This is a genomic window from Proteus sp. NMG38-2 (genome assembly GCF_020640995.1).
Taxonomy (GTDB): Bacteria; Pseudomonadota; Gammaproteobacteria; order Enterobacterales; family Enterobacteriaceae; genus Proteus.
Genome location: NZ_CP085481.1, coordinates 4090472 through 4148142, shown reverse-complemented (window position 1 = coordinate 4148142; position 57671 = coordinate 4090472). Strand labels below are relative to the sequence as shown.

Genomic DNA, 57671 nt, shown 5'->3' with positions numbered 1-57671 from the left:
TTGGAAGGTAGAGGCATGTCAGAACAAACAATTATTTGGGATCTTGACCTGATCCATAAGTATAACTATTCAGGTCCTCGCTATACATCATACCCAACAGCATTGGAATTTAATCAACAATATGGTGATGCTGATTTTATCAAAGCGACTCAACGTTATCCTGAGCGCCCTTTATCACTTTATATCCATATTCCTTTCTGCCATAAGCTGTGTTATTTCTGTGGTTGTAATAAAATTATTACGCGGCATAAACATAAAGCAGACGAGTATCTTGATGTTTTAGAAAAAGAAATTATTAATAGAGCTCGTTATTTTAAAGACCGAAAAGTGACTCAAATGCATTGGGGTGGGGGTACGCCTACTTTTCTGGATAAGCAACAAATTAGTCGATTGGTTTCGTTATTACGTCAGCATTTTCATTTTGTCGATAATGCAGAGCTTTCTATTGAAATTGACCCGCGTGAGATTGAATTAGATGTTATCGATCATTTGCGTAATGAAGGCTTTAACCGCCTGAGTATGGGCGTGCAAGATTTCAATAAAGAAGTACAACAAAAAGTAAATCGTGAGCAAGACGAAGCATTTATTTTTGCATTAGTAGAGCGTGCGCGTGAAGTGGGTTTTCACTCTACTAGTATTGATTTAATTTATGGCTTACCTAAGCAAACCAAAGAGAGTTTTGCCTTTACATTAAAACGTGTCATTGAATTATCGCCAGATAGATTAAGTGTATTTAATTATGCTCATTTGCCTAATTTATTTGCGGCTCAACGTAAAATTAAAGATGAAGATCTCCCTTTAGCGGAAGAAAAATTAGAAATATTACAAGAAACCATTTCTACGCTAACGACAAATGGCTATCAATTTATTGGAATGGATCATTTTGCTAAGCCTGATGATGAATTAGCGGTTGCTCAGCGCAAAGGTATTTTACATCGTAATTTCCAAGGATATACCACTCATGAAGAGTGTGATTTATTAGGTATGGGTGTTTCTGCAATTAGTATGTTAGGGGATAACTATGCGCAAAATGAGAAGGTATTGAAAGAGTATTATGCGCGTGTAAATAGTGAAGGTAATGCACTATGGCGAGGTTTATCACTGACTAATGATGATTGTATTCGCCGTGATGTAATTAAAACCTTAATTTGTAATTTTAATTTGCATTTTTCTGATATTGAAAAAATGCACGATATTGTCTTCCATGACTATTTTAAAGAAGATTTAGAATTACTTGTGCCAATGAAAGATGATGGTTTAGTTGAAATAACAGCTGATGGCATTCAAGTGACACCAAGAGGACGTTTGCTTATTCGTAATATCTGCATGTGTTTTGATACCTATTTACGAAATCAAATGCGCCAACGTCAATTCTCACGTGTAATTTAATTGATGAAGGGGGTAGAGGATCAATATTCCTCTATCCCTAATTCTTTTAATTTTCGGGTTAATGTATTTCTGCCCCAACCTAATAATCGTGCGGCATCTTGTTTATGGCCTTGTGTATAGGCTAGGGCGCTGAGTAAAAGTGTCCGTTCAAACTGAGGTAATGCATTCGTTAGGATATTGTCTTTTCCTTCAGCTAATGCTTCATCTGCCCATAATGAAAGATGTTGTGACCAATGTTGAGATGAAGCAATTCGACTGATATTTTTTGCTTTCTCATCGGGTTGGCGAATTTCTTGTGGTAAATCTTGAGGCATAATTTCTTGGCTTGCCGTCATTACCGTTAACCAGCGACACACATTCTCTAATTGTCTTACGTTACCTGACCAGTTGTATTCCATCATTATTTGCAAACTTTGCTGATGAAGCGCTTTGGCTTCGACGCCTAATTCTTTTGCTGTTTTTTGTAGAAAATAGCGCGCTAAGCTGGGAATATCTTCAGTTCTATCACGTAATGGTGGTAATTGAATGCGTATTACATTAAGTCGATGATAGAGATCTTCACGAAAATCACCCGCTTGAACGCGTTTTTCTAAGTCTTGATGTGTAGCGGCAATAATACGCACATCAACTTTAACAGGAGCATAACCGCCTACTCGGTAAAATTGTCCTTCAGCAAGCACTCGTAGTAACCGTGTCTGAATGTCGAGGGGCATATCACCAATTTCATCAAGAAAAAGAGAACCCCCATTTGCTTGTTCAAATCGCCCTTGGCGTACTTGAGACGCACCTGTAAATGCCCCTTTTTCATGACCAAAAAGCTCTGATTCAATTAAATCTTTAGGAATTGCCGCCATATTGAGAGCAATAAAAGGAGAAGAAGCTCTTGGGCTGTGGCGATGTAATGCATGTGCGACTAGCTCTTTTCCGGTACCTGATTCACCATTAATAAGTACACTGATTGAGGAGCGAGAAAGTCGACCAATAATACGGTAAACCTCTTGCATTGCAGGCGCTTCACCAATCATATCAGAAACAGATTGCAGAGTAGGTTCAGTCGTATTGGGCTGTTTTTGCTCGCGATAATGCGTAATTGCACGATCAATTAATGCTAAGGTTTCATCAATATCAAAGGGTTTCGGTAAATAATCAAAAGCCCCTTGTTGATAAGCATTTACTGCGGCATCCAGATCAGAATGCGCAGTCATAATTATCACGGGTAAAGTAGGGTAGCTTTCTTTAATGATTTTAAGAAGAGATAAACCATCGATATCAGGCATACGAATATCAGATAGCAAGACATCTGGCATTTCTGTATTGAGGGCGTTAAGTACATCATTTGCATGTTCGAAAGTTTTACATACAAGGCCTTCACGAGAAATTGCACGTTCCAGTACCCAGCGAATAGAGCTGTCATCATCGACAACCCACACATTTCCTTTTTGCATTAGTTATCTCCTACTTAATTGGTAAATAAATAGAAAATTCGGTATTCCCAGGCCAACTGGTAAATTCAATTTTACCTGCATGCTGATCCACTAAATTACGCGCAATTGATAATCCCAATCCATTTCCTCCTTCTCTACCGCTTACCATGGGATAAAAAAGAGTATCTTGTAAGTGAGAAGGGATCCCATCGCCAGTATCAATTACATCAATACGAGCAACAAGGCGATGACGCTCACCATGGAGTGTGACTTGAAAAGCAGTACGGGTACGCAAGATAATCGTCCCTCCTGTTTTTTCAACGGCTTGTAAAGCATTGCGTGTAATATTTAGGAGTACTTGTTCTATTTGATCTGGGTAATGTGATAACTCAGGCAAACTGGGATCGTAATCTTTTAACAAGGTGACATTGTCAGGGCATTCAAGTGAAATAAGTTGAGCCACTCGCTCAACAACATGATGAATACTCTGATATGTTTTTGTTCCTGGGTGTTGTGGGCCAAGTAGTCTGTCCACCAGCACACGCAGGCGATCAGCTTGTTCAATAATAACTTGCGTATATTCTGTTAAGGCAGGATCGGGCAATGATTTTGCCAGCAATTGTGCCGCGCCCCTTAACCCACCTAACGGGTTTTTAATTTCATGTGCCAGCCCCCTAACCAATTCCCTCGCTGCCATTTGCTGTGCTTGTTGTATCTGCTCTTGGCTTAACCGGCGTTGACTATCCATAGGCGCCAGTTCCAGCAAAATGTGTTGCTCGGAAATAGGTTGGGCACTGAGCGACATTGTGTGTGATTGGTTATTAACAACCAATATCACTTCATTGTCAGTAAAGCTTTGTCCACTCGCTAACGTTTCACGCATTAAATCAGCATCAAAAGAGTAATAGCTGAATAAGGCAGTAAAAGGCGTTTCAAATAATTTTCGGCGGCTTTGTGCTAAAACCTGTAACGCAGAATGATTCGCATAACAAATAATAAACTCTTTGTTGATAACCAATACTGAGTGTATCAATGAGTCCAAAATTAATGTGTTATCAGGTAAGTCTGCCGTTTCCATATTGAATACCTCTTTGCACTATTTTAGTGCATCTTACCTTTATTGCATTAATGAACCAATGCGTAAGTGAATAGACGGACTCCTTAAGTGGGAGAAAAGTGCCCATCCGAAGATGGGCAAAATAGCTTCACGGCAAAAAAAAACAGTTTTACATCTTGGCTTAAGTTTTTATCGGTAAAACTTATCTTAAGCGCTGTAATACATTTCAAATTCAAGAGGATGTGGAGCCATACGTACACGTTGAACATCTGCACGTAATAATTCTAAATAAGCATCAATAGCATCGTCAGTAAATACACCACCACGAGTTAAGAACTCACGATCGGCATTCAGTGTATTTAATGCTTCCTCTAGTGAACCTGCGACAGTTGGGATCTCTTTGGCTTCTTCTGGTGGTAAGTCATAGAGATTCTTATCCATAGCATCACCAGGGTGAATTTTATTGATAATTCCATCAAGACCAGCCATTAACTGAGCTGCAAACGCGAGATAAGGGTTTGCTAAAGGATCAGGGAAGCGTACTTCAATACGGCGTGCTTTCATGCTGGCAACCACTGGAATACGAATTGATGCCGAGCGGTTACGTGCGGAGTAAGCCAACATAACAGGAGCTTCAAAACCCGGAACTAAACGTTTATAAGAGTTAGTTGTTGGGTTAGTAAACGCATTGAGTGCACGAGCATGTTTGATAATACCGCCGATGTAATACAGCGCCATTTCAGATAATCCGCCGTATTTATCGCCCGCGAACAGGTTTACACCGTTTTTAGACAGTGACATATGGCAGTGCATACCTGAACCGTTATCACCCACGAGAGGTTTTGGCATAAAGGTCGCTGTTTTACCAAATACGTGAGCTACATTTTGTACCACGTATTTATAAATTTGGGTTTCATCTGCTTTTTTGGTCATGGTATTGAAGCGAGTCGCCACTTCGTTTTGACCTGCTGTTGCCACTTCATGATGGTGTGCTTCAACCACTAAGCCCATTTCTTCCATAATGTTACACATGGTAGAACGAATATCTTGTGATGAATCAACAGGTGGCAGTGGGAAATAACCGCCTTTAACCATAGGGCGGTGCCCTTTGTTACCGTCTTCATATTTTGTGTTGGTGTTCCAAGCTGCTTCAATATCGTTGATAGCGTAAGAAGCACCTGAAATATCGTTTTTAAAACGAATATCATCAAACAGGAAGAATTCAGGTTCTGGCCCAAATAATACGGTGTCTGCAATACCACTTGATTTTAAATAATCTTCAGCACGTTTTGAGATAGAGCGTGGATCGCGGTCATAACCTTTCATTGTGCCCGGTTCTAGCACATCACAACGAATAATCAGGGTTGGATCTTGAAAGAATGGGTCGAGCATTGCGGTTGTTGCATCTGGCATCAGTACCATGTCTGATTCGTTAATGCCTTTCCAGCCACCAATAGAGGAACCATCGAACATTTTTCCTTCTTCAAAGAAATCATCGTTAACCTGATGAGCCGGAATAGTAAGATGTTGTTCTTTACCGCGGGTATCAGTGAAACGTAAGTCAATATATCTAACTTTATGTTCTTCAATCATGGATAACACATGTTCAAGGGACATAGGAACTCTCCTGGCGAATGGTTTTATTGAGTGCAGTGGCCTTACACATTTTTCGGTGAATTTTTTGCTCACCTAAATTCTATTGCGAAAAGCATGCCAACTTATCTAAAAAGGGATATATACTGTATTGATGAAGTTTAGTGTAGAATATCTCCTGTGATTTTTTAATTATTGCACAAAGTTGGTGCAAGTTAAGCCTAATTAGTTGCACTATTTTGGTGCAAACGAACGGATGCTACTAAATTCTGAGGCGTGAAAAGGATCACAATTCAATTAATTGCATATTGTTAAGCAATCATTATTGTGATCTTGTTTAGTCTCTCGTCTAAAGCGTGTACAATACTGCGCTTATTTCTACAATGCCTGAGGCAAATTTTGTGATCGAAAACTTGCGTAATATCGCCATCATCGCCCACGTTGACCATGGTAAAACAACTATCGTCGATAAATTACTACAGCAATCTGGTACGTTCGGTGAACGTGAAACCGTTGCTGAGCGCGTGATGGACTCAAATGATCTCGAAAGAGAGCGCGGAATTACTATTCTTGCGAAAAATACAGCGATTAAATGGAATGACTATCGTATCAATATCGTAGATACCCCAGGACACGCCGACTTCGGTGGTGAGGTAGAACGCGTTATGTCTATGGTAGACAGCGTTCTATTGCTGGTTGACGCGATGGATGGCCCAATGCCACAAACTCGTTTTGTGACACAAAAAGCATTTGCTAACAACTTAAAACCTATTGTTGTTATCAATAAAGTTGACCGCCCTGGTGCGCGTCCAGACTGGGTTGTTGATCAGGTATTTGACCTGTTCGTAAACTTAGGTGCAACTGACGAACAACTTGATTTCCCAATTATCTATGCATCTGCATTAAATGGTATTGCGGGAACAGATTACAATGACATGGCTGAAGATATGACTCCGTTATATGAAGCTATTGTCAAATATGTAGAGCCACCAAAAGTGGATCTGGAAGGCACATTCCAGATGCAAATTTCTCAGTTGGACTACAACAACTACATGGGTGTTATCGGTATCGGTCGTATTAAGCGTGGTAAGGTTAAACCTAACCAACAAGTGACTATCATCGATAGCGAAGGTAATACCCGTAACGGTAAAGTCGGTAAAGTTCTAGGCCATTTAGGCTTAGAGCGTATCGAAGTTGATGTTGCTGAAGCTGGCGATATCATCGCAATCACTGGTTTAGGTGAACTGAATATCTCTGATACGATTTGTGAAGTCGGTGCTGTTGAAGCGCTACCTGCATTAGCCGTTGATGAACCAACTGTTAGCATGTATTTCTGTGTTAATACTTCACCATTCTGTGGTCGTGAAGGTAAATTCGTGACTTCTCGTCAGATTTTAGATCGTCTGAAAAAAGAGTTAGTCCATAACGTTGCATTACGTGTAGAAGAAACTGAAGATCCAGATGCATTCCGTGTATCAGGTCGTGGTGAGCTTCACCTGTCAGTTCTGATTGAAAATATGCGTCGTGAAGGTTACGAATTAGGTGTATCTCGTCCTAAAGTTATCTTCCGTGATATTGACGGCCGTAAACAAGAGCCTTTCGAACAAGTTACTATCGACATTGAAGAACAGCACCAAGGTGATGTGATGCAAGCGATGGGTGAGCGTAAAGGTGAAATGCGCGATATGCAACCAGATGGTAAAGGACGTGTACGTTTAGACTACATTATCCCTAGCCGTGGTCTGATTGGTTTCCGTACTGAATTTATGACCATGACATCAGGTACTGGTTTACTGTATGCAACATTCAGTCATTATGATGATGTTCGCCCAGGTGAAATCGGTCGCCGTAATAACGGTGTTATGATCTCTAATGGCCAAGGTAAAGCCGTTGCTTACGCACTGTATAGCTTACAAGACCGCGGTAAATTATTTGTTACTCATGGTGCAGAAGTTTATGAAGGCCAAGTAATTGGTATTCATACTCGCTCTAATGACTTAACAGTAAACTGTTTAACAGGTAAAAAGCTAACTAACATGCGTGCTTCTGGTACCGATGAGGCGACAACGCTGACTCCACACCTGAAACAAACATTAGAACAAGCATTAGAATTTATTGATGACGATGAGTTAGTTGAAGTAACTCCGCAGTCTATCCGTCTGCGTAAGCGTTATCTGTCAGAAAATGATCGTCGTCGTGCTTACCGTAGCAAAGACTAATTCATTATTCTGATAACATAATTCTTAGGGCGCGTTAGCGCCCTGAGTTTATACTCGTCATACTTTAAGTTACAGGGGTGTTGATTACACTCAACTAGTCGAGTTACATAGTTTATCTATGTTCCCCGCCTATCTGTAATTCAAATTATTTAGAGTATAGGTACTATCAGTACTATAAGACGAATGCGGTGGTTTATTTACCATCGCATAAGTTTTTCTTCCTCAAGTTAAATTTACAACTTAAGTGTTGTTTATTACTCAAAATACAACTTATAAGTTGTTTTCTGGTATCAATATCAAAAATCATCATCCACCCTATTATGCATTATAGATAATGATGCTTTTAGTCTCATTTTTCGTCTCTCCCTATTCTGGTTTTATGTTTTACAAAAAAATTAAGTGTGATTATTGTACTTTTTTAGCGTTTAAGCCTGTTCAGTAAAGCGATTTATGATTAAAGTAAAATGAGTTTTCTATTATGGAGAGGATTTATGCTTTATATCTTTGATATGGGTAATGTGATTATTGATATCGATTTTAACCGGGTATTCGCAGTATGGAGTAAACTCAGTGGTGTTCCATTAGCGAACATAAAAAAGAACTTCACCACAGGAGAGATCTTTAAATTACACGAACGCGGCAATATTACAGACATCGAATTTGCAGAAGAAATCAGTTCAGAATTAGGCATGAATTTAAGCTTTGAACAGTTTGCTGAAGGATGGCAGGCTATTTTTATCGCAGTTCGCCCCGAAGTCATTGATATAATGAATAAATTAAGAGAGCAAGGACATCGGGTTGTGGTATTATCAAATACTAATCGCTTACACCAAGATTATTGGCCAGAACACTATCCTGAAATTGCAGCTTCCGCAGATTTTCTCTATCTATCTCAAGATATTGGAATGAGAAAGCCTGATCCTGAAATCTATAAATATGTTTTACAGTCTGAAGATATTGAAGCACAAGATGCCGTTTTCTTTGATGATGTAAAAGCCAACGTTGATGCTGCCATTGCTGTGGGAATAAAAGGTGTGCATGTCATTGATAAACAAACCATCATTGACTATTTTAAAGATTATGATTTTTCTCTCCCGGTAGAAGAATAATGCTATTGTAAGGATAACAATATATTGAATTTGTTATCCTTTTTTATTGATTCATTTTGGAGAGAGTATGATCGCGTTAATTCAACGAGTGACACAGGCAAACGTGGATATTGCCGGTGAAACAGTGGGCGCTATTAATCAAGGCTTATTGGTTTTATTAGGTGTAGAGAAAGACGACAACGAACAGAAAGCCAAAAGATTATGTGAAAAAGTGTGCGGTTATCGCATCTTTAGTGATGAAAACGACAAAATGAACCTAAATGTGCAACAAGCTGGTGGCAGTTTATTAGTTGTCTCTCAATTCACTCTTGCCGCAGAAACACAAAAAGGAATGCGCCCAGGATTTTCAAACGGCGCGCCGCCAGAATTAGCGAAAAATCTCTATCACTACTTTATTGAACAGTGCCAGCTACAAGGCTTAGAAACGCAAACAGGCCAATTTGCCGCAGATATGCAAATCACACTGACTAATGATGGCCCTGTTACCTTCTGGTTGCAGGTATAACGTCAAACATGTAGTGATGTAAAAAGGAGCTCAGATATGTACCATTTACGAACCCCAAAAACAGAGGCCGAATTTGAGGCTTATTATGCTTTTCGTTGGGAAATGCTTCGTAAACCTCTACATCAACCTGAAGGCTCTGAAAAAGACGGGTATGATACCTTTGCTCATCACCAAATGGTTGTTGATGAAACAGGGCAACCCGTTGCAATTGGGCGACTTTATATTAATGCGGATAACGAAGGGGCTATCCGCTTTATGGCGGTACGTACTGATGCGCAAGGTAAAGGCTTAGGTACTCTTGTTGCCATGGCGCTAGAGTCATTGGCTCGCCAAGAAGGTATAAAACGGATCGTGTGCAGTGCAAGAGAAGAGTCTGTAAGCTTCTTTGAAAAATTGGGTTATGAAAATTGTGGCCTAGTTACAGGTCCGCAAACAACACCCATAAAGCATTTCTTTATGAAAAAAAGTATTGAGTCCTTAGATGATATTCTTCATCGGCCTGATTGGTGTGCTGAATTACAAAAACAGTGGCATCAACATATCCCATTAAGTGAAAAAATGGGATTACGCATCACTCAATATACGGGAACTCGTTTTTATACCACTATCCCAGAAGCGGGAAATCAAAATCCCCATCACACCATTTTTGCTGGTAGCCAATTTTCACTTGCCACCTTAACAGGTTGGGGATTGATTTGGTTATTAATGCAAGAGCATAAATTACAAGGTGATATTGTGCTGGTGGATGCCCATATTCGTTATCGTAAACCTGTTTCTGGGCGTCCTGCTGCCGTTGCTGATATGGAAAATTTAAGTGGTGATTTAGGACGATTAGCAAAGGGGAGTAAGGCACGTATTAAGTTAGATGTCGATATTTGCGGTGATGAAGGAGTTGGTGCTGTTTTTAGTGGTACTTATATTGTTTTACCTGCACAAAACAAGCAATGTTAGATGGTTAAAGTTAATTAATTGAATTTAATGATTTTTTATCTTTTTTGCGTTAAAGAATGTGGATAATTAATCTATACTTTAATGCTTATCTTATTAGGTGAGCCACAAAACTCTGTCCTTTAGGGCGAGGAGAATGGCAAAGTGTTTCTATCGCGATCCAATTGATGTATATTTCGCAGTTTACGGAGGGAAGCATGGACACCAATTTATCTACTCGTCTTAATAAATATATCAGTGAAAGCGGGATCTGCTCACGTCGTGAGGCTGACCGTTATATTGAGCAAGGACTTGTCCTTATTAATGGCAAACGCGCTGGTATCGGCGATCAAGTATTTGCTGGCGATGAAGTCAAAGTTAATGGTCGATTGATTGAAGCACAAGATAATTCTGAGCTGGTGCTGATTGCGCTGAATAAACCTGTGGGTATTGTCAGTACCACAGATGATGGCGAAAAAGATAATATTGTTGATTATGTTAACCACAGTACCCGTATTTTTCCAATTGGCCGTTTAGATAAAGATTCACAGGGATTGATTTTCCTGACTAACCACGGTGATTTAGTTAATAAAATCTTACGTGCAGGTAACGATCACGAAAAAGAGTACCTTGTGACAGTGAATAAACCGATCACCGATGAGTTTATTCATGGAATGAGTGCAGGCGTTCCTATCATGGGACAAAAAACCAAGAAATGTAAGGTGAAGAAAGAAGCACCAATGGTGTTTCGTATTACCTTAGTTCAAGGGCTAAATCGCCAAATTCGCCGTATGTGTGAATATTTTGGTTATGAGGTCACTAAGCTTGAGCGTATTCGTATTATGAATGTGAGCTTATCGGGATTGCCTGTTGGTGAATGGCGTGACCTGACCGATGATGAACTGATTACCTTATTTGAAGCGATTGAAAAATCAACGTCTGAAGCACCACCAAAAGCAAAACAAAGTAAACCTAAAAAACAAATCAGTAGTAATGCAAAAACCTTGGGTATTCATATTCCTCAAACAAAAACCAAAGAAACGGAAAATAACTCTCGTAAGCGCTTTGTTCAACCGGGTCGAAAAAAGAAAAAACGCTAATTTCATCTCTGTAGATGCGATAAAAACAAAAAAACACCTGAAAGGGTGTTTTTTGTTTGTTCTATTTAGGCATCAATAAAATTAGTCTAAATTCAACTCATCTAATTTATTTTGGCGACGTTCAAGCACAATCGCTGCAAGTTCGGCATCCATAACCCGTTCAATTAAGGCGTCATAGTCTTCTTTAGAGAGGCAATAGAACAACGGAGTTTTGTTGTCATCACACACAAGCAGTGTGCTGTTATCTTCAAGTGCAGTTAAAGGAGATTGTTGAAACGTGTTTAAAGATATTTTTTCAGGGGAAAAATCTTCGTCAGACATGAAAACTCCACAATAAAGAAAAGGGCAATAGCGCATTGTAACGCTTTTTATTAAGGGAGCAATCCGTGCTCCTGCGAAAGATCAATATTATAGATGATTAATTATTTCACCATTTTGTATTTCTGAATTGAGTATTTGTTGCTCACCTTTACTTCCAGTCAACGTACCATTGAGTGTTGATATCACTGGGCTCGCACGTAAATTACCTTTCAATTTTAGTGTGAATTGGCCTATTTCATCAGAGTAGGTTGTTTTTAAACCTAATGTATAAGGCGTTGATAAAGGCACATTGAGCCCATTAGCAATGAGTGAGAACTGACGTTGTTGGTTAGATTGCACTAAACCTGCTGAGCCTCGCACAATACCATCACCAATAAAGGCCGAATATTGCTCAACAATTGCATTATCTTGTTGAGTGACAAGGTGTAGATCAGGTCGACGTAATTCAATTCTATTTAATGTCCCACTATCTGCATTTAATATAGCTGAACCCTGCCATAATCCCCATTCACCTTCTTTTGCAATAATTAAATTTTGCAGTTTTCCTGTTAACCCTGTGAATTGGAAAGGAAACTCTGGTGTAATATCAATTAAAATTGATTGGTTTATGGATAACTGTTCGATAGTAATATTTTGAATATCACTGCTGTTATCAATAGGTTTAGCTAAAAAAGTGAGCCAATTTTCAGGGAGTGTGTATAAAAGGCCTGAAAGTGTCGCTTCATGAATAGAGATAGTTTTCGAGTCTTTATTCCAATCACCTGCAAGTTTAATTAAGCCTTTCTCATAGCGTAGGCTGAGGTTATCTAGATTGAGCTGATTGTTTTGCTGATTCAGTTTTGCGATAAGATCAGTGAAATGTTCATCTTGAAAAACAACGTCATTTGCGTTGAGTTCACCCATTGTGAATGTGAGGTTTTTATCCCAATCAAATTGAGAAAATTGACCATCAAAACCACTTACTGCCCACTGTTTTCCTTCAGCCGTAAAATCAATAATATTAAGCGCTCTTATGCTAATGTGTGGGTATTTAGAGATTGATTGTATTAAATCACTGAAGGTTTGAGAGGATTGCCAACGTAGGCCATTCATATAAACTTCATCAAATTTCCATTGATTATCTTGATATTGACCACTTAATGAGAGTGAGCCATTAAGTAAACGCGTTCCTAGTTTTTCTATTTGAATATTATTTGGTTGATATTGACCAGAAATAATGAAGTTACTGAATTCATTATTATTTATTGCGCCATTAGCAATGGAAAATTGAAAATGGCCAGCTCCAATAAAATCTTCCGATGTAGGTGCCCAAGGTGTAATTCCCCCCGTCACTTTGTTTGCTTCGAAAGAAAAATCCGTATTGGTACTGTTTAAAATCATATTTTTAAATTGCAGAATATCAGCGCTTAACGGTATTGATGGAGCCTTATTGGTAAATTCAATATTGCCATTTTCTAATGTAATCTTTTGCAGGTGAGAAGGAGCAGTAAAAAATTGCCAATTAAATCGAATTTGTGCTGATTTTGCGAAGACAGTTGTTTTGTCTTGTTTAGGGTTAACAGAGAGATCATGAACAATAACTTGTTCGGGCTGCATGAGGTCATGTTCAATACCTGAGAAGCGAATATCGTAATCAGTATATTGTGTTAGCCATTCACTTGTCTTTTGCGCTCCCCACTGAGTCTGAATAAAAGCGTAAATTATAATAATAAATAAAATAACGATAAGTATCAGAGATACCATACTTTTCATCAGCCAGCGCATTGCCCTTCTCCTGTTTTATACTCCATCAAAACATTATACAGTTATGCCTGAAAACTAAGCGATGCTCAAGTATTCATCGGGTAAATCTACGTTATTTCACCTGTTTATTAATGTAAGCGATATAAATAAGATAAAAATAAAACGCCATTTCTCAGTGAGAAAAATGGCGTTTATGTTTTTCCGCTGTTCCGTTTTTAGGGTTTATTTTTCTGGAGGGAAAATTAGATTTAAAATAATTGCAGTTAATCCACCAGCAGCAATACCTGATGATAGCAATGTTTTTAGCCAATCAGGAGCAAACTGCAATATTTGAGGCTGTTGGGAAACCCCTAATCCTACGGCTAGTGAAATCGCCAGGATCATAATTGCTCGGCGATTTAGCGCTTCTTTAGAAACAATACGTACACCTGATGCCGCTATGGTGCCGAACATAACAAGCGTAGCACCACCTAATACAGGCTCAGGAATTTGTTGTACAAATTCTGCAACGAAAGGAAATAAACCCAAAACAACCAACATGGCCGCCACAACATAACCCACATAACGACTGGCAACACCCGTTAATTGAATAACACCGTTATTTTGACCAAAACAGGAGTTTGGAAAGGTATTGAAAAATGCTGATACCATGGAGTTAATTCCATTAGCTAAGACCCCCCCTTTAATACGTTTCATATAAACAGGGCCACTAACCGGTTGTTCAGAGACATCGGACGTGGCTGTGATATCGCCAATGGTTTCCAGTGAGGTGATCATAAACACGAGCATTAAGGGAATAAGCAGATGCCAATCAAATGATAGCCCATAATAAAACGGTTCAGGGATCATCATCATTGGCGTTTCTTGATGTTCTACTGGTGTTGGCAACATATCCAGAGCCCAAGCAAGAATATAACCCACAGCCATAGCTATGACTAAAGAGGCAACACGCAAATAAGGATTTTTTTGTCGATTCAGTAAAATAATAACAATGAGGACCGAGCCTGCTAATAATAAGTTCTGTGGCGAACCAAAAGTATTATTTTCAATAGCAGCATAGCCGCCACCAATAGAGGTTAATCCCACTTGAATTAATGAGAGACCAATAATCATCACGACCACACCAGATACTAAAGGCGTTATGATACGTCTTGCCAAATGAAGTACGCGTGAAAGAACGATTTCTGTTAATGAGGCGACCATTAATGTTCCAAAAAGGGCTGCCATCATTGTTGGGATATCAGCCCCCCCATTTTTCAGTGCTAATCCTCCCATAATTAAAGGAGCAACAAAGTTAAAGCTAGTTCCTTGAATCGATAATAATCCTGAACCAATTGGTCCCCATGCACGAATTTGTATTAAAGAGGCAATTCCTGATGCAAATAAAGACATGCTGATAATGCGTTGGGTATCGTGTGCAGGTAATCCTAAGGCTTGGCAAATGAGGATCGCAGGTGTGATAACTGCGACAAACATGGCTAAAAGATGTTGGCAAGCGGCAAAAAGCGTTTGAGCTAATGGCGGTTTTTCTTCTAAAGCAAAAAGAAGCTCGCTATTTTTTTTAACTGAAACATCACTATCTTTAGGCAATTTTTGATTTTCTGAAGTAACCATGGTGTGAATTTCTTATTCGACAAAAACGGTATTTTAATGATCTACGCCACAAAAGCAATCGTTTGCGTGAAAATGATGTTATCAAAATGCATAAGAGGCGCTCACATTTTTATATGTTTTAACTTGTGTTTGTCGCCATTTTTTTTTCTAATCGGGGATACCTGCTTTTGGCGTTGTTTATGGATGAACTTAGCGTCGTAGTATTTTTATATAAAATTAACAAATAAGACGGGGTACATAAATGTATCATCTTGATGTTTATGGCACGCTGGTTGCGGCCACTTTGGTTCTCTTGATCGGACGTAAGTTAGTGAAATCTGTTCCTTTTTTAGAACGGTATACGATCCCAGAACCTGTTGCAGGTGGGCTACTTGTTGCAGTTCTTTTATTAGTATTTAAATCTTTTATGGATTGGGAAGTGAGTTTTGATCTCTCACTTAAAGATCCATTAATGCTAGCCTTCTTTGCAACAATCGGTTTAAACGCGAACCTCGCGAGCTTAAAAGCGGGAGGAAAAGCACTTTTTATTTTCATCTTTGTTGTTGTTGGGTTGTTGCTAGTGCAAAACACAGTCGGTATTGCATTGGCGAAAATGTTAGGCCTTGATCCTTTGATGGGATTACTTGCAGGCTCGATTACATTATCGGGTGGTCATGGTACAGGGGCTGCTTGGGGTAAAACGTTCGTTGAAAGTTATGGCTTCATGAGTGCGTCTGAAGTCGCAATGGCGTGTGCAACCTTTGGTTTGGTTTTAGGTGGATTGATTGGTGGCCCAGTTGCACGTTACTTAATCAAGAATATTCCAACACCAGGACTTGGCGCTGATGATCATGAAATGCCAACGGCGTTTGAGAAACCCACTACAGGTAGAATGATTACTTCAATGGTATTGTTAGAAACTATTGCGATGATCTCTATCTGTTTAATGGCGGGTACATTCCTTTCTCAATTATTAGAAGGCACGGCATTCTCACTACCAACCTTTGTGTGCGTTCTATTTATTGGTGTTATTTTAAGTAATAGCCTTTCAATGCTTGGGTTCTACCGTGTTTTTGATAGAGCTGTGTCAGTTTTAGGTAACGTGAGTTTATCGTTATTTTTAGCGATGGCATTAATGAGTCTAAAATTATGGGAACTGGCTTCACTGGCGATCCCAATGCTGGTTATTCTTGGTGTTCAGGCGGGTGTTATGGCGTTGTACGCTATTTTTGTGACATTCCGTGTGATGGGTAAAAACTACGATGCGGCGATTTTAGCGGCAGGTCACTGTGGTTTTGGTTTAGGGGCAACACCAACAGCGATTGCTAATATGCAAGCCGTTACAGATCGTTTTGGACCGTCTCATCTTGCGTTCTTAGTCGTACCAATGGTAGGGGCATTCTTTATTGATATTGTGAATGCGATAGTGATCAAACTGTATCTACTGCTACCATTCTTTACACCGATAGCGGGATAGTTTTACCGTTATAACTTGAGAAATATCTCTGTATTAAATTGCACCCCAATGTTGTTTTTCAGCATTGGGGTGTTTTTTTATGGTGTTCTATTTCAATACTATGCTAAATCGCGTTTAACGGCATGCTAAGGCGATGCAAAGAGTGATCTTACGCTTGGCTATATTGAGTCTTAGCGGGTAGCCAGCGTTCGATTAAGGCTTGAGAATGCTTAGGGTAATGTTGATGTAAGTAACGAGCAATACGTTGTACTTCAGGGATCAGTCCTTGGTCGCGTAATAAATCAGCCACTTTAAATTGCGCATTACCTGTTTGCTTAGTACCTAAAAGCTCACCAGGGCCACGAATTTCGAGATCTTTTTGGGCAATCACAAAGCCATCATTGCTATCCCTTAATACCTGCAATCGCAACCGCGCGGTTTGAGTGAGTGGGGTTTTATATAACAAGACACAATGGGAGGCGATTGCGCCTCGACCTACACGTCCACGTAGTTGGTGTAACTGTGCAAGGCCTAGTCGTTCTGGGTTATCAATAATCATCAAACTGGCATTAGGCACATCAACGCCGACTTCGATAACGGTTGTTGCGACCAGAAGATGTAATTCATTTTCTTTAAAAGCCGCCATAACAGCTTGTTTTTCAGTAGGTTTCATTCGACCGTGTACAAGCCCGACTTTAATTTCAGGAAGTGCGAGTGTAAGTTCATCATAAATGACTTGGGCTGCTTGTGCTTCAAGTACGTCGGAATCTTCAATTAATGTACAGACCCAATAAGCTTGGCGGTTCTCTTCTGTACAGGCGAGCCTAATACGCTCAATAATATCATTACGACGAGTATCAGGGATGGCAACTGTGGTTACTGGTGTCCGTCCAGGAGGTAATTCGTCGATGATAGAGGTATCCATATCGGCGTAAGCAGTCATTGCGAGTGTTCGCGGAATTGGTGTTGCTGTCATCACCAATTGATGAGGATGAAAGCCTTGCTCTTCACCTTTTTTCCATAAGGCAAGGCGTTGATGCACACCAAAACGGTGTTGTTCATCAATAATCACTAAGGCTAGAGAGTGAAATTTAACTTGTTCTTGGAAAATCGCATGTGTTCCAATAATGATCGATACTTCACCATTCGCAATGGCGTTTTGCTGTGCCTCGCGAGCTTTCCCTTTCTGCTTTCCAGCCAACCAACCCACTTGAATACCAAAAGGCTCAAACCATTTTCTAAACGTCAATGCATGTTGTTCTGCTAATAATTCTGTTGGAGCCATTAACGCTACTTGCTTACCATTTGCAATAGCGCGTAATGCACTTAATGCTGCAACTAGTGTTTTACCTGAACCGACATCTCCTTGGATAAGTCGCATCATCGGGTAGTTTTTTTCTAAATCATTTTCAATTTCATTGACGACACGTTGCTGAGCATTTGTGGGGGTAAAAGGTAGCATTGCGAGAAACTGCTGACGTAATGTTGATGTATCTGGCATAAACAGCGGCTCTGCACGATAAGATTGCGCACCAGCTCTGGCATTCAGCATACCTAAATTATGAGCCAACAATTCTTCAAGGATAAGTCTTTTTTGTGCAGGGTGTTGCCCTTTTTCAAGCTCTGCAAAGGCAATATCAGGAGGCGGATTATGTAAAGTGCGCAATGCGGTGGCTAATGGGGGTAAACCATGAATAAATTGATCGGGCAATAATTCATTAATAGCACAGGTATCAAGCAATTCTAATGCTTGCTCTATTAATTTACGTAATGATGTTTGGCGTAAGCCTTCTGTAGTTGAATAGATGGGAGTGAGTGTTTCTTGCAGTTTAACTTCAGAGCCTGCAACTTTGATTTTATATTCAGGATGAATAATTTCAGGGCCCCGACTTCCTCGCTTAACTTCACCATAGGCAGTGACTTGTTTACCTTGAGCAAGGTTGTTTTTCATTGCTGCCGTAAAGTTAAAAAAGCGAAGCGTTAAAATACCTGAGCCATCAGAAATTTGGCAGGTCATCATTTTACGCCGACCAAAACTGACTTCGGTTCTTAATACTTCACCTGAAACAGTAGCAGGGATACCGGGAAGAAGATCGCTAATAGCATAGAGGTGCGTTTGATCTTCATAACGCAAAGGAAGGTGGAGTAACAAATCCTCAATAGTCACAAGCCCTATTTTTGCCAGCTTGTCTGCCTGACTTGCACCTACGCCGTGAAGAGTGGTTAAGGGGATTGCATCAAGCAGTTTTCCTTTCATGGGATTAATACTCCGTCTTTTTTAATTTCCTAAGTTGCTTTTGTGTCATTTGCATTTCTGCCCACCATGAATCAGGTGCTTCAATTTCACCATGATCATTAATGTATGGGCGAGGCAGGCCTTTTCGACGAGAAACTTCTGCCAATACTGGGTATCCACCTTCAAATAGCAGAATTTGTTGTTCTTCTTCTGTTAAGGTGCTCTCTGTTCGATTATACATACCCGCAGCCTGACGCTGGCGTTGTGCTTCATATAAAATTAAAGCACTGGCAACCGAAACATTCAGTGATTGTACCATCCCCATCATAGGAACAATGATATCTTGATCGGCAAGCGCTATCGCATCTTGTGAGATACCTGTTTTTTCCTGTCCCATAATAATACAAGTTGGGCGAGTGTAATCAATCTCGCGAAAATCGACGGCTTTATCTGAGAGATGTGTCGCAAGAACTTGCATACCTTGAGTACGAAAAACACCTACTGCATCAGTGATTGTGGGGTGTGTTTCTACATTGACCCAACTGTTACTTCCTGCTGCTGGTGATACGAGCATTCGCATTTTTTCTTCAGGCCAAATAGCATGAATTTTAGGAATACCCACGGCATCAGCTGTTCTTATAACAGCCGCCACATTATGGGATTTATGCACTTCTTCAAGGCAAACCGTCAGGTCAGGTTGCCGCATCGCCATCATTTGACAGATGCGGGCATATCGAATTGAATTCATGACTAGTTTTTATTACGGCTAACGCGCAGAACATCTGGCATGATACGAAGTTTACGCATGATATTGGCTAATTGAATTCTGTCTTTCGCAGTTAAGCGAATAAAAGCACAATACACACGACCATCTTTCTCTTCTGTATTCATACTTTGAATACTTGAGTTTGCATCGTTAATAGCTGCGGTTAAGTTTGCTAATGCACCTTGGTGGTTAATCATATCGACTTTAATTTCAGTAATGAAATCACTGTTGATCTCTTTATCCCACTCGACAGGCATGAATTTTTCAGGTTCTTTTTGGTAACCACGAATATTACGACAAGATTCATGGTGAATAACTAAGCCTTTACCTGGACTAATATGTGCCACGATAGGATCACCCGGAATAGGGCGACAACATTTAGCAAAGGAGATTAATACGCCATCGGCACCTTTAATTGGTAGTTTAGGTGTTTCATCATTAGTTGTATTTGTTTGTGCGTTATTATCTTGATTTTGAATATCAATTAATAAATTACGCGCTACAACAACACTCATGGTGTTACCCAAACCAATCTCAGCCATTAGGTCATCAATGGAATGGAGCTTCATTCGCTTCAATTCACGCTCAATATTCTCGGCTGAAATATCAGCGAGCTTATGCTCACCTAAAGCGTGGTTCAATAAACGGCGGCCTAAATTAATAGAGTCTTCGCGTTTTAGATTTTTCAGAAGTTGGCGAATTTTAGAGCGAGCTCTTGAGCTGACGACAAAGTTTAGCCAAGCTGCGTTTGGTCGAGCACCTGGAGCAGTAATAATTTCAACGGTTTGTCCTGTGCGTAGCGATTGTGAAAGAGGATAAGGTTGTCTATCAACTCTTGCGCCCACACACGCATGACCAATATCAGTATGTACAGCATAAGCAAAATCGACAGGAGTCGCACCCGTTGGTAATTCAACAATGCGACCTTCTGGCGTGAAAACGTAGATTTCATCAGGAAAGAGGTCTGATTTTACGTTTTCGATAAATTCGAATGAGCTACCCGCGCTTTGTTGCAATTCAAGTAGACTTTGCATCCAGCGTTGAGCTCTTACTTGTGCAGTTGTGCCCGGTTGTTCACCTTGCTCTTTATAAGCCCAATGTGCGGCAACCCCCATTTCAGCCATTTGATCCATATCTTCAGTACGAATTTGCACTTCAACTGGCACCCCATGAGGACCAATAAGTGAGGTATGAAGAGACTGATAGCCATTGGCTTTAGGGATGGCAATATAGTCTTTAACTCGACCGGGACGCGGTTTATAAAGACTGTGCATTTGACCTAAAACGCGATAACAGGTATCAACTTCTTTCACGATAACGCGAAAGGCGTAGATATCCATAATCGAGTGAAAACGTTGCTCTTTTAGCAACATTTTTCGATAAATAGAGTAAAGATGTTTTTCGCGACCGTTAACTTTGCATTCGATATGCGCTTCTGTCAGGCGACCTTCAATTTCAGAGAGGATTTTATTAATCATCTCTTTGCGGTTACCTCGAGCAGCCTTAACGACTTCTTTTATAACACGGTAACGATTAGGGTGTAGTGCCTCGAAACCCAGCTCTTCAAGCTCTGTTTTGATATGATGTATACCTAAACGGTGGGCCAAAGGGCTATAGATTTCGAGTGTTTCGCGAGCAATACGGCGACGTTTATCTGGGCGCAATGAACCCAGTGTGCGCATATTGTGAGTTCGGTCTGCCAGTTTGATTAAAATGACGCGGATATCTTTCACCATCGCCATAATCATTTTACGGAAGTTTTCAGCCTGAGCCTCTTTTTTGTCCCTAAACTTTAATTTGTCCAGTTTAGAAACACCTTCAACAAGATCGGCCACCGTACTACCAAAGAGGTTTTCGATATCTTGGAAGGTTGCAGGCGTATCTTCGATAACATCATGCAACAACGCCGCCATAAGCGTTTGGTGGTCTAATCGCATATCTGCGAGAATACACGCAACCGCAACAGGGTGAGTAATATAAGGCTCACCACTTGAACGAGTTTGTCCCTCGTGGGCATTTCGGGCGACGATAAAGGCTTTTTTAAGTTGTTCAACTTGCTCCAATGGCAAGTATTTTTGAACGATTTGATTCAGGCTTTCAAACAGGTACAAGGCAGACCTACCCCTATTTTATAAAACGATTAACGACGACCTTCCGCAATCGCTGAAACAGCTTGTAATTCTGCTGCTTCTTGCTCTTGCTGCTCTTGACGTTCACGAGCATCAAGAATTTTACCATTAATCAGGCCTTCTTCGATTTCACGTAGCGCGACAACAGTCATTTTATCATTTTCTTCTGGAACTAAAGGATCTTTAGCGCCAACTTGTAACTGACGCGCACGACGTGCTGCGACCAGAACGAGGTCAAAACGGTTACCAATTTTCTCTACAGCGTCTTGAACGGTTACGCGTGCCATATTTGTGTTACTCCACCATTAACGAAATGACTGGGCATAATACTGAAAGTTAACTCAGTCTGCCAATAATTTGCTGATTAAATCACCATGTCGTAGCGTTTGACGATCAAGGCGTAATTTTTCTGAACGAATAATTGATTGTAAATCAGCAAGCGCAGTATTGAAATCATCATTAATCAGCAAATAATCATACTCATTAAAATGTTCCATTTCCGATACAGCTTGCGACATACGTTTTGTAATCACTTCTTCGCTATCTTGCCCACGTCCACGAAGTCGGCGGTAAAGCTCTTCTTTTGACGGCGGCAGAATAAAAATACTGCGAGCTTCAGGCATCGCTTTACGCACTTGTTGTGCGCCTTGCCAATCAATATCTAAAAAAACATCCACACCACTGGCTAAGATTTCTTTAATAACTTTGCCGGATGTGCCGTAGTAATTACCAAAAACACAAGCATGTTCGAGGAAATCCCCGCTGTCTATCATGCTTTTAAATTCTTCTTTAGTAACAAAGAAGTAATGTTCACCATGGTTCTCTCCCAGTCGCATTGGGCGGGTTGTATGAGAGACAGAAACCTGTGTGTCATATAAAGGCTGTGTTTTTAACAGCGCTTGAATAAGACTTGATTTACCCGCACCGCTTGGAGCGGAAACAATATAAAGAGTTCCTTGGATCATGATGACTTTCTGAATTTGACTGGAGAATTAAGTATAAATACATGTTTAGGGAGCAAATCCCCCATATAGTATACACATACAATGAATGACATACAGTGCCCATGTTTAATACAGGGCTATTTTTTTCTTATTGGGTTCTCTTTTTTAATTGGGAAAATAAGAGAAAAATTAAACTATGCCAATATTAACATACAATTAAAGGTTCAGTGATAGGAATTACCTTTTATCACAATAGTGAAAAGAGATTATATTTTGAGATACCCCACAGAATCAAAAATAACCGCTGTTGTTAAAACAGCGATTCGTTAATCTTGATTCTCGTAATTAAAGACTGGTAGGCCCAATTTATAACGAATAGCGAGAAGTCGAGCCGTTAACCCAGCAACAAGGGTAATGATGATAATAACGTCTCTTGGTAATGGTGTATAAAACAGTAATCCCATATAAAGCCACGCAGCACCAAAAGCGATACCGGCATAAATTTCTTTTTGGAAAACCAAAGGAATGGTATTACAGAGCATATCCCTTAATACACCACCAAAAGCCCCTGTAATCACCGCGGCAATAGCAGCAATAATTGGGCCATATTCCATATCGAGTGCGATTTGTGCGCCGATAATAGAGAAAACCATTAGGCCGATGGCGTCTAGGATAAGAAAGAGTCGCTGTAGATGTTTCATCATGGGAGCAACCCACATGGTGATAACAGCAGCACATGCAACAGTGACGATATATTCAGGATGTTTTACCCAACCCAGTGGGTAATGGCCGAGTAGAATGTCTCTGACAGAGCCACCACCAATGGCAGTTGCAGAGGCGATAATAATGACGCCAAAAACATCCATTTTACGACGGCCAGCAGCAAGCGCACCCGTCATGGCTTCTGCAGTAATACCAATAATATAGAGAACACTAAGTAACATGATTTTCTAATTTTCTGACTATTTAGTGAGGATAGAGTAATTACCTTGCGAAAAAGTCTCGACTGAATTTTTTTAGTGCCAGGTAAAATTAATTAGTTTTTATAATGTGGAAATTTATTTCCCGATAAGGATAAATATGTCTTTTCAGGAACACCAGATTACGTTTGATAGCCGTCATCATCAGTTAACCAATATAAATGTTTGGACACCAGATAGCCAGTGGTTAGTCTATGATGTACGTCCCAATGGGGGATCTTTTACGGGTCTAACCATAGAAAAAATTCATGCGAAAACAAAACAGCAACAGATAATTTACACTGCTACACAAGGGGCACATGTTGGTGTGGCTACAGTATGCCCAACTGAGCCTGTGCGTTATGCTTTTATTCATGGGCCTGAAAACCCAGATGATGAATGGCATTATGATTTTCATCATCGTCGAGGAGTGATTGTTGATGAGTCAGAAAATAATCGAGCATTTAATATCGACGCTTGCTCGTTGACATCACCTTATCAAGCCGGTGCTTTACGTGGCGGAACGCATGTTCATGTCTTTAGTCCTGACGGCACGCGTTTAAGCTTTACATATAACGATCATATTATGCATGAACTGGGTGGCGAATATGATCAACGTAATGTGGCGGTTGCTGTGCCACTAAAGGCGGTAAATGTCGCTAAAAAACATCATCGTGAATATGATGGTGAATATTTTTGCACTGTAATAAGCCAAACTGTTGCTCATCCACAAAAGGGAAGTGACGAAATTAATAAAGCTTATGAAGAGTGTTGGGTTGGTACTCAGGGTTATACAAAGGTTGATGGTTCACAACAACGTTGGGCTATTGCATTTATCGGCGATACTGTGAGTGAAAATGGCGATAAAGTTTCTGATATTTTCTTAGTGGATTTACCTGATGATAATCAGGCTTTCAGTATTGAAGGTGATAAACCACTGGCAGGAACTGATACAACAATGCCAGCGGTGGCTAAAGGTATTCATCAAGTTCGCCTAACAAATACATCTAATAGAAAATATGCAGGTATTTTAAATCAGCCTCGTCACTGGTTAAGAAGTTCCCCAAAAGGTGATGCGATTGCTTTCTTGATGAAAGATGATAACGGCATTGTGCAGTTATATACGGTATCGCCAAGTACGAAAGAGATAAAACAAGTCACCTCGCAGGATTGGGATATTCAGTCAGCCTTTACATGGAATAGTAACGGACAATATCTCACTTTTATTTGTGATAACAGCGTGATGCTATGTAATGTGAAAACGGGTGAACTAACACGTTTAACAGAAAAAACAGCACAGGCACCAAGTAGTGATGCTGTCGTGTTCTCTCCGAATGACCAATATATTGCATTTATGCGTGATGTTGATGGTTATCGCCAGATATTTACAGTAGAGACTAGGCTGTAGTTTTTAATGTAAAAGGTATCAAGATAATATTGATACCTTTTTTCTAAATCTAATTAAAATTAATTATATCTGAATACATAAACTTTTAATTAATTTAACTAATTTTATTTTTTTATTTTTAGATTATAATTTTGGCTTTTAACTTTATAGATAGAAATATTAAATGGAAATAAACTTATGCTGGTGGAATATTGGCATATCACCACCAATAAAGAAAACTAAAAAAGAAAATAATGAAACAATTAAATTAGCTAAAGACTATATAATATAGGTACTTATTATTATAAGTCTGCACCCTCTAATCGATGGCATGTTTTTGATCAAATAATATTTTCTTCCTCATTTTTATACGGGGCAGATGATTGTTTTAAATTAGATGTTGATAAGCTTGATTTTCATAAAGTTTTAAAGATGATAACGAGTGTTTGGATAAAGTTTTTTTTGAAAAATTTGATCACTATCCAATATTTTGTGGGATTTTACATGAACGATGAAAATGAAATTTTTAATAGAATAAAAGCCTCTTTGGATAGAGCTTCTTCAGTTCTAGATATAAAGAATAAAATAGAAGAAGAAATATATAAAATAGTAAAAAAGCTAGAAGATTTTACTCATAATAAAATCGAAATTTTAATAAAAACAAACCGCTTTGAAGATATGGATTTTCAAAGTGGTAATAGTTTGGTTTGTATAAGTAAAACAAAATTAAATTTTAATTACGGATTCATATTATTTGGCTATAACATTGATGATGTAAGTGGGTTCCCTGTTGAAATAGAAACCGAACAAGAAGTATTCAATGCAAGTGATTTCAAAGAATTGTCTAATATTATTGCAAATATTATAGATAAAGCATCTATTAAAATAATGGAATTGGCATATAAAAATATAGAAGAATTGCCTTTTTAATTCATATTGAATTAGCGATAAAAACAATATATATCCCCAGTTTAGCTAGGGGGATATATACAAAAAAACCAGCATTGCTTTCACAATGCCGGTTTATGTTTTCTAAGGTTTACAACTTATTGTAAAACAGAAATATCCGCGACTTTTAAGAACAGTTCACGTAATTGGCTTAACATAGTTAAACGGTTGATACGAACTGCTTCGTCTTCATCCATTACCATGACTTTATCAAAGAAGTTATTGACCACATCACGTAATGAAGCCAGTTCAACTAAGGCTTCTTGGTATTTGCGCTCTGCAAATAAAGGCGCCAACTTATCTTGTAATACAGAAAGATTCGCTGCTAATTGAACTTCTTCTGGTGCTTTTAAGACGGAAGCTAAAACAGTGTCATTCAGTTTTACGTTAGCAGATTTTGCTAAGATATTAGAAACACGTTTATTAGCTTCTGCTAACGCAGAGGCTTCGTCTAATGTACGGAAATAAGTTACCGCTTTAACGCGAGCATTGAAGTCAGCAGGTTGTGTTGGGCGGCGTGCTAATACTGCTTGAATAGTATCAATGCTGTAACCCAATTCTTGATACCAAGAACGGAAACGACCCAACATAAATTCAACGACATCACTGACGACATTTTTATTCGTCAGTTTATCACCGTAAAGGCGAACGGCTTCTTGCGTTAATTCTTCAATATCTAACGGTAAATCTTGCTCAACGATAATACGTAAAACACCCAATGATGCACGACGTAAAGCAAATGGATCTTTATCCCCTTTCGGATGTTGACCAATACCGAAAATACCTGCAAGGGTATCCATTTTCTCTGCAATAGCGAGGGCGCTAGCAACAGGATTAGACGGTAATTCATCACCCGCGAAACGAGGCTGATATTGTTCTTTCAATGCAACCGCAACTTCTTCGGCTTCACCATCATGACGTGCATAATGCATACCCATAACACCTTGGGTATCTGTGAATTCGAATACCATATTGGTCATTAAGTCACATTTTGACAGTAAACCTGCACGGGTTGCTTTATTAACATCAGCCCCCATTTTGCCTGCGATAAAGCCAGCTAATGCTTGAATACGGTCTGTTTTATCACGCAGTGTGCCTAAATCTTTCTGGAATAATACGGTTTCAAGGCGTGGTAAGTTATCTTCTAAACGTTGTTTACGGTCAGTTTTGAAGAAGAACTCAGCATCAGCTAAACGAGGACGCACTACTTTTTCGTTACCGCTAATGATCTGTTGTGGATCAGAAGATTCAATATTAGTGACAAAAATAAAGTTAGGTAATAATTTGCCTTGCTTGTCATAAACAGGGAAGTATTTTTGGTCACCTTTCATGGTATAAACCAGTGCTTCAGCAGGAACTTCAAGGAATTTTTCCTCAAATTTTGCTGTTAGCACAACCGGCCATTCAACCAATGAAGTGACTTCTTCCACTAAGCTATCGCTTAAATCTGCGATACCGCCAAGTTTTTCAGCCGCAAGGCGAGCATCATGAAGAATAATTGATTTACGCGTTTCGTAATCAGCGATAACTTTTCCGCGTTCATAAAGAATTTCAGGATACTGATCTGCATTATCAATAGTGAACTCAGCTTCACCCATAAAGCGGTGACCACGAATAACGCGATCGCTTTGGATACCTAAAATTTCACCATCAATAACAGTATCACCTAATAATAAAGTGACAGTATGAACAGGGCGTACAAAGTGAGTTTCTTTATCGCCCCAGCGCATTAATTTTGGAATTGGTAATTTTGATAATGCAGTGCTTACCATGCCAATCAGTAATTGGTTAACAGCTTCACCTTTTACTTCTGCACGATAAAATAACCATTCACCTTTATCTGTTGATAAGCGTTCTGCTTGGTCAACCGTAATGCCATTACCTCTTGCCCAACCTTCAGCCGCTTTTGTTGGTTTACCATCAGCATCAAATGCTTGAGCAATCGCAGGACCACGTTTTTCAATGGTTCTATCTGCTTGTGATTTTGCCATATTGGCCACTTTAATGGCTAAACGGCGAGGAGCTGCAAACCAAGATACATCACCATGAGTGATATTGGCGTTATCCAGCTCAGCAGTAAAATTAGCAGCAAAAGATTCGGCTAAAGAACGAAGCGCTTTCGGCGGTAATTCTTCCGTGCCGATTTCCACGAGGAAAGTCTCAGTTGTCATGATAGCCTCTTACTTTTTACACATAGGGAAACCAAGCGCTTCACGAGAAGCATAATATGCTTCAGCAACCGCTTTGGTTAAAGTACGGATACGTAAAATATAACGTTGACGTTCTGTCACTGAAATCGCTTTACGTGCATCCAATAGATTAAAGGTGTGTCCTGCTTTTAAGATACGTTCATAGGCAGGTAAAGGCAGAGGTTTTTCTAACTCTAACAACTCGCGGGCTTCTTTTTCATACTGTTCAAAGCAAGAGAACAAGAAGTCTACGTCGGCGTACTCAAAGTTATAGGTTGATTGCTCAACTTCGTTTTGATGATAAATATCGCCATAGGTGGTTTTACCTAATGGGCCATCACACCAAACTAAGTCATAAACGCTATCAACACCTTGAATATACATGGCAAGACGTTCTAAGCCGTAAGTGATTTCACCTGTAACAGGTTTGCACTCTAATCCACCGACTTGTTGGAAGTAAGTAAATTGCGTGACTTCCATGCCGTTGAGCCAAACTTCCCAGCCTAAGCCCCAAGCACCCAGTGTTGGGTTTTCCCAGTTATCTTCTACAAAACGAATATCATGAATAGTTGGGTCTAAACCTAACTCTCTTAAAGAGCCAAGATACAGTTCTTGAATGTTATCCGGTGATGGCTTAATGATAACTTGGAATTGGTAATAGTGCTGTAAACGGTTAGGGTTTTCACCGTAGCGTCCGTCAGTAGGGCGACGTGAAGGTTGTACATAAGCCGCAGCAATAGGCTCTGGCCCTAATGCTCGTAAACAGGTCATTGGATGCGATGTGCCGGCACCCACTTCCATATCTAATGGTTGGACAATGGTACAGCCCTGGCGAGCCCAGTAATCCTGTAGTGTCAGGATAAGACCTTGAAAGGTTTTGGTATCAAACTTTTGCATGTTATATCCGCATGGCGATACATAGAATAAAAAGAAAGGTTTCAGTATACCTTCTAGACGAAAGATATACAGCAAGGAATGCGGGCAATTTTCCTCCGATCAAAAAAATAATCCCTTAATTGAGTTTATGGCTATGCTCAAAGAATTAGATTGAATTTTTTTTCACCTATTTACATGTATATTCATACAGTATATAAAATGGTGCTATTACAAGTTATTGCTAACAAGGAATGAGAAAATGAATAAACAGCGTTGCGATTGGGTAACCAGTGATCCTGAATATTTGGCATATCACGACGATGAATGGGGAAAACCTGAACGAGATAAATACAAACTTTTTGAAATGATTTGCCTCGAAGGCCAACAAGCCGGGCTATCTTGGTATACCGTACTCAAAAAAAGAGAAGGTTTTCGTCGCTGTTTTTTTAATTTCTCACCTGAAAAAATTGCCAAAATGACAGATAAGGATGTTGAAGCTTTATTGCAAGATCCTGCAATTATTCGTCATCAAGGAAAAATTAACGCCATTATTAATAACGCGCGTGTTTTTATGGCAATGGAAGAGCAAGGTGAAGATTTTAGTCAGTTTATTTGGCAATTTGTTGATAATAAACCAATTGTTAATCAGTGGGATAATATATCACAAGTACCTGCGTCCACTGAAATCTCAGATAAAATGGCAAAAACGTTAAAGAAAAAAGGTTTTAAATTTGTTGGTACAACAACTTGCTACGCTTTTATGCAAGCCGTTGGTATGGTGAATGACCATATTCTCTCTTGTTTTTGTCGCCAAGAAGAGAGTGAAAACACCAATAAAAAGTAAAATGTGGGTTGAGTTATCTTTAACTTAATAGGTTATTGGTTTTATATTTCAATATTTAAATCTGTATTAATATTCCTATTTTATCATTTCTATTATAACTATTGATGCAGATTAAAGCTCGCGGTATGGTATTTCTTAACGAGAAAGCAACATAGAAGATACCTGCAAAGATGACTCAACTATCACAATTCGGGCAAAAATTTGCTCAACATTCAGGCATTGCTCGCTTGATGCAAGATTTAAATGAAGGAATACGGACACCGGGTGCCGTGATGTTGGGAGGTGGTAATCCTGCGCATATTCCTGAAATGGACAACTATTTCCGCCAGTTACTTAAAGAGATGACAGAAAATGGCACGTTAAGTGATGCAGTTTGTAACTATGATGGCCCGCAAGGCAAAGATGCTATGTTACAAGCGTTGGCGGCATGTTTAAAAGAGAAGCTAGGCTGGAATATTTCGGCAAAAAATATTGCATTAACCAATGGTAGCCAAAGTGCTTTTTTCTATTTGTTCAATTTATTAGGTGGTACAACGCCTGAAGGCAAGAAACGTAAAATTCTTTTTCCTATAGCGCCTGAATATATCGGTTATGCCGATTCTGGATTAGAAGAAGATCTGTTTGTTGCAAATAAGCCAACTATAGAAATGTTGCCAAATGGGCAATTCAAATACCATGTTGATTTTGCTCATCTTGAAATTGGTGATGATATTGCGGCTATTTGTGTTTCTAGACCAACAAATCCAACGGGTAATGTTATTACTGATGACGAAGTTGAAAAGCTAGAGGACTTAGCTAAACGGCATAATATCCCTCTTATTATAGATAATGCTTATGGTGTTCCTTTTCCGGGTATCATTTTCACTCAAGCAACACCTCGTTGGAATGACAATACTATTCTATGTATGAGCCTGTCTAAGTTAGGTTTACCCGGCGCACGTTGTGGCATTATCATCGCCAGTGAAGAGCTGATTTCGGCCATTACAAATGTGAATGGCATTATTAGTCTTGCACCTGGTGGAATTGGACCTGCAATGGCATTAGAAATGCTAAAACGTGATGATTTGATGCGATTATCTCAAGAGATAATTGGGCCTTTTTATCATCAACGAGTGCTTGAAACTATTGATATTATTCGCCGTTACTTGCCTGAAGAACGTTGCCTTATTCATAAACCAGAAGGCGCTATTTTCTTGTGGTTGTGGTTTAAAGACTTACCTGTTTCTTGTGAAGAGCTATATCGTCGTTTGAAAAAACGCGGTGTATTAATGGTGCCGGGGCATTACTTTTTTCCGGGATTAGAAGATTCATGGGATCACGCTCATCAATGTATGCGTATGAATTACGTGCCTGAGCCTGAATTGATAGAGAAAGGAATAAAAATTCTGGCTGAAGAAATCGAGAATATCTATCAGCCAGTGAATATCTAATAAAAATGCCCCTTCAGCGAGAAGAAGGGGCAAAGACAATAACGAGGACTTTTGAGCATAAGTTTGACGGAAAGAAATTGATTACTAAATATTTAGCAATCCGTCTCAATCTAAATTTCTTAGCACGAGAACTATTAAAACAGACAATCATAAAATCTATGGCTTAAATAAGAGCCATTCATGGCCTTAATTATCCCTCTGCTAAGCAAAATGTGGATTTTAGTAACATATTAGGTTCAACTGATTAATATATTTATTATTTTTGCTACAAACTCCAGATAATAAGTGCCATTAATTGTGGTGTTATTATGCGTAAAAACATCGCTAAAGGATAAACGGTGGCATAAGAAAGTGCCGCAGCTCCACTTGAGCTATGTATTGAATTGGCAAAGGCCAGTGCAGGTGGATCGGTCATTGAACCAGCTAACATTCCGCAAAGAGTTAAATAATTAAGTTTAAAGAAGATCCTGGCTATGATCCCCACAATTAATAACGGTAATAGTGTAATAAGAATGCCGTAGCCAATCCAACTCAGCCCTTGACCATAAATTAAGGTTTCAACAAATTCGCCACCAGAATTTAGCCCTACTACGGCTAGAAACATGACAATGCCCAATTCACGCAATGCTAAGTTTGCGCTTGGTGGCATAAACCAATAGAGCTTACCGAATGTTCCAATACGCCCTAAAATTAAGGCAACAACAAGAGGGCCACCGGCTAATCCCAGTTTAAGAGCTACGGGAATACCGGGAATGAAAATAGGAATAGAGCCAAGTAAAACCCCCAATCCAATACCAATAAAAACGGGTAGCATTTGAACTTGCTCTAATTTTTGACGAGCATTACCTAACAGGACAGTAATCGCTTCTATAGATTCAGGGCGACCAACAACATTAAGAATATCCCCGAACTGCAACATACTGTTATTGCTTGGAATTAGTTCGATACCTGCGCGGTTTAATCGAGTTACGACAACATCGTATTTTCTTTTAAGATCAAGATCTTTTAAACGCTTACTAAGTACGGAATCATTCGTGACAACGATCCGTACTGATTGTAGTAAATTGGTTGATGTTGAGAGTGAAGCGTCAACCTCTTCGCCTAATACAAGGCGTACTTTATTAAGATCTTCTTTCGAGCCAACAATATGCAGCAAATCCCCTAACTGAATAATCGTTGATGGCATCGGTACCATAATGTTATCACCACGTTTTAAACGAGAGCATACAATGGCATCTTCATTGAGTAGTGGGATATCTTGCATTAATAAACCATCTAAATTGGGGTTTTTAATGGCAATATTAATAGTATGTAGTGCCTCTTTAGTACTATTTTGCTGGTTACTAAAGGTTTTCGCTTCTTCATCAATGTTGATTTTAAAAAACACACGAATAAGCCACATAACTAACAAGATGCCACAAATTCCCATAGGATAAGCCATCGCATAGCCCATTCCCATTTGCCCGATTAAAGCAGGATCAATATGTAAATCAGTGAGTATCTGTTGCCCAGCGCCCAGAGACGGGGTATTGGTGACAGCACCAGAAAAAATACCCAAAATAATAGGCAAAGGAACATCAAATAAGCGATAAATTGAGGCGGTGATGATAGAACCAAGAAGAATAATGAAAATCGCAAAGGCGTTGAGTTTTAATCCAGAAACACGTAATGAAGAGAAAAAACCAGGGCCAACTTGAATACCAATGGTATAAACGAAAAGAATAAGACCGAATTCTTGAATAAAATGAAGAGTTTGTGCGTTGAGTGAAAGGTTATAGTGTTGAGCAAAATGCCCAATAATTATACCACCAAAAAGAACGCCGCCTATTCCTAGGCTGACTCGATAGATTTTGATATTGCCAATCCAAAGACCTAGAGCGCCTGCTAATGACAACATCACCATTGTTAATGCAATATCACTCATAAAAAAGATCCTATACTCAAAAAATAAAAATTAAAAAATTGAGCTAAAACGATAAACCTATTTTGGCAAAGAACAAAGAAAGTCGCTGTGTCTTATCGCACAGATTCGGAATATATAAAGATCAAAAAAATAAGAAAGATAAATATAGAGTTAAAATGTTTTTTTAAAATAAAGAGGGTTGAATTTTAATATCAGAGAAACATAATAATTGGTAATTTTATTATGTTTTTTTTAATTATATTAATAAGGTTTTTTGTGCATGCTTATTTATTTAATTATTGAAAAATTAAGCTATTTTATATCATCTTTCTCTTGTCCTATAAGAGAAAACAGGTTTAACTATATGATAAAAAGTGTTGACTCCTGATCTTGTTTTATAGGTGCCCTATGATATTTAGAAAGACGAGTAAAAATTTAACATTAATCACATTTTTAATGACCTTGTTGACGGGATGTTCTAGCGTTATGACACATGCTGGCCCCAATAAAGAGCTTTATTCAGGGACAAAAAATAATATGGCAATGCTAAAAGATGATGAAACAGGGTGGGCAATGAAACCCTTAGTTCTTTTAGATTTTCCTTTTAGTGCAGTATTAGATACTTTGTTACTGCCTTATGATTATTATACCAAGAGTGATGATAAAAGTGATAACTCACCAAAAGAACGAGTAAAAAGATTAGAAAGTACAACAGCAGATAATAATTATGAAAATAAGAATTAATATCAAAATAATGACTAAATAATGAATAAGTAATTCTATTTAGTCATTATCTGTTTGTTTAACTATTTATAGGGCTATTTATTTAATACTGTTTCTTCTTTAGGGCCAAACATTTTATTAAGGCTATTAAGCTCTTGCATTTCTTTATCACATATTACTTTTTGTTCTGTTAGCGATGCTGCCATTATCTGTTTTTTACTTTGCTCAAAATTTCCTTTAATTTCAGGTATATTATGCTTTAGATCCTCACGTTGAGAAATATACTGAATAAATTTGTCTGCTTCTTTAAAGTACACTCGGCAAGCATGTGCCGTGGATGCTTGGGCTGGAAGTGTGGTTAACAACAGGAGTAATGTGAGGCTCCACCAACATTGTTTCATTCTCTAAACTACCCACCTTATTTGACATAAGTAAATTATATAAAAAGCATATAAAATAAACGATAGTATTAGCGAATAAATTTGTTATTTTTTCTTGTTTTTTATCAGCAATGTAAAGAAAAACAGAATTTGCAGAGAATATAGAAGAAGCCGATTGTTATAGTTACGCTAAAAGTGGGTGGATTTTATGATAAAAAAGTTAAAAATCAAGCGTTTTGGTTGAAAACCATACGAACAGTCAGGAGATACTAAAAAAGTATTGACGCAGTGGGTTTCTGGCAGTAAGATGCACCTCGTTTTCGGCGAGTAGCGCAGCCTGGTAGCGCAACTGGTTTGGGACCAGTGGGTCGGAGGTTCGAATCCTCTCTCGCCGACCATATTAAGAAACCCCGCTTTTAAAGCGGGGTTTTGTCGTTTTAGTCTTACCAAAAATACCTCACTCTTATTTTTGATTTCACCATAAAAGGTGTTTTCTCTCGATCAACCTTACTTCTATCTCATCTCTATTTGCATTCCAAACTCCCATACAGTTCAGAAACAGAGAGCTGTGGAAATATTTTCCAAATCAAGATAAATATTGGCTAAAAATGCAGTAGGTTTCGCTGACCTATAAAGTTGTTTAGGCATTAAATTATTTTAGACGTTTTTAATAAACAGCCTAAAGATGTCTTTAAATTTTCTTTCAATGCCACTTTTTATGGGCGATAGAACTTCTGATAATGCTTAAAGAATATAAATTTTTCACTATGAAAGAATTAAAATCATTAATAACAGACTGAATTTCATGGTCTTATCTAGTTAAGTGATTTGCTAAGAGGCAAAGATTAATACTTTTCACTCTATTTGTCTGATCAAAACTAAAATCAGGATCCTCTAGCAAGGTGATTATTTTTCTTCCATAACAGAATAAAGCACCAAGTTCTTTGTTTCATTTCAAAATATTCGTTCAATATTTAAGCGGTTAATCACAAATCATAGCTTTTTTTAAAACAGTCATTTCACTTAAGGATTTCTTAATGTGTGGTTTTATTGACTAGATATTAGTCAGAGACTTGTTTTTTTATTCTGAGTTTGTTCGATATTCGTTTCATTTGTGTTTATAACTTGTTCTTTTTACGGAGTAGACCCTTATTGACGTAAGGGGATACAGTTGGTTAATTGAACAATGACAAAATAAAAAGGCATTCCGTTTTTAAACAGGAAGCCAAAACACAACAGAACAATTTCGGAGAGTAATGATGAAAAGCTCCAAAAAACAGACAGGAATTTTAACCGCAACAATCGGGCTACTTGCATTAGCTGTTTCTGCGGGTGTGCAGGCAAAAACATTAGTATATTGCTCCGAAGGTTCACCTGAAGGATTTAACCCTCAGCTATTTACCTCAGGAACAACCTATGACGCAAGTTCAGTACCTATTTATGATCGTTTAGTTGAATTTAAATTGGGTACAACGGAAATCATTCCAGGACTCGCTGAAAGTTGGGATGTGAGTGATGATGGTAAGGTGTATACCTTCCATTTACGTAAAGGCGTGAGTTGGCATAGTAGCAAAACCTTTAAGCCAACCCGTGAATTTAACGCAGATGACGTAATGTATACGTTTATGCGTCAAATGGACCCACAACATCCTTACCATAAAGTGTCTGGCGGAAGTTACGAATACTTTTCAGGAATGGACATGAACAACATGATCGAGAAAATCGAAAAAGTTGATGATCATACCGTTCGTTTTGTTTTAACACGTTCAGAAGCGCCTTTTATTGCTGATATGGCAATGGACTTTGCATCCATATTATCTGCGGAATATGCCGACAATATGATGAAAGCAGGAACACCTGAAAAAGTAGATTTAGATCCTATTGGTACAGGGCCTTTCCAATTACAACAATATCAAAAAGATTCTCGTATTCTTTATAAAGCAAATGACCAATATTGGGGTAAAAAGCCAGACATTGATCGCTTAGTTTTCTCTATTACACCTGATGCTTCTGTGCGTTATGCTAAATTGCAAAAAGGTGAGTGTCAGGCGATGCCTTTCCCAAATCCTGCTGATATTGCGAAAATGAAACAAAATAGCGATATCAATCTGTTAGAACAGCCGGGCTTAAACGTGGGTTATATCTCGTTTAACGTTGAGAAGAAACCTCTAGATAACCAAAAAGTTCGTCAAGCATTAAGTATGGCTGTGAACAAAGACGCGATTATTGAAGCGGTTTACCAAGGTGCAGGCCAAAAAGCAAAAAATCTTATTCCACCAACAATGTGGGGTTATAACGATGATATTGTTGATTATGAATATAACCCTGAAAAAGCCAAGGCACTGCTAAAAGAAGCGGGTCTTGCTGATGGCTTTACTATCGATTTATGGGCAATGCCAGTACAACGCCCTTATAACCCAAATGCACGTCGTATGGCTGAAATGGTACAAGCGGATTGGGAAAAAATTGGCGTTAAAACCAAAATTGTAAGTTACGAGTGGGGTGAATATCTCAAACGTGCTAAATCCGGCGAACACCAAGCGGTAATGATGGGTTGGACTGGGGATAATGGGGATCCAGATAACTTCTTTGCGACATTATTTAGCTGTGCTGCGAAAGAGCAAGGTTCAAACTATTCTAAGTGGTGCTATAAGCCATTTGAAGATCTGATCCAGCCTGCGCGAGTAGCGTCAGATCATGAAAAACGTGTCGAGCTTTATAAACAAGCTCAAGTCGTTATGCACGATCAAGCTCCTGCACTAATTATTGCTCACTCTACGGTATATGAGCCAGTGAGTAAAAAAGTGGAGAACTATGTGGTTGATCCATTAGGTAAACATCACTTCGAGAATGTCTCTCTGAAATAATAGCAATACCTTACTTAAGTACGGTGTCTTTCTTCATGAAAGGCACCGCTATTCCATAATAAAGAATACATTCAGTACACTGTGGGCGCAGGGGATTTTCTCCTGATTTATCAGCGCTATCTTTTAGCTGATGTTTGAAAAGAGAACTAGGATATGCTGCAATTTATCCTTCAACGTTTGGGACTTGTGATCCCTACGTTTATCGGAATTACATTACTTACGTTTATTTTCGTACATCTTATTCCCGGCGATCCGGTAATGATTATGGCGGGTGAGCGTGGTCTATCTCCAGAGCGCCATGCTTATTTAATGGCGGAGTTAGGGTTGGATAAGCCGTTATGGCAACAATACCTCAATTACCTAAATGGTATTCTTCATGGTGATTTGGGTATTTCATTAAAAAGCCGCATTCCTGTCTGGGATGAATTTTTACCTCGTTTTAAAGCCACTTTAGAACTTGGCGTTTGTGCCATGATCTTTGCGGTTTCAGTCGGTATTCCTGTGGGCGTTTTAGCTGCGGTGAAACGTGGCTCTATCTTTGATCATACTGCGATTAGTGTGTCATTAGCAGGTTATTCCATGCCAATTTTCTGGTGGGGGATCATGTTAATCATGCTGGTGTCTGTAAAATTAGACCTAACGCCAGTATCTGGACGTCTCGCTGATAGTGTCTTTTTAGATGACAGTAATCCTCTTACCGGATTTATGCTAATTGATACCTTTATTTGGGGTGAAGAAGGGGATTTCATTGATGCTATCCATCATATTATTTTACCTGCAATTGTATTAGGAACCATTCCTCTAGCGGTTATCGTGCGTATGACACGCTCTTCAATGCTTGAAGTATTAGGGGAAGATTATATTCGTACAGCAAGAGCAAAAGGCTTAAGCCGTGCTCGCGTCATTCTTATTCACGCATTACGTAATGCGATGTTGCCTGTTGTCACTGTTATTGGATTACAAGTTGGGACAATGCTGGCTGGCGCAATCTTAACAGAAACCATCTTCTCATGGCCGGGATTAGGACGCTGGTTAATTGATGCCTTACAACGACGAGACTACCCCGTAGTTCAAGGTGGTGTGCTGTTAATTGCAACGATGATTATTTTTGTCAATCTGTTGGTTGATGTTCTTTATGGCATTGTGAATCCACGTATTCGCCATAAAAAATAAGGAATGCATAATGACTGAAAATAAAGTTACACCGGTCATCAATGCACCGGCTCCCATGACACCCTTCCAAGAATTTTGGCACTATTTTAAACAAAATAAGGGCGCAGTTGTTGGATTAATTTATATCGTAATTATGTTGCTGATTGCGTTATTTGCAGGCTTTCTTGCGCCTCACGCACCGAATGAGCAATTTCGTGATTTCTTATTAGCGCCTCCTGTTTGGCAAGAAGGGGGAAGTTGGCAATTTATTCTAGGTACTGATGATGTTGGCAGAGATATTCTTTCTCGCTTAATGTTTGGTGCTCGTCTTTCATTATTAGTTGGCTGTATCGTTGTCGTACTGTCACTTATCTTAGGAATTATTCTAGGGCTAGCAGCAGGTTATTTTGGTGGTCTTGTGGATATCGGCATTATGCGAGTGGTCGATATTATGCTGGCATTACCCAGTTTATTATTGGCATTAGTGCTGGTAGCAATTTTTGGGCCTTCTATCGTTAATGCGTCTATTGCACTGACTTTTGTTGCTTTACCTCATTATGTCCGATTAACACGAGCTGCTGTTTTAATTGAAGTAAACCGTGACTATGTTATTGCGTCTCGCGTTGCTGGTGCGGGGTCAATGCGCCAAATGTTTATCAATATCTTACCTAACTGTCTTGCGCCTTTAATTGTTCAAGCTTCTTTAGGTTTTTCTAATGCAATCTTAGATATGGCAGCATTGGGCTTTTTAGGTATGGGCGCTCAGCCTCCAACTCCTGAGTGGGGAACTATGTTATCTGACGTGTTGCAGTTTACACAAAGTGCATGGTGGGTTGTGACGTTCCCTGGTCTTGCTATTTTGTTTACTGTGCTTGCCTTTAATTTAATGGGTGACGGTTTACGAGATGCGCTTGATCCGAAATTAAAGCAGTAACGGAGTAAGAAGATGGCATTATTAAATATTAATCAATTATCGGTTCACTTTGGTGATGAAGATACTCCGTTTAAAGCGGTAGACAGAATTAGCTATCAAGTTGAAGAAGGGCAAGTCGTTGGTATTGTTGGAGAGTCTGGTTCAGGTAAATCTGTGAGCTCACTGGCTATTATGGGGCTGATTGATTTTCCGGGGCGAGTAAGTGCTCAAGAGCTTTATTTTGATGGCAGAGATTTAATGAAAATCTCTGAATCAGAGCGACGTAATTTGGTGGGAGCCGATGTCGCAATGATTTTCCAAGATCCAATGACCAGCCTAAACCCCTGTTTTACGGTTGGCTATCAAATCATGGAAGCATTGAAAGTTCATCAAGGTGGAAGTCGAAAAACACGTAAACAACGTGCTATCGACCTTTTAACGTTGGTGGGTATTCCTGATCCTGCTTCACGTTTAGATGTGTATCCTCATCAACTTTCTGGCGGTATGAGCCAGCGAGTGATGATTGCAATGGCGATTGCTTGTCGCCCTAAATTATTGATTGCTGATGAACCGACAACGGCTCTGGATGTAACTATTCAGGCGCAGATCATCGAACTATTGTTGGATTTACAAAAGCAAGAAAATATGGCGCTAGTGCTTATCACTCACGATTTAGCATTAGTGGCAGAAGCCGCCGACACCATTATTGTGATGTATGCAGGGCAAGTTGTTGAATCAGGAAAGGCATCAGAAATTTTTAAATCACCTCGTCATCCTTATACACAGGCACTATTAAGAGCATTGCCTGAATTTGCCAGCAACAAAGCGCGATTAACTTCATTATCTGGGGTTGTACCAGGTCGCTATGATAGACCAACGGGATGTTTACTTAATCCTCGTTGTCCTTATGCTCATGATGAATGCTATAAAACAGAACCTGCTTTAAGAGAATTGGGAACACATCGCGTGAAATGTCATACACCGTTAGATAATACAGGGAGACCTACTCATGGTTGAAGTTAATCCAAATGTCACTACTCCCTTATTAAAGGCGGTCAATTTAGCCAAGTATTACAATGTTAAAGGAGGGCTGTTTTCAAAAGAGAAAACAGTGAAAGCGCTCGATGGTGTTTCATTTGAGTTAGAGCGAGGTAAAACCTTGGCGATTGTTGGCGAATCAGGATGTGGAAAATCGACATTAGGTCGATTATTAACCATGATTGAGATCCCCACTTCAGGGGAGCTTTCTTACCGTGGGCAGAATCTGTTGATCAAAGATAAATCAGCAGAGAAATTGCGTCGCCAAAAGATCCAAATTGTATTTCAAAATCCTTATGGATCATTAAACCCCCGTAAAAAGGTGGGACAAATTCTAGAAGAGCCACTTTTGATCAATACGACACTTAACGTATCTGAACGTAAAGAAAAAGTATTATCAATGATGGCAAAAGTGGGATTGAAAACAGAGCATTATAGCCGATATCCCCACATGTTTTCTGGTGGTCAACGTCAGCGTATTGCTATTGCTCGTGGTTTAATGCTTGAGCCGGATATTGTGGTGGCGGATGAACCCGTTTCTGCTCTCGATGTTTCAGTGCGTGCTCAAGTGCTAAATTTAATGATGGATCTTCAACAGGATATGGGGCTTTCTTATGTCTTTATTTCTCATGACCTTTCCGTTGTTGAGCATATTGCAGATGAAGTTATTGTGATGTATTTAGGACGTTGTGTAGAAAAAGGTACTAAGGCTCAAATTTTTGAAAACCCTCAGCATCCTTATACACAAGCCTTGTTATCAGCAACGCCAAGATTAACACCTGAATTAAGACGCGAACGTATTAAATTAACAGGAGAATTGCCAAGCCCGTTAAATCCACCACCAGGGTGTGCTTTTGCAGCACGTTGCCGCCGTGCATTTGGGACATGCAGTCAATTACAGCCAACTTTAAAAGATTATAATGGCCAACTTATTGCTTGTTTTGCTGTTGAGCAAGATAACATAGCACCTTAAATAAAAAAGAATATATTTAATCAAAGAGGAGCAATATATTAAAATATATTGCTCCTTTTTTTAATTATATTAAGCTAATCTAAATGAAACAATCCTATTATGATTCAGTAAATATTAAATGTTATTTCATGTGAATTTCTTAAAATATTAAGTGGTGCTGGTATTAAAAATAAAAAATATTTATATATTAAAATATTATTATTCTTTTATTTTTGTTTTTAACATCTTAATAAGATTTTTATAGATTTAAATTTACATGGTATTGTATTTTTTAGTGAAATATATTCTATAATCAAAATAATATGGCAATATTGCGGTTAAAAAAGTGAAACCCAGTATTTATCTCATTTTACTATTTTTATCTTACAACTATACTCAAATAATAATAATTATATATTTATCTACTTTAGTTTTAATGGATAGACAGTTTTTATCGCGCTATTTTCTTTATTGAGGGTGATACATAATCTAAAAAATACAGTATAATCACTCTGTTCAAGTATGTATATTGGAAATAGCAATGATGAAACCTCATCTTAAACATTCATTAACAATAAAACAGATGGCCGCAGTTGCGGGCGTTACGTTGGTGACTATTGCTATTTTTATCAGTATCCAACTTGTCTATTTGATAGATCAACGCCGTGAAGATTATCAAAATCAGCTTTTTAATGCGGGTGTCAGTATCCAGCAACCACTTGCTGATGCATTGTTACGATCAGATTTAAATGATGCCAAAAAACAGATAATTGGGTTAAAAGCAACGGGTATCCTCGGTAAAGCGATAGTGATGCAACCTGAGAATATTCAAGTGATGAACTTAGATTTTGCACCCAAAAAAGACGTATCTGATTTCTCAAGCTGGCTTTTTGGTATCCCTGTTGAGGCTGTTATTCCATTACAGCCATTAGGTATTACTTCAACAGATGATAAGTCTTATACCGGCTATCTTATTTTACAGGCTGACACAAACCGTTTTTATCGTTTTGCCAGCAACACTGTCGCACTAATGTTAACCACATATCTGTTAATGGGACTTATTCTAACGGTTGCGATTAGCTGGTGTATCAATCGTATTGTGGTGAAACCTTTACGCCAAATAGCCGTTACTCTTAATAAAGATAGCCAAGTTTCTGCTTTATCTTGTCCAGAATCACATCGTGATGATGAGATTGGTTTGCTGGTTAAAGGATATAATCATCAAAAATCTGATCAAAAATTGCCGAAGGTCTGAACCTTCTTACGCCATAATGAGTCTAATCACTATAGTGATTTCATTTCATGTTTCTGTGGTGACAAAGAATGATAATACAAAAAATAGACATCAAACATCTAACATGTCTTTTGGCGCTTATTGTTAAACCTCATAAGTGGTTTAATACCAAGGATTAATAAAACAGAGGTTCACATGCAGGGTGTAATGACACGAATTTTATTGGGAAGCGTTATGTTTGGCGCTGTTGTTTGCCAAGTTCAGGCCGAAGCTTTACAGCCTGATCCTGCTTGGCAAGAAGGGCGACTAGCAAATGGTTTTCAGTGGCAAATCTTACAAACACCGCAACGCCCTAATGATAGAATACAAATTCGTTTATTAGTGAATACAGGTTCTTTATCAGAGAAAAGCAGTGAAACGGGTTTTTCATCCTTGGTGTCTAAACTCAATGTATTAGAAAATACAGGCCTGACACCAGAGAAGCGCGATAACTTATGGAAAAATGCGTTAGATCCAGATTATCCGTTACCGCCAATGATCGTTTCATACGATTTTACGGTTTATAATTTAAGTCTGCCAAATAACCAACCTGAACTATTAAAAGATGCTTTTGCATTGCTTGCGGGAATTGCTAAGCCAGCGCAATATACTGAAAATGCAGTCCGTAACGCTGTTCAGTCCCCACTTCCTATTGCCACATTTCCACTTAATATTGAAGATCCTATTTGGCGCTCACGTCTTGAAGGATCTAATCTAAAAGGCCACAATCCCGGTAAGCCAGTTAATCAGTCAGTTAATACAAAAGAATTATCAGATTATCAACAGCGTTGGTATACCCCTGATATGATGACGCTTTATATTACTGGCAATGTTGATAATCGAGTATTGACCGAAAGTATTAATCAGGCCTTTTCATCGCTATCTGGAAAGCGAGTTACCCCTGTTCCAGTACCGATGTTGGCAGATATGAAGCCTGAAACATTATATGTACAAGAGCCCATGCGAGCTAAAGATCAAATTTCTTTAATTTGGGATCTAGATTGGTCGCCAGTAAAAGACTCTGATGCGTTAAATAAATATTGGTTAAGTGATTTAGCACGCGAAGTGATCTTTGTTCATTTAGGCCGTAGCCTTGAACAACGTAAAGAAAATGACAGTACGCAAGTTAACATTGATTGCAGAGTACAATATCAGCGCGCCAGTTGTTCTTTGAATGTTGATACTGCGACAGCAAATATTCCAGCGTTAGCATCATGGGTGGGTGAAGAATTAGGTCGTTTGCGTAATCAAGGCATTAGCGATGAGTTATATAAAGAGCTTCAACAAGAGAAACAACTTCAGTTAACACAGCTTTTTGCCCGCTATGCAAAAACAAGTACGGCTATTTTAATTAATCAGCGTTTGTTATCACAACAAAGCAATATTATTGATATTCCTCCTGAGCAATATCAACGTTTACGCCAAGCATTTTTAGCCGGTTTAACTAAAGAAACCTTAAATCAGGAGCTTTCAAGAGTATTGTCTGAAGATATTACTTTTGTATTAACGCAAAGTGGTGAAACACCGACCGTAAATTTAGGTGAATTGCGTATTCAATTTGAAAAGCAAGTTCATCCAGAAGTAGTAAATACACCAGCTTCAGAACCCGCTAATACGGCACCAAATAAAACGGTGGAAACACCTACAGTGACAACTCCGGCGAAGAAATAACCATAAAATAATTCGTTGTGCTGATATAAAAAATTAGCGTTTATATAATTAAAAAAGCCAAAAGTGTTATTAATACATTTTTGGCTTTTTGCTTTTTTAATATTAAAGGCGTTTAAATGCTTCTTTAATTATTTCAGTTAATGCTTCACGGTTATTTTTTTGAGTTGTAAAGCCTGCAATAGCAATTTGTTTTTCAGGCAAATAACAAGCAACAGAACCCCAATAACCTAGATGATAATAAAGAGTCCCTAAGTTCGTCTCTTCAGCCATCAATCCTAAACGATAATTTGCAGCACCAGTATGTGAGCCTTGCCATTTCATCTCTTTTAAGGTGGATGGATGTGCATACACTCTATCTTCAAAAAGATCTGCTGTGAATTTAGCTAATTCAAGCGTTGTCATCACAAGACCTCCACCACCAAAAGTATCCATTGAGGCATCAATGTGAGTACCTTCATGTTCACCGGCAAATTGTCTAGCGCGAATTTTCTTGGATATGGGTTGTGGCTCCAGACCTTCCCACCATGTTTGGGGTAAATCTAAGTCTTGAAAATGTAATAATTCACGAACTGCTGTAGCCATATTTTTTCTCATAAATTGAGAAAGAATATCGCCTAGTAAGATGTATCCAGTATCTGAATAAATAAAGCGTTTTCCAGCAGGGATAATGGGAAAACCTTGGTGAGCATAATGCGCGATCTGTTCTTCTCGAGTCCACTGATGGGTGGGGCTATTTATGACTTTCTCAAGGTAAGCTTCATTTGCGTGATCAAATAAACCACTGCTGTGGCTTAATAAATGGCGCAATGTGATAGTGTTAAGATCATACCCTAGCTCTAATAATGTCTGTTGATAATTAGTACTTAAATACTTAGTTATGTCATCATCAAGGGACAGAGCATCTTGTTCCCATAAACGTAAAAAAGCGGCTGCGAGAAAGGTTTTTGTATTGCTTGCGATCCGAAAAGGAGTATCTACAGTTAATTTTTTCAGGGTACTTTCATCGGCAAATCCATGTGCCATACCAAAAGGGTATTGAATGCCGGCACCTGTAATATAAATAGCACTCGCTGAGGGTAAGGCATGAAAAGCATCAGTCATTGATTGAACCATAGTTACTTCCTTATCTATCAGGAAAATAAATCAGTAAAAAGGGTGTACTTGGCACCCTTTATTTATTCTGCAATTATTCTTTATTTATTTTTTGCCACTGCTCGTAATTCTGTTACGGTTTTACCGCCTATTCCCCAGTTATCCGTTTCTACTTCATCGATCACAACGACTGTGGTTGCTGGGTTTTTGCCTAAGACATCAACCAAAAGTTGTGTTGCACCCGCAATAAGTTGTTCTTTTTGTTCGGCAGTTGCACCTTCGCGTGTGATTTTAATATTAACGTATGGCATTTTTTTTCCTTATTACGTTATTGATAGACGGTTAATGCAGGGAATTAACCATTGTAGTTTTATCATAAAATTAAGATGTTGATTGCGTTTCAGTCAGCTGTTCTTTACGCATATTTGGACCATCAGTGGCGATCCACGCGGCACAAAAGAGTGTTAATCGAGCAAAAAAGTAGAAGAAAGCCATTAAGCCTATTACCGAACCAAATGCGGCACCTGAAGGTGAGCTTGCTATTCTTGGTAGCATCCATGTCATTACGGATTTTAAAATTTCAAAGCCAATGGCGGCGATAAGCGTACCTTTCATAAGAGAAATACGTTTAGGTTGATGGCGAGGTAAAATCCATAATATCCACAAAAATAGTAAATAGTTTGCAGTAATGGAGATTGTTAGGCCGATGGTTGTCCATGCCGGCGTTAACCATTCAATGCCATCTAATCCTAAGGTATGAACAATCATTCTTTGGGCTGATCCCGCAACAGAAGTGAGTGTTATAGTGACAATTAACGCAAAGAGTAAGCCAATCAGCGCTAAGAAATCACGGAAATAGCGGAAATAGATTTTTTCTTGCTCTTCTTTGTTTCTTTCCCAAACAAGTCGTGATTGTGCCAAAATGGCCTGACGTAAGTTACCAACCCAATTAACACCAGAATAAAGTGCAATTGCTAAACCCGTTAAACCGACAGTTGTACGTTGACGAACAGCGGTATCAATACTTTGTTGAACGGTTGCAGCCAATGTTGGATCGTCGATACTATTTGCTACACCAGTAATTAATTTAGCGAGCAAATCGGGATTTGAGGCTAAAACAAAACCGGCACAGGCAAAGGAAAGCATTAATACAGGGATTAATGATAAAAATGAGAAATAAGTGATAGCGGCACCAAACTGATTTCCCATTCTATCAGTGAAGCGCTCTGCGGCACGAATAAGATGTGCAATAAAAGGAATATTGGTAATGAAATTACTAATTTTTATCCCAATACCGATGGCTTTTTTTCCACCATGTAATCCTTTTTCCAGCCCTTTTTTTAGTGGCTGAGTCAGTTGAGTTTTTTCATCTGCTGTTTTTTGTTGCTGCTCTTCTGACATATATCCTCTTTAATTAGATCAGTCCATTTTTAATAAATTAGTAGTATTACTATAGTTTCTACTCAAAAATAGCATAGCTTAATTTCTATTACATACCTTATGCTTATTGTAATTAGCCTCTGATTTAGATGATGTAATTGTTTGTTCTGGTTTAAGTGTAGATGATGAACTATTAAAAGGCGTGATCACCTTGTACTTAATTAAGAATACAAAACCAATACAGTAATTCTGAATTGGTTGAGTTTAATTAGAAAATGGCTACTCGTGTATTGTTCTATTCTGTATTTCATAAATAAATAAGGAGTAGGCATTGATTTATGATGATAATTATTTTGTCAGTAGATTTAATTCATCTTCAATAGCTTTTAATTCTGCTTTTTCTTCAGCCAATTTTCTTTCTTGTTTGGCGATTTTATCTGTATCACCTTTGAGTTGAGCTTCTTTTAATTCAAGTTCACGCTCTTTGACATCAAGTTGTTTTTCACGTAATTCAAGGCGCGTATTTTCAACCACTTTTTCTGGTGCGCAATAACGCTCAACATTTTGTAATGCTCGTTCTAAGCCTTGTAGGCGGTATTGATTACCGTGTGCTTTTGCATATTCCATCTGTTTTTGGATATTTTGTTTTTTAATCTCGCAGCCATTGATTGAGGTGTTGGCATACACACTGCTAACAGACAGTGTTAATGCAATTGCGGTAAAGAGTACTTTTTTCATTTTAATATCCTATCTAATCTTAAGTGAAATATAGGATTATCATAACGACTGAACACTAAGACACAACGTTTCTTTCGCTTTCAATGAAGAAGTTCAGCTTTTTCTGATACACTGAACTTAATCAAGCTTTCAGAGTAAATTCACTACTAAGCTATACTTATTTCTAACGGAAGATAAAGAATGCTGAGCTATCGCCATAGTTTTCATGCTGGTAACCACGCCGATGTTTTAAAACATATTGTTCAAACACTCATCATTGAGTCTTTAAAAGAGAAAGAAAAACCATTTCTTTATCTTGATACTCATGCTGGCGCTGGACGTTATCAATTAACCAATGCTCATGCGACTCGTACTGGCGAATATCTAGAAGGTATTGCACGCTTATGGCAACAAGATGAGGTACCAGAGCTTATTTTACCTTACCTTGAAGCCGTTGGAGAATTAAACTCAAATGGTGAACTGCGTTATTATCCTGGTTCTCCTTTATTGGCGGGAAAACTATTAAGAGAACAAGATTCTTTGGTGTTAACGGAATTACACCCAACAGATTACCCTCTATTACGCACAGAATTTTCTCGTGATCCGCGAGTGAGAGTTTCTCGCGAAGATGGTTTTGGCCAATTGAAATCTAAACTACCACCCGCAAGTCGTCGTGGATTCGCATTAATTGATCCTCCTTATGAGCTTAAACAGGATTATTCTGCTGTAGTGAAAGGTGTTGTGGAAGGTCATAAACGCTTTGCAACGGGAACATATGCGATTTGGTATCCAGTGGTTCATCGTCAGCAAATTAAGCGTATGCTAAAAGAGCTTGAAGCAACTGGCATTCGTAAAATTTTACAAATTGAATTAGCAGTAAAACCTGATAGTGATCAATTAGGTATGACGGCATCAGGTATGATTGTGATTAACCCACCTTGGAAGCTAGAGTCACAAATGAAATCAATATTACCTTGGTTACATAAAACATTAGTTCCTGAAGGTATTGGTCATACATCAGTTGAATGGGTTGTACCAGAATAAGCATCCTTATTATTGTTTTTGCCTATTACTGTAAAAGCTAAAATCTGACGTGCTATGTATTAAATTTTGTCATAATAGACTTTATGACATGAAAGACTTAGCCTGTGAGTTACCTATTTTTCTACAGATAAATGGATCAGAGAAATGACGAGCAAACATTACGATTATATCGCCATTGGTGGCGGTAGTGGCGGTATCGCATCAATTAATAGAGCAGCAATGTATGGCCAAAAATGTGCATTAATTGAAGCGAAAGCATTAGGTGGCACTTGTGTTAATGTGGGCTGTGTACCTAAAAAAGTGATGTGGCATGCAGCGCAAATTGCCGAAGCTATTCATCAATATGGCCCTGATTATGGTTTTGATACGACGGTTAATCGTTTTGATTGGGATACTCTTATCAGTAGCCGTTCTGCTTATATTGACCGTATTCATCAGTCTTATGACCGTGTATTAGGTAATAATAAAGTTGATGTTATCCAAGGGTTTGCTCGTTTTGTTGATGCGAATACGATTGAAGTCAACGGTGAGAAAATCACAGCCGATAATATTCTGATTGCAACAGGCGGACGTCCTGTTCAACCTAATATTCCAGGTGCCGAATATGGCATTAATTCTGACGGCTTCTTTGAGTTAAAAGCATTACCAAAACGTGTTGCTGTCGTTGGTGCTGGTTATATTGCAGTAGAACTTGCAGGTGTGTTAAATGCTTTAGGAAGTGAAACGCATCTATTTGTACGCAAACATGCCCCACTGCGTAATTTCGATCCATTAATTGTTGAAACTCTGCTTGAAGTGATGGAGAGCGAAGGGCCTAAGCTACATACTCACGCGATCCCTAAAGCGGTGATCAAAAATTCAGATGGCAGTTTAACGCTACAGCTGGAAAACGGCACAGAACAAACCGTCGATACTTTAATTTGGGCAATTGGTCGCGAGCCTGCAACCGATAACCTTAATCTGACAGTAACAGGCGTTGAGTTAAACGAAAAAGGTTATATCAAAGTCGATAAATTCCAAAATACCAATGTAAAGGGAATTTATGCTGTGGGCGATAACACTGGTGCGGTTGAATTAACCCCGGTCGCAGTTGCTGCAGGCCGTCGTCTATCAGAGCGTTTATTTAACAATAAACCTAATGAGCACTTAGATTATTCGAATATCCCTACGGTTGTCTTTAGCCATCCAGCTATTGGTACTGTTGGTTTAACAGAGCCTCAAGCCGTTGAGCAATACGGTGCTGAACAGGTCAAAGTATATAAATCTTCTTTCACCGCAATGTATAGTGCTGTGACTCGTCATCGCCAACCTTGCCGTATGAAACTTGTTTGTGTGGGAGCTGATGAAAAAATTGTCGGTATTCACGGTATTGGTTTTGGTATGGATGAAATGTTACAAGGTTTTGCAGTTGCACTGAAAATGGGGGCAACGAAGAAAGACTTTGATGACACTGTGGCAATTCACCCAACGGCAGCCGAAGAATTTGTTACCATGAGATAAGCGCATAATATCGCTTACTTTGAAATTAACATGCAAAAGCTAGAGTTTATACTCTGGCTTTTTTTATTGAAAATTTGTATTTATTCCTACTTTATTTTTAGTTCAACCTCTTTCTTTTCTATTTTTTCCTAAAAGCATATTCGTCTGCTTATTAACCACTAAACCAGTCATAAAGTGAAATAACTTATTTTGTAAAAAAAAGGTTATTACTCCGTCAATATCGACTTTTTATTTTATGCAATTGTGCGATAGGTTTTGCTCGTTTTGTAAACAAAAATTGACAGCTTTACATGTTATTTTGTATCAAAATGTTAATTAAAGAAATAATCATCTTTTTTATCAAAAATCTTATAATTTATAATTATATTCTTATATATCAATGTATAACCATCTTACCCTCAGAGAATGAATGTCTTTAATTGATGTTTTTTTATGAGAAAAAACGATTGAAGTAACCATATTGTATCTGTGGATATTGTTGTTGGTGGAAATGATTAACAAATAATTATAATTATTAACAATATAATGAACTATGATAATATCCAATTTTAAAGATACAAATTAATAACATTATAAATATAAATGGTAAATCCATTACTGAGGTAGAAGATGAAAATTTCAAGGAGAAAGCTGCTTTTAGGTGTTGGTGCTGCGGGCGTTTTAGCTGGCGGTGCTGCGTTAGTTCCAATGGTTCGTCGTGATGGCAAATTCGTTGAAACTAAATCTAGAGTATCATTTGTCGAAGGGACAGAAGGTGCTCTACCTAAAGAGTCTGATGCAGTGATTATCGGTGCTGGTATCCAAGGCATCATGACCGCTATCAACCTTGCAGAACGTGGCATGAGTGTCACTATTTTAGAAAAAGGCGAGATTGGCGGTGAACAATCGGGCCGAGCATACAGCCAAATTATTAGCTATCAAACATCACCAGAAATTTTCCCATTACATCATTACGGGAAAATCTTATGGCGTGGTATGAACGAGAAAATTGGTGCAGACACCAGTTATCGTACACAAGGTCGCGTAGAAGCACTTGCTGATGAAAAAGCGTTTGATAAAGCCCAAGCATGGATCAAAACAGCAAAAGAATCTGCAGGATTTGATACGCCATTAAATACTCGCATTATTAAAGGTGATGAGTTATCAAACCGTCTTGTTGGTGCGCAAACGCCATGGACTGTTGCTGCTTTCGAAGAAGACTCAGGTTCTGTTGATCCAGAAACAGGTACACCAGCATTAGCACGTTATGCTAAGCAAATTGGTGTAAAAATCTACACCAACTGTGCAGTAAGAGGTATTGAAACTGCTGGTGGTAAAATTTCTGATGTTGTAACAGAAAAAGGTGCAATTAGAACATCTCATGTTGTTCTTGCTGGTGGTATTTGGTCACGCCTATTTATGGGTAACATGGGCATTGATATTCCAACGCTGAATGTTTACTTATCACAGCAACGTGTATCAGGTGTTCCTGGCGCACCTCGTGGTAACGTGCATTTACCAAACGGCATTCACTTCCGTGAGCAAGCGGATGGTACTTACGCTGTCGCACCACGCATTTTCACAAGTTCTATTGTGAAAGATAGTTTCTTATTAGGACCTAAGTTCATGCACCTATTAGGTGGTGGTGAGCTACCATTAGAATTCTCTATCGGTGAAGACTTATTTAATTCATTTAAGATGGCAACATCTTGGAAATTAGATGAAAAAACACCGTTCGAACAATATCGCATTGCAACAGCAACACAAAATACTGAGCACTTAGATGCTGTGTTCCAAAGAATGAAAGCTGAATTCCCTGTATTTGAAAAATCTCAAGTTGTTGAGCGTTGGGGTGCAGTTGTTAGTCCAACATTTGATGAATTACCTATTATTTCTGAGGTCAAAGAATATCCAGGCCTAGTTATTAATACCGCTACAGTTTGGGGAATGACTGAAAGCCCTGCAGCCGGTGAATTAACGGCTGATATTGTAACAGGTAAAAAACCAGTTATTGATCCAACACCATTTAGAATGGATCGTTTTAAGTAGTAATTAACCCCTTGTTTTACTGTAGATTAAACATTTTAAGGAGTTTTCATGCGCTATAAAAGTTTACTTGTTGCCCTGCCTTTTATTTTTGGTGTAGCAAGCGCAAATGCAGCGGAGAATGTTGTGCATCATAAATTAGACGGTATGCCTATTTCAGAAGCAGTTGAAATTAATGCAGGCAACAATCTGGTTTTCTTAAGTGGTAAAGTTCCTACTAAGAAATCAGCAAATGCACCAGAAGGTGAATTAGCTTCTTATGGTAATACAGAAGAACAAACCATTAATGTTCTAGAGCAAATCAAAACTAACTTGAATAATCTTGGTCTTGATATGAAAGACGTTGTTAAGATGCAAGTATTCTTAGTTGGTGGTGAAGAAAATAATGGCACTATGGATTTTAAAGGTTTCATGAACGGTTACTCTAAGTTCTATGATGCTTCAAAGACTGATCAACTACCAGCACGCTCAGCGTTCCAAGTTTATAAACTGGCGAACCCTGCATGGCGTGTAGAAATTGAAGTTATCGCTGTTCGTCCTGCAAAATAAGAACGAGAGCTTTTACTCAATTTCGACGTAAAACATCATCAAATAAAACGCCAAAGAAGGGTAACTTTCTTTGGCGTTTTATTATGATATCGATATGTTATGGCGATGTGTCGATAAAATGTATTTTTATAAACATAATGGCGAAACATGTTTATGGTATCGACATGTTATGGTGATATGTCGATAAAACGTGTTTTTATAAACATAATAGCGTGACATGTTTATGGTATCGACATGTTATGGTGATATGTCGATAAAACGTGTTTTTATAAACATAATAGCGTGACATGTTTATGGTATCGACATATTATAGCTATATGTCGATATAAATGAGTTTTATAAACATATGAGTTGGTCTCCTAAAACACCCTATAACGATCTACCACTGTTACCACCAGATCTGGAACTCATTGAAACACGTGAAATATTAAAAGCGTGCATCAATGCGCGCTCAGCAATTGCTGAATTAAAAACAGCAGGAGAGTTAATTCCTGATCAGGAGTTATTGATAAATATCCTTCCAATATTGGAAGCAAAAGACTCTTCACGTATTGAAAACATTGTAACAACCAGTGATCAGCTTTTTCAGTATATTGATCATCAAGTCGGTGCTGATCCTGCAACTAAAGAAGCACTTCGTTATCGTACTGCTCTTTATGATGGTTATACTCATCTTGAAACTTATCCACTTTGTACCAACACAGCGATAGCAATTTGCACCAAATTACGCGCAATACAAACTGATATAAGAAAAACCCCTGGTACTGTATTACGTGATCAGAATAATCATGTGGTGTATACGCCACCAGAGGGTGAAGAGTCTATTCGTAATTTGCTGTCAAATTGGGAGCGTTTTATACACAATGAAGATGATTTAGACCCATTAGTAAAAATGGCTATTGCACATTATCAGTTTGAATGCATTCATCCATTCCCTGATGGGAACGGTAGAACAGGGCGAATACTTAATATTTTGTATTTAATTCAAAGCGGATTACTTACATTACCTATTCTTTATTTATCACGCTTTATCTTGGAAAAGCGTGATGATTACTACACGCTTTTACGTAAAGTAACCGAAGAAGGTGATTGGGGATCTTGGATACTATTTATGTTAAAGGCTGTTGAAAGTACATCTCAATGGACAACAAGTAAAATATTATCTATACGTAAACTTATGGAAGAAACAACTGATTATGTGTGTGAGAACCTTCCTAAAATATATACTTACGAGCTAATCCAAATTCTTTTTATGCAGCCATATTGCCGGATTGATAATCTTGTTCAACATGGTGTAGCTAAACGGCAAACAGCATCGATATATCTTAAACAGCTAGTTGAAATTGGTGTGTTGGAAGAAATGAGTGTTGGTCGTGAAAAGTTGTATCTCAATACCAAATTATTACAAGAGTTGAATCAATAATGTTTTTTATTGCCTCGATAACTTAGAGGCAATAAAGGAATAATTGATTTTATAATATATGCTTTAACTACTTTCACCTTGAATAAACTTCACTGGAATAACTGAGACGTTATCTGTTATTCCTTTATTCTCAATTAATGCACTAATCACTTCTACGCTTTTTTCAGCCAGTTGTTCAAAGGGCTGTTCAATACAAGTTAATTGGTGCAGTGTCTGATTTAGCCAAGGACTTCCATCGTAAGCAACGATTTTTAATTGTTCTGGAATGGTTATATTTCGTCTGGTTGCTTCATTAAATAATGCCATCGCAGGAATATCAGCAGCGAAAATAGCATCAATATTGGGATGCTGCGTCAGTATTCTTGTTGCAAAAGTATGGAAGTAATCTTTCTCTTCTTCTTTCCAATTTACTTTGCAGGGAATAGGTATAATACCTGATTGAAGAAGTGTTTCTTTAAAAGCTAAACAGCTTTGATAAGAAGGTGTTGAAGATAAATAGCTGGAATTATCTTCGATATAGAGTATTTTTTTGCAACTTTTTTGAATAAGGTGTTCTGCTGCTAATCGGCCACCAGTATAGTGATCAGAACAAACCAACGGAATATCACGAAGATGGCGGTCAAGTGTGACTACTGGTTTTTGAATATGCTGATATTCATTGTCATCCAATAGTAGATATTCTGCAATAATACCGTCAATCTGGCCTCGTTTGAGCATATCAAAAAATATACGTTCGCGTACTTTGCTATTTTGTGTAGCACATAACATCATGCTATAACCCTTTTCGGCGAGTTTATTTTCGATAAAACGAGTCACTGTCGCAAAATAAGGGTACTCAAGGCTATTAATAATGACGCCAACAACTGCACTCTTTTGTTGATATAAATTTCTTAGCCAAGTATCTGGAATATAATCTAATTCCTCTACTGCTTTCTTTATTTTTTCTCGTGCAACTTGAGACACATAACCACTGTTATTTAGTGCTCTTGAAACAGTGCTTGCGGCGACATTAGCTTTTTTTGCGACATCACGGATCCCGGCCATTGAATATGCTGTTGCTCCTTTCAATTAGTTGATTGTCTAATATATCTTAATCTGATTAAGACAAACCCCTCTTTAATGAGGTAATTGTGTTTTTTTAGTATGAGCTATTTCACATTTTAGTATGTTAATTACCTTATCCGCTATTTTAGTGCTTATAGTATCTTATATTAAATATGGAACAGTTCCATATATATTAATTACCTTAGTGAGGTGAATATGTCTAATAATTGGTGGAAAGAAGCCGTGGTCTATCAAATTTATCCCAAAAGCTATTACGATAGTAATGGTGATGGTATTGGAGATTTAGCAGGGATCACTGAAAAATTAGATTATATTCAATCACTAGGCACAAATGTTATTTGGCTATGCCCTATTTTTAAATCGCCTATGAAAGACAACGGTTATGATATTGCTGATTATTCCGTTGTTGATCCTATTTTTGGTGATAACAAGGCATTGGATAAACTGATCAGTGAGGCTAAAAAACGTGATATTAAAATTCTATTGGATTTAGTATTAAATCACTCTTCAGATGAACATCCTTGGTTTAAATCGGCAATCGAAGATCCTAATAGCCCTTATGCGGATTATTATATTTTTAAACAATGGAATAAACCGACTCCGCCTAATAATTTACGTACTTATTTTGACTGCTCTGTTTGGAGCCGAGTAGGAAATACTGACCGATGGTATTTTAATTCGTTTGGTCCAGAGCAACCGGACTTAAATTGGGAAAATCCACAATTACGTAAAGATATTATCGATATGATAAATGCCTGGATAAAAAAAGGTGTTGCTGGATTTCGTATTGATGCGATTGGTAATTTAAAAAAATCCCCTGAAGCCTTATCTGAATATCAATTTGAACCTGATAAAGATGATGGTTCCGCTTCTTTAGTGCCTTGGGTTCTGAATCAACCAGGAATTGATAAGTTTTTAACTGAATTAGTTGAGAATACTTTTAAGCCTGCGAACAGTATGACAGTTGCAGAAATTGATGTGCCAGAAAAAGATTTACGTGCTTATGTCGGCGAGAATGGTTATTTCTCTATGGTATTTGATTTTAGCATTGCCGATTTGGATATTCGCAATGAAAAGCCATTTACAATTAACCCAATTACCGGTGAAAGATTAAAACCTGTATTTATCAAAAGCCAATTAGATACTCAAAGAGTAGGGTGGGGAGCGCCTTATTTAGAAAATCACGATCAACCTCGTTCATTAAATAAATTTCTCCCTAAAGGTGCTATTAACCCCATTAGTGCCAAAATGTTAGCAACATTTTTATTAACGCAACGGGGCACGCCTTTTATTTATCAAGGGCAAGAGATTGGCATGACAAATTGCTCAATGACATTGGAAGAACATGACGATTTACATGTATTTAAATTACATGAATGGGGCAAGAAATTAGGTTATAGCGATAAGCAAATTATTGAATATTTTAATGAACGCAGTCGTGATAATTCAAGAACGCCTTTCCAATGGAATAGTGAGATCAATGGGGGCTTTAGTACAGGCAAACCATGGTTAAAAGTTAATCCTAACTATACGCAGATTAATGCAGAGCAAGAGACTAAAGATAAGCACTCTCTTTTCGCTTATTACCAACAATTAATTGCATTAAGACGACATTCAGAGATCAGCGATATTTTGATTTATGGAGAGTTTTTACCATTAAATTCACCAGAAAATGTGATTGCTTTTAAGCGTACTTATGAAGGCAACTCCGTCAATATTTACTGTAATTTTAGTGGTGAGAAAAAGTCATTAACACTTAAAGTAAAACAGGCATATCTGCATAACAGCCCAATAGTTGAAGATGAAAAAGGAAATCTTATACTTCAACCTTATCAGGCTATTATTTTTGCTTAATTTTCTTTATCTAATTGAAAACAAAGCGCCTTTATAGGGCGCTTTATGATTTGTGATTTTTATTTTGTGCTCTTTAGCCAATCTGCAATAAATTCTGCGATAGCCTCAGGTGCGTTGATATCTAGTAGTGGAAAATCGATACTTAAATCACAATCACTGGCGACGGCAATAACGTGCTCATCAAGTAAATCATTAAAATCACGCTCGTTGATATGGCGATAAAGTGCAATTTTAGGAATGGTTTCGCCTTTAAATCCTTCGACTAAGATTAAATCTAGTTTACTCGTATCAAAACGAGAAGCGAGGTAATACAAATCTAATTCTGGCAAATCAGGGGTTTCTGTCATCAATGCCCAGCGTTGTTGGCTTGCAACTAATGTCTGGTCGGCGCCTGCTTTTCTGAGTTCATAGCTGTCTTTTCCAGGCTTATCCACATCCATATCATGATGAGTGTGTTTTATCATCCCCACACGTATCCCTCTTTTACGTAATTGAGGGATCAGTTGTTTTAGTAACGTTGTTTTACCAGTTCCACTCCATGCAGTGATCCCTAAAAGAGGTAAATCGAGCTGTGCCATATTTTTCATTCCTATTTTTTTAATTGGTTGGCTTTTGCAATATCGTCAGGGGTATTTAAGTTAATAAAAGCACTGGCTTGATCTGCAAATAAAACGGGGTGTGCATTTATCTGTTTCATAAACAGCATTAATTTTCGATCACCTTGTGCTAAATAGGCTTCTAGCATAGGAATAATGCTACGATTTAATAGTGCTAGTGTAGGGTGCTCTCTTTCACCATCATCAACATAAACAGCCAAAGACTCTCCTTTTTGTTCATAGAGAGTCTCAACCAAATTGAGTGGAAAATAAGGCACATCACAAGGCACAAAGGCAACCCATGGTGTGGATGCTTGTTTTAATAGTGTTAGCATACCGGCCAAAGGGCCGGAAAACCCTTCTATTTCATCAGTAATAACAGGATATTGGCTCTGGCGATATTGCTCTAG

48 protein-coding genes and 1 tRNA gene (1 of these 49 cut by a window edge) are annotated in these 57671 nt (G+C 38.4%); 26 read left to right on the top strand and 23 right to left on the bottom strand.

Going from position 1 to position 57671, the window contains the following annotated elements; all coding sequences use genetic code 11:
- The first annotated feature begins 15 nt into the window (after window positions 1-15).
- Window positions 16-1389, top strand: coding sequence for an oxygen-independent coproporphyrinogen III oxidase (gene hemN / locus LG402_RS19425; protein WP_166539123.1), 1374 nt, complete (start codon window positions 16-18; stop codon window positions 1387-1389).
- Window positions 1390-1409: 20 nt separating this feature from the next.
- Here the strand turns inward: hemN and glnG are convergent, their stop codons facing one another.
- The 3 genes from glnG to glnA all read right to left on the bottom strand — a co-directional run bounded on the left by glnG (window position 1410) and on the right by glnA (window position 5487).
- Complete coding sequence (gene glnG, locus LG402_RS19420) at window positions 1410-2834, bottom strand: nitrogen regulation protein NR(I) (protein ID WP_109408966.1); 1425 nt, start codon at window positions 2832-2834, stop codon at window positions 1410-1412.
- Window positions 2835-2844: 10 nt separating this feature from the next.
- Window positions 2845-3891, bottom strand: a complete 1047-nt coding sequence (glnL, locus tag LG402_RS19415; RefSeq protein WP_109408965.1) for a nitrogen regulation protein NR(II) — start codon at window positions 3889-3891, stop codon at window positions 2845-2847.
- Window positions 3892-4077: 186 nt separating this feature from the next.
- On the bottom strand, window positions 4078-5487 hold the full coding sequence (gene glnA / locus LG402_RS19410; protein WP_072068833.1) for a glutamate--ammonia ligase: 1410 nt from the start codon (window positions 5485-5487) through the stop codon (window positions 4078-4080).
- A 359-nt stretch (window positions 5488-5846) separates the two neighbouring features.
- Here glnA and typA point away from each other — a divergent pair, with 359 nt between their 5' ends.
- The 5 genes from typA (at window position 5847) to rluF (ending at window position 11323) form a co-directional block, all read left to right on the top strand.
- The gene (gene typA, locus LG402_RS19405; RefSeq protein ID WP_166539122.1) at window positions 5847-7682 is read left to right on the top strand and encodes a ribosome-dependent GTPase TypA; all 1836 of its coding nucleotides are present in this window, start codon (window positions 5847-5849) and stop codon (window positions 7680-7682) included.
- Between the two features lie 491 nt (window positions 7683-8173).
- Window positions 8174-8791: a glucose-1-phosphatase gene (yihX, locus tag LG402_RS19400; protein ID WP_109408963.1), complete on the top strand. Its 618-nt coding sequence runs from the start codon at window positions 8174-8176 to the stop codon at window positions 8789-8791.
- Between the two features lie 67 nt (window positions 8792-8858).
- Window positions 8859-9296 (top strand): D-aminoacyl-tRNA deacylase, encoded by a 438-nt coding sequence (dtd, locus tag LG402_RS19395; protein ID WP_072068830.1) that lies wholly within the window; start codon window positions 8859-8861, stop codon window positions 9294-9296.
- Window positions 9297-9332: 36 nt separating this feature from the next.
- The gene (gene fabY / locus LG402_RS19390) at window positions 9333-10247 is read left to right on the top strand and encodes a fatty acid biosynthesis protein FabY (RefSeq protein WP_109408962.1); all 915 of its coding nucleotides are present in this window, start codon (window positions 9333-9335) and stop codon (window positions 10245-10247) included.
- Window positions 10248-10441: 194 nt separating this feature from the next.
- The gene (rluF, locus tag LG402_RS19385) at window positions 10442-11323 is read left to right on the top strand and encodes a 23S rRNA pseudouridine(2604) synthase RluF (protein ID WP_166539120.1); all 882 of its coding nucleotides are present in this window, start codon (window positions 10442-10444) and stop codon (window positions 11321-11323) included.
- A gap of 81 nt (window positions 11324-11404) precedes the next feature.
- Here the strand turns inward: rluF and LG402_RS19380 are convergent, their stop codons facing one another.
- From LG402_RS19380 to LG402_RS19370, 3 genes are all read right to left on the bottom strand, one after another.
- Window positions 11405-11644, bottom strand: a complete 240-nt coding sequence (locus LG402_RS19380; protein WP_072068827.1) for a hypothetical protein — start codon at window positions 11642-11644, stop codon at window positions 11405-11407.
- Between the two features lie 87 nt (window positions 11645-11731).
- Window positions 11732-13408, bottom strand: coding sequence for an AsmA family protein (locus LG402_RS19375; RefSeq protein ID WP_166539119.1), 1677 nt, complete (start codon window positions 13406-13408; stop codon window positions 11732-11734).
- A gap of 201 nt (window positions 13409-13609) precedes the next feature.
- Complete coding sequence (locus tag LG402_RS19370; protein ID WP_166539118.1) at window positions 13610-15001, bottom strand: uracil-xanthine permease family protein; 1392 nt, start codon at window positions 14999-15001, stop codon at window positions 13610-13612.
- A 241-nt stretch (window positions 15002-15242) separates the two neighbouring features.
- On the opposite strand from LG402_RS19370, the gene gltS reads away from it, so the two are divergent.
- Window positions 15243-16457 (top strand): sodium/glutamate symporter, encoded by a 1215-nt coding sequence (gltS, locus tag LG402_RS19365; protein ID WP_166539117.1) that lies wholly within the window; start codon window positions 15243-15245, stop codon window positions 16455-16457.
- Between the two features lie 148 nt (window positions 16458-16605).
- Here the strand turns inward: gltS and recG are convergent, their stop codons facing one another.
- The 6 genes from recG to LG402_RS19335 all read right to left on the bottom strand — a co-directional run bounded on the left by recG (window position 16606) and on the right by LG402_RS19335 (window position 23455).
- Window positions 16606-18693 (bottom strand): ATP-dependent DNA helicase RecG, encoded by a 2088-nt coding sequence (gene recG, locus LG402_RS19360; protein ID WP_227336151.1) that lies wholly within the window; start codon window positions 18691-18693, stop codon window positions 16606-16608.
- A 4-nt stretch (window positions 18694-18697) separates the two neighbouring features.
- Window positions 18698-19420, bottom strand: coding sequence for a tRNA (guanosine(18)-2'-O)-methyltransferase TrmH (gene trmH, locus LG402_RS19355; RefSeq protein WP_109408958.1), 723 nt, complete (start codon window positions 19418-19420; stop codon window positions 18698-18700).
- A gap of 2 nt (window positions 19421-19422) precedes the next feature.
- Window positions 19423-21549 (bottom strand): bifunctional GTP diphosphokinase/guanosine-3',5'-bis pyrophosphate 3'-pyrophosphohydrolase, encoded by a 2127-nt coding sequence (gene spoT, locus LG402_RS19350; RefSeq protein ID WP_227336150.1) that lies wholly within the window; start codon window positions 21547-21549, stop codon window positions 19423-19425.
- A gap of 29 nt (window positions 21550-21578) precedes the next feature.
- Complete coding sequence (gene rpoZ, locus LG402_RS19345) at window positions 21579-21854, bottom strand: DNA-directed RNA polymerase subunit omega (RefSeq protein ID WP_006534607.1); 276 nt, start codon at window positions 21852-21854, stop codon at window positions 21579-21581.
- Window positions 21855-21908: 54 nt separating this feature from the next.
- Window positions 21909-22532 carry a guanylate kinase gene (gmk, locus tag LG402_RS19340; RefSeq protein ID WP_166539114.1) on the bottom strand — a complete coding sequence of 208 codons (624 nt, stop codon included), beginning with the start codon at window positions 22530-22532 and terminating at the stop codon, window positions 21909-21911.
- 305 nt (window positions 22533-22837) lie between these two features.
- The gene (locus tag LG402_RS19335; protein ID WP_072068818.1) at window positions 22838-23455 is read right to left on the bottom strand and encodes a trimeric intracellular cation channel family protein; all 618 of its coding nucleotides are present in this window, start codon (window positions 23453-23455) and stop codon (window positions 22838-22840) included.
- Window positions 23456-23591: 136 nt separating this feature from the next.
- On the opposite strand from LG402_RS19335, the gene LG402_RS19330 reads away from it, so the two are divergent.
- Window positions 23592-24878, top strand: coding sequence for a DUF3748 domain-containing protein (locus tag LG402_RS19330; protein WP_227336149.1), 1287 nt, complete (start codon window positions 23592-23594; stop codon window positions 24876-24878).
- Between the two features lie 483 nt (window positions 24879-25361).
- Window positions 25362-25787 (top strand): hypothetical protein, encoded by a 426-nt coding sequence (locus LG402_RS19325; RefSeq protein WP_109408955.1) that lies wholly within the window; start codon window positions 25362-25364, stop codon window positions 25785-25787.
- Window positions 25788-25903: 116 nt separating this feature from the next.
- On the opposite strand, the gene glyS is transcribed toward LG402_RS19325, so the two are convergent.
- A complete protein-coding gene (gene glyS / locus LG402_RS19320; RefSeq protein ID WP_166539112.1) occupies window positions 25904-27976 on the bottom strand; it encodes a glycine--tRNA ligase subunit beta in 2073 nt (690 codons plus the stop codon).
- Between the two features lie 9 nt (window positions 27977-27985).
- Window positions 27986-28891 carry a glycine--tRNA ligase subunit alpha gene (gene glyQ, locus LG402_RS19315; protein ID WP_004246832.1) on the bottom strand — a complete coding sequence of 302 codons (906 nt, stop codon included), beginning with the start codon at window positions 28889-28891 and terminating at the stop codon, window positions 27986-27988.
- A gap of 238 nt (window positions 28892-29129) precedes the next feature.
- Here glyQ and LG402_RS19310 point away from each other — a divergent pair, with 238 nt between their 5' ends.
- Together LG402_RS19310 and LG402_RS19305 are read left to right on the top strand one after the other, a co-directional pair.
- A complete protein-coding gene (locus LG402_RS19310) occupies window positions 29130-29714 on the top strand; it encodes a DNA-3-methyladenine glycosylase I (protein ID WP_227336148.1) in 585 nt (194 codons plus the stop codon).
- A gap of 170 nt (window positions 29715-29884) precedes the next feature.
- Window positions 29885-31144 carry a valine--pyruvate transaminase gene (locus LG402_RS19305; protein WP_166539110.1) on the top strand — a complete coding sequence of 420 codons (1260 nt, stop codon included), beginning with the start codon at window positions 29885-29887 and terminating at the stop codon, window positions 31142-31144.
- Between the two features lie 265 nt (window positions 31145-31409).
- On the opposite strand, the gene LG402_RS19300 is transcribed toward LG402_RS19305, so the two are convergent.
- Window positions 31410-33068: a putative transporter gene (locus LG402_RS19300; protein ID WP_166539109.1), complete on the bottom strand. Its 1659-nt coding sequence runs from the start codon at window positions 33066-33068 to the stop codon at window positions 31410-31412.
- A 387-nt stretch (window positions 33069-33455) separates the two neighbouring features.
- On the opposite strand from LG402_RS19300, the gene LG402_RS19295 reads away from it, so the two are divergent.
- Window positions 33456-33791, top strand: a complete 336-nt coding sequence (locus tag LG402_RS19295) for a YceK/YidQ family lipoprotein (protein WP_208105078.1) — start codon at window positions 33456-33458, stop codon at window positions 33789-33791.
- Between the two features lie 74 nt (window positions 33792-33865).
- Here LG402_RS19295 and LG402_RS19290 read toward each other — a convergent pair whose 3' ends face one another.
- Window positions 33866-34171: a DUF5339 family protein gene (locus LG402_RS19290; RefSeq protein WP_227336147.1), complete on the bottom strand. Its 306-nt coding sequence runs from the start codon at window positions 34169-34171 to the stop codon at window positions 33866-33868.
- Between the two features lie 300 nt (window positions 34172-34471).
- Between LG402_RS19290 and LG402_RS19285 the strand changes: the two genes are divergently transcribed.
- The 8 genes from LG402_RS19285 (at window position 34472) to LG402_RS19250 (ending at window position 44016) form a co-directional block, all read left to right on the top strand.
- Window positions 34472-34548, top strand: a tRNA-Pro gene (locus LG402_RS19285).
- An 861-nt stretch (window positions 34549-35409) separates the two neighbouring features.
- Window positions 35410-37017: a dipeptide ABC transporter periplasmic-binding protein DppA gene (gene dppA / locus LG402_RS19280; RefSeq protein ID WP_166539107.1), complete on the top strand. Its 1608-nt coding sequence runs from the start codon at window positions 35410-35412 to the stop codon at window positions 37015-37017.
- A 153-nt stretch (window positions 37018-37170) separates the two neighbouring features.
- Entirely contained in the window at window positions 37171-38190 is a 1020-nt protein-coding gene (gene dppB, locus LG402_RS19275; RefSeq protein ID WP_109408948.1) for a dipeptide ABC transporter permease DppB, read from the top strand.
- Window positions 38191-38200: 10 nt separating this feature from the next.
- Window positions 38201-39103, top strand: coding sequence for a dipeptide ABC transporter permease DppC (gene dppC, locus LG402_RS19270; protein ID WP_072068807.1), 903 nt, complete (start codon window positions 38201-38203; stop codon window positions 39101-39103).
- A gap of 12 nt (window positions 39104-39115) precedes the next feature.
- Window positions 39116-40099 carry a dipeptide ABC transporter ATP-binding protein gene (gene dppD / locus LG402_RS19265; protein ID WP_166539105.1) on the top strand — a complete coding sequence of 328 codons (984 nt, stop codon included), beginning with the start codon at window positions 39116-39118 and terminating at the stop codon, window positions 40097-40099.
- Complete coding sequence (dppF, locus tag LG402_RS19260) at window positions 40092-41093, top strand: dipeptide ABC transporter ATP-binding subunit DppF (protein WP_227336146.1); 1002 nt, start codon at window positions 40092-40094, stop codon at window positions 41091-41093. The genes dppD and dppF overlap by 8 nt, the downstream gene beginning before the upstream one ends.
- A 523-nt stretch (window positions 41094-41616) precedes the next feature.
- Window positions 41617-42327, top strand: a complete 711-nt coding sequence (locus tag LG402_RS19255) for a HAMP domain-containing protein (protein ID WP_109409039.1) — start codon at window positions 41617-41619, stop codon at window positions 42325-42327.
- 174 nt (window positions 42328-42501) lie between these two features.
- Window positions 42502-44016, top strand: a complete 1515-nt coding sequence (locus tag LG402_RS19250; protein WP_227336145.1) for an insulinase family protein — start codon at window positions 42502-42504, stop codon at window positions 44014-44016.
- Window positions 44017-44118: 102 nt separating this feature from the next.
- Here the strand turns inward: LG402_RS19250 and LG402_RS19245 are convergent, their stop codons facing one another.
- The 4 genes from LG402_RS19245 to LG402_RS19230 form a co-directional block, all read right to left on the bottom strand.
- The gene (locus LG402_RS19245) at window positions 44119-45129 is read right to left on the bottom strand and encodes a serine hydrolase domain-containing protein (protein WP_227336144.1); all 1011 of its coding nucleotides are present in this window, start codon (window positions 45127-45129) and stop codon (window positions 44119-44121) included.
- Between the two features lie 80 nt (window positions 45130-45209).
- Entirely contained in the window at window positions 45210-45419 is a 210-nt protein-coding gene (locus LG402_RS19240; RefSeq protein ID WP_109408944.1) for a 2-hydroxymuconate tautomerase family protein, read from the bottom strand.
- A 70-nt stretch (window positions 45420-45489) separates the two neighbouring features.
- A complete protein-coding gene (gene yhjD / locus LG402_RS19235; RefSeq protein WP_109408943.1) occupies window positions 45490-46509 on the bottom strand; it encodes an inner membrane protein YhjD in 1020 nt (339 codons plus the stop codon).
- A 327-nt stretch (window positions 46510-46836) separates the two neighbouring features.
- Window positions 46837-47226 (bottom strand): DUF1090 domain-containing protein, encoded by a 390-nt coding sequence (locus LG402_RS19230; protein WP_227336143.1) that lies wholly within the window; start codon window positions 47224-47226, stop codon window positions 46837-46839.
- A gap of 180 nt (window positions 47227-47406) precedes the next feature.
- Between LG402_RS19230 and LG402_RS19225 the strand changes: the two genes are divergently transcribed.
- The 5 genes from LG402_RS19225 to fic all read left to right on the top strand — a co-directional run bounded on the left by LG402_RS19225 (window position 47407) and on the right by fic (window position 53746).
- A complete protein-coding gene (locus LG402_RS19225) occupies window positions 47407-48249 on the top strand; it encodes a 23S rRNA (adenine(2030)-N(6))-methyltransferase RlmJ (protein ID WP_166539101.1) in 843 nt (280 codons plus the stop codon).
- A 144-nt stretch (window positions 48250-48393) separates the two neighbouring features.
- Complete coding sequence (gene gorA, locus LG402_RS19220; RefSeq protein ID WP_227336142.1) at window positions 48394-49749, top strand: glutathione-disulfide reductase; 1356 nt, start codon at window positions 48394-48396, stop codon at window positions 49747-49749.
- Between the two features lie 609 nt (window positions 49750-50358).
- Entirely contained in the window at window positions 50359-51777 is a 1419-nt protein-coding gene (locus LG402_RS19215; RefSeq protein ID WP_166539099.1) for an NAD(P)/FAD-dependent oxidoreductase, read from the top strand.
- A gap of 48 nt (window positions 51778-51825) precedes the next feature.
- Window positions 51826-52323, top strand: coding sequence for a RidA family protein (locus tag LG402_RS19210; RefSeq protein ID WP_072068788.1), 498 nt, complete (start codon window positions 51826-51828; stop codon window positions 52321-52323).
- A gap of 346 nt (window positions 52324-52669) precedes the next feature.
- Complete coding sequence (gene fic / locus LG402_RS19205; protein WP_227336141.1) at window positions 52670-53746, top strand: protein adenylyltransferase Fic; 1077 nt, start codon at window positions 52670-52672, stop codon at window positions 53744-53746.
- A gap of 63 nt (window positions 53747-53809) precedes the next feature.
- Here the strand turns inward: fic and LG402_RS19200 are convergent, their stop codons facing one another.
- Window positions 53810-54790: a LacI family DNA-binding transcriptional regulator gene (locus LG402_RS19200; RefSeq protein ID WP_227336140.1), complete on the bottom strand. Its 981-nt coding sequence runs from the start codon at window positions 54788-54790 to the stop codon at window positions 53810-53812.
- 216 nt (window positions 54791-55006) lie between these two features.
- Between LG402_RS19200 and LG402_RS19195 the strand changes: the two genes are divergently transcribed.
- Window positions 55007-56665, top strand: coding sequence for a glycoside hydrolase family 13 protein (locus tag LG402_RS19195; RefSeq protein ID WP_227336139.1), 1659 nt, complete (start codon window positions 55007-55009; stop codon window positions 56663-56665).
- Window positions 56666-56724: 59 nt separating this feature from the next.
- Here the strand turns inward: LG402_RS19195 and mobB are convergent, their stop codons facing one another.
- On the bottom strand, window positions 56725-57243 hold the full coding sequence (gene mobB, locus LG402_RS19190; RefSeq protein ID WP_227336138.1) for a molybdopterin-guanine dinucleotide biosynthesis protein MobB: 519 nt from the start codon (window positions 57241-57243) through the stop codon (window positions 56725-56727).
- A gap of 11 nt (window positions 57244-57254) precedes the next feature.
- Window positions 57255-57671 carry the 3' portion of a molybdenum cofactor guanylyltransferase MobA gene (gene mobA / locus LG402_RS19185; RefSeq protein ID WP_227336137.1) on the bottom strand. It continues 168 nt past the right edge of the window, so only the last 417 of its 585 coding nucleotides appear in the window; the start codon falls outside the window, past its right edge — the gene reads right to left on this strand; it ends in the stop codon at window positions 57255-57257.

Coding starts and splice junctions, on each gene's coding strand:
- hemN (WP_166539123.1), top strand. CDS start 16: ATGTCAGAACAAACAATTATTTGGGATCTTGACCTGATCCATAAGTAT.
- glnG (WP_109408966.1), bottom strand. CDS start 2,834: ATGCAAAAAGGAAATGTGTGGGTTGTCGATGATGACAGCTCTATTCGC.
- glnL (WP_109408965.1), bottom strand. CDS start 3,891: ATGGAAACGGCAGACTTACCTGATAACACATTAATTTTGGACTCATTG.
- glnA (WP_072068833.1), bottom strand. CDS start 5,487: ATGTCCCTTGAACATGTGTTATCCATGATTGAAGAACATAAAGTTAGA.
- typA (WP_166539122.1), top strand. CDS start 5,847: ATGCCTGAGGCAAATTTTGTGATCGAAAACTTGCGTAATATCGCCATC.
- yihX (WP_109408963.1), top strand. CDS start 8,174: ATGCTTTATATCTTTGATATGGGTAATGTGATTATTGATATCGATTTT.
- dtd (WP_072068830.1), top strand. CDS start 8,859: ATGATCGCGTTAATTCAACGAGTGACACAGGCAAACGTGGATATTGCC.
- fabY (WP_109408962.1), top strand. CDS start 9,333: ATGTACCATTTACGAACCCCAAAAACAGAGGCCGAATTTGAGGCTTAT.
- rluF (WP_166539120.1), top strand. CDS start 10,442: ATGGACACCAATTTATCTACTCGTCTTAATAAATATATCAGTGAAAGC.
- LG402_RS19380 (WP_072068827.1), bottom strand. CDS start 11,644: ATGTCTGACGAAGATTTTTCCCCTGAAAAAATATCTTTAAACACGTTT.
- LG402_RS19375 (WP_166539119.1), bottom strand. CDS start 13,408: ATGCGCTGGCTGATGAAAAGTATGGTATCTCTGATACTTATCGTTATT.
- LG402_RS19370 (WP_166539118.1), bottom strand. CDS start 15,001: ATGGTTACTTCAGAAAATCAAAAATTGCCTAAAGATAGTGATGTTTCA.
- gltS (WP_166539117.1), top strand. CDS start 15,243: ATGTATCATCTTGATGTTTATGGCACGCTGGTTGCGGCCACTTTGGTT.
- recG (WP_227336151.1), bottom strand. CDS start 18,693: ATGAAAGGAAAACTGCTTGATGCAATCCCCTTAACCACTCTTCACGGC.
- trmH (WP_109408958.1), bottom strand. CDS start 19,420: ATGAATTCAATTCGATATGCCCGCATCTGTCAAATGATGGCGATGCGG.
- rpoZ (WP_006534607.1), bottom strand. CDS start 21,854: ATGGCACGCGTAACCGTTCAAGACGCTGTAGAGAAAATTGGTAACCGT.
- gmk (WP_166539114.1), bottom strand. CDS start 22,532: ATGATCCAAGGAACTCTTTATATTGTTTCCGCTCCAAGCGGTGCGGGT.
- LG402_RS19335 (WP_072068818.1), bottom strand. CDS start 23,455: ATGTTACTTAGTGTTCTCTATATTATTGGTATTACTGCAGAAGCCATG.
- LG402_RS19330 (WP_227336149.1), top strand. CDS start 23,592: ATGTCTTTTCAGGAACACCAGATTACGTTTGATAGCCGTCATCATCAG.
- LG402_RS19325 (WP_109408955.1), top strand. CDS start 25,362: ATGAACGATGAAAATGAAATTTTTAATAGAATAAAAGCCTCTTTGGAT.
- glyS (WP_166539112.1), bottom strand. CDS start 27,976: ATGACAACTGAGACTTTCCTCGTGGAAATCGGCACGGAAGAATTACCG.
- glyQ (WP_004246832.1), bottom strand. CDS start 28,891: ATGCAAAAGTTTGATACCAAAACCTTTCAAGGTCTTATCCTGACACTA.
- LG402_RS19310 (WP_227336148.1), top strand. CDS start 29,130: ATGAATAAACAGCGTTGCGATTGGGTAACCAGTGATCCTGAATATTTG.
- LG402_RS19305 (WP_166539110.1), top strand. CDS start 29,885: ATGACTCAACTATCACAATTCGGGCAAAAATTTGCTCAACATTCAGGC.
- LG402_RS19300 (WP_166539109.1), bottom strand. CDS start 33,068: ATGAGTGATATTGCATTAACAATGGTGATGTTGTCATTAGCAGGCGCT.
- LG402_RS19295 (WP_208105078.1), top strand. CDS start 33,456: ATGATATTTAGAAAGACGAGTAAAAATTTAACATTAATCACATTTTTA.
- LG402_RS19290 (WP_227336147.1), bottom strand. CDS start 34,171: ATGAAACAATGTTGGTGGAGCCTCACATTACTCCTGTTGTTAACCACA.
- dppA (WP_166539107.1), top strand. CDS start 35,410: ATGAAAAGCTCCAAAAAACAGACAGGAATTTTAACCGCAACAATCGGG.
- dppB (WP_109408948.1), top strand. CDS start 37,171: ATGCTGCAATTTATCCTTCAACGTTTGGGACTTGTGATCCCTACGTTT.
- dppC (WP_072068807.1), top strand. CDS start 38,201: ATGACTGAAAATAAAGTTACACCGGTCATCAATGCACCGGCTCCCATG.
- dppD (WP_166539105.1), top strand. CDS start 39,116: ATGGCATTATTAAATATTAATCAATTATCGGTTCACTTTGGTGATGAA.
- dppF (WP_227336146.1), top strand. CDS start 40,092: ATGGTTGAAGTTAATCCAAATGTCACTACTCCCTTATTAAAGGCGGTC.
- LG402_RS19255 (WP_109409039.1), top strand. CDS start 41,617: ATGAAACCTCATCTTAAACATTCATTAACAATAAAACAGATGGCCGCA.
- LG402_RS19250 (WP_227336145.1), top strand. CDS start 42,502: ATGCAGGGTGTAATGACACGAATTTTATTGGGAAGCGTTATGTTTGGC.
- LG402_RS19245 (WP_227336144.1), bottom strand. CDS start 45,129: ATGGTTCAATCAATGACTGATGCTTTTCATGCCTTACCCTCAGCGAGT.
- LG402_RS19240 (WP_109408944.1), bottom strand. CDS start 45,419: ATGCCATACGTTAATATTAAAATCACACGCGAAGGTGCAACTGCCGAA.
- yhjD (WP_109408943.1), bottom strand. CDS start 46,509: ATGTCAGAAGAGCAGCAACAAAAAACAGCAGATGAAAAAACTCAACTG.
- LG402_RS19230 (WP_227336143.1), bottom strand. CDS start 47,226: ATGAAAAAAGTACTCTTTACCGCAATTGCATTAACACTGTCTGTTAGC.
- LG402_RS19225 (WP_166539101.1), top strand. CDS start 47,407: ATGCTGAGCTATCGCCATAGTTTTCATGCTGGTAACCACGCCGATGTT.
- gorA (WP_227336142.1), top strand. CDS start 48,394: ATGACGAGCAAACATTACGATTATATCGCCATTGGTGGCGGTAGTGGC.
- LG402_RS19215 (WP_166539099.1), top strand. CDS start 50,359: ATGAAAATTTCAAGGAGAAAGCTGCTTTTAGGTGTTGGTGCTGCGGGC.
- LG402_RS19210 (WP_072068788.1), top strand. CDS start 51,826: ATGCGCTATAAAAGTTTACTTGTTGCCCTGCCTTTTATTTTTGGTGTA.
- fic (WP_227336141.1), top strand. CDS start 52,670: ATGAGTTGGTCTCCTAAAACACCCTATAACGATCTACCACTGTTACCA.
- LG402_RS19200 (WP_227336140.1), bottom strand. CDS start 54,790: ATGGCCGGGATCCGTGATGTCGCAAAAAAAGCTAATGTCGCCGCAAGC.
- LG402_RS19195 (WP_227336139.1), top strand. CDS start 55,007: ATGTCTAATAATTGGTGGAAAGAAGCCGTGGTCTATCAAATTTATCCC.
- mobB (WP_227336138.1), bottom strand. CDS start 57,243: ATGGCACAGCTCGATTTACCTCTTTTAGGGATCACTGCATGGAGTGGA.